Genomic DNA, 56,731 nt, shown 5'->3' on the forward strand with positions numbered 1-56,731 from the left:
TGTTCCCTGGAACATCCCTCATCCGTCGCCTTCGGCGACACCTTCTCCCACAAGGGGAGAAGGCAGGATCGCCATTTTAGACAACTTGCAACGAGAGCAACGCGATTTGACCACCAACCCGCTCCTGGACGCCACCGGCGTCGTGAAAACCTACGGCGCCGTGGTGGCGTTGCGCAATGCGTCGCTGTCGGTTCTGCCGGGCGAGGTTCACGCGCTGATGGGCGCCAACGGCGCCGGCAAATCGACGCTGGTCAAAATCCTGACCGGCGCCATCCGGGCCGATGCCGGGCATATCCTGATCCGCGGCGAGACGCGCGACGTGCGCTCGCCTGCCGATGCGCGCCGCGCCGGTCTGCTTCCCGTCTACCAGGAACCATCGCTTATCCCCGATCTCGACGTCGCCTCCAACCTTCGCCTGACCGACACGCCTGTCGAGCCGTTCCGCGCCTGGGTGCGCGAACTCGGCATTCCCGACCTCGACATACGCGACACCGCGCGCGACATCCCGCTGGCCGTGCTGCGCGTGCTCGACCTGGCGCGGGCGCTGGCGGTCGAGCCCGACGTTTTGCTGCTCGACGAGATGACCGCAGCATTGCCGGCTAACCTTGCCGAAAAGGTGCTTGAGGTCGTTCGCCGCCAGGGCGACAGCGGCCGTTCTGTGATCTTCATTTCCCACCGTTTTGTCGAGATATCGGCGCTTTGCGACCGCGCCACCGTGCTTCGCGACGGCGAGACTGTCGGCGTCGTCGACATCGAGCCGGGCGTCGAGGAGCGCATCGTCGAGATGATGCTCGGCGCCAAGGTCGAGAAGACGCGCGTGACGGCGCGCCAGGCGGGCCAGGCCGCTTCGCCTGGGGATAGCCGCGCGCGCCTCGGCGTGGCGAACCTTCGTGTCGGCACCAAGCTCAACGACGTCTCGTTCGACCTGGCGAATGGCGAGGTCGCTGGCGTCGTCGCGCTCGAGGGCCAAGGCCAGGACGAGCTGTTCGCCGCGCTCGCCGGCTCGATCCGCCCGTCCGGCGGCACGATCGAGGTGGACGGGCAGCCGGTGAAATTCGCGCATCCGGCCGATGCGATCCGCGCTGGCATCGCCTATGTGCCCGGCGACCGCACCGAAGCGCTGACCATGCAGCGCTCGGTGCGCGAAAACATCGCGCTCCCGTTCAGCGCCGCCTTGCGCAACTGGGGACCGATCAACATGGCGCAGGAACGCTCAAGGGTCGTCAGCGCGATCGAGCGTCTGCAGATCGACACCCGCGCCCAGCGCGAGGTGCAGCGCCTGTCCGGCGGCAACCAGCAGAAGGTGACGATCGCCCGCTGGATCGCCGCTGAAGCACAGACCATCCTCTGCTTCGACCCGACGCGCGGCATCGATGTCGGCACCAAGCAGGAGATTTACAAGCTGCTGCGCGAACTCGCCGACCAGGGCAAATCGGTGCTGTTCTATACATCCGAACTTGAGGAGGTGCAGCGTGTCTGCGATCGCGTCATCGTCATTTTTGGCGGGCGCGTCGTCGACGTCTTCCCCGTCGAACTCGCCGACGAACCGGCACTGATGCGCGCCGCCTACGGCTTGCCGCGCGGCGCCAAGGTGGACGTCGGCATCCTTGCCGACATCCACTCGAGCCCGGTGGCGAAACCTTGACCCGCCTCGTCCGTCGTCAGGGCTGGGTCGCCGGCCTGCTCGTCCTGTTCGTGGTCCTGTTGGTGATCACCAGGCTCATCCAGCCGGGCTACGGCAGCGGCGATTTCGGCTCGCTGGTGCGCGCGGTGCTGCCTTACGCCTTTGCCGTGGCCGCCCAGACGATTGTCGTCATCGCCGGCGGCATCGACCTTTCCGTCGGCGCGATGATGGCGCTGACCAGCGTCACCGCCGCCTCGATGATGGACGGCGCCAGCGAGGAATACGCGCTTTTCGTCGTGCCGTTCGTGCTGGCGATGGGGCTGGTGCTGGGCGCCGTCAACGGCATGCTGATCGTCGTCACCCGCGTGCCCGATATCGTCGTCACGCTGGCCACCCTCTTCGTCCTGCAGGGCGCCGCGCTGCTGGTGCTCGGTGCGCCCGGCGGCGCGGTGGCCGAATGGCTGCGGGCGACCATCGTCGGCACGGTCGCGATCCCGGGCTTGCCAGAAATCTCTGCCTGGATACCGAAGGCGCTGGTGCTTCTGGTCGTCTGCCTGTGCATCATCTGGATACCGCTCAAGCGCTCAAAACTCGGCCTGTCGATCTACGCCATCGGCAGCAGCGAGCTCGCGGCGTTTCGCAGCGGCGTGCCGGTCGCGCGCACCAGGATCATCGCCTATGCCCTGTCGGGGCTTTTCGCTGCCATGGGCGGGCTGGCGCTGACCATGAGCACCGGCATCGGCGCCCCTATCCCCGGCCCCTATCTTCTGGCCAGCGTGGCGGCAGTCGTGCTCGGCGGCGTCGCACTCGGCGGCGGCAAGGGCGGACTGCTCGGCCCGATCGTCGCCGTCTTCGTGCTGCGGCTGGTGCGCACCGACCTGACGCTGCTGGCCATCGATCCCAACGTCACCGCAATCATCGAGGGCGCGATCATGGTCGCCGTCGTCATGTTCGGCGCGTTTATTACGATGAGGGGGCGGCAATGATGAGAGGTGCCGTGAGGCTGGTTTACGAAGTCGGCGATCCACGGCGCCCTCCTCTGTCCTGCCGGACATCTCCCCCACTTGGGGGGAGATTGGACGGCGCGACGGCTTTCGCCAATTGTCGACGTTGCAAGAATGAGCGAGGCGCCGAAGCTGCCAATCTCCCCACCCGGGGGGGAGATGTCCGGCAGGACAGAGGGGGGCGCCGTAGAACACCGTCCCCTCCCGGCATCGGGCAAAACCGATCGCGAGCAAACCCATGAGCACAACCGCGATCCAACCCGTCCCCTTCGGCCGCCGCCTCAAGCGCTTCATGGCCGACCGGCCGCTGATCCCGCTGATCATCCTGCTGGTCATCCTGGTGGTGGTCCTGCAACTCCTGCGCCCCGGCATCGTCAACGAGCGCTGGCTCGCCAACACCGTCAAATTCGCCATACCGCTGGCAATTCTTGCCGGCTGCCAGACGATGACCATGTTGACCGGCGGCATCGATCTGTCGGTCGGGACCGTGGCGACGATGAGCGCCTTCATCATGGCGACGCAGGTCGTCCATCATGACCCGGCGGTGGCGATCCTGATCGCCTTGGTGCCGGCGGTGTTGATCGGCCTGGTCAACGGCATCGGCGTCGGCGTCTTTCGCGTGCACCCGCTGATCATGACGCTCGGCACCAGCCTGATCGGCACCGGCTGCCTGCAGGTCTATCAGCGCACCGTCATCGCTTCGGGCGCCAAGATTCCGCCCTTCCTGGCCTGGCTCGGCACCGGCCTCACCTATGGCGTGCCCAACGCGCTGCTGCTGTTCGTGCCGATCGCCGTCCTCATCGTCTTCACCTTGAACCGCACCGGCTTTGGCCGCCTGCTTTATGCAGTCGGCGACAATGAAGGGGCAGCACGCCTGTCCGGTGTCCGCTACTGGCAGGTCATCACAGCGCTCTACGTCATCTCGAGCGTCCTCGCCGGCATCACCGGGCTGCTCTATATCGGCCTGATCAAGGCGCCGTCGCTGTCGCTGGCCGAACCGCTGGTGCTGCCTTCGGTGGCAGCCGCGGTGATCGGCGGCACCTCGATCTTCGGCGGCCGCGGCGGCTACACCGGCACCATCATCGGGGCGCTGATCCTCACCGTGCTGACGACCCTGCTGACCATCCTGCAAATGCCGGAAGGCGCGCGGCGGATACTGTTCGGGCTGATCGTGCTGTTCGTCACGGCGGCTTATTTGAGGATTATTGAGGATAGGTAGAAGAGGGCTGACGCGAGCAGCTGCTTTTGACCCGGACCGGACATCGGCGATGGCCAAGACGGAGGTCGGTAACAAGTGTGGTGAGGGGTCATTCGCGGACAATCAGCATGGCGAGCTAGCCTCGATCCCGGAATTTGATATCCTCCGGGCATGCGACTATAACCACGCACGGGCTAGGCCGCCCCAATTCTGACCGAGGCACGGTGATGCCATACTCAACGCCCGCCAACGAGGCGGAGCGGCTTGTCGCGGTTCGCGCGCTCAATATTCTCGATACCGCGCCGGAGATCGCTTATGACGACATTGGCGAACTGGCTGCGCAGATTTGCCATTGCCCCGTAGCCTATGTCAGCTTAATGGACGACGACCGCCTCTGGCTAAAGGCCAAGTACGGTCTTCCGCCGAACTTTAACCAGTGTCCGCGCGAAATCGCATTCTGCGCAACGACTGTTTGCGGCACCGAGATGGTCGTAGCGCCCGATCTGCTCTTGGATGCCCGATTCAATCAAATCCCCTTTGTTACGGGCGAACCGCACTTCAAATTCTATTGCGGCATTCCGCTTGTGACCGAAGCAGGTTATGCGTTGGGGACACTTCGCGTGATGGATTTCGTGCCGCGTCAGCTGACCTTTGAACAGGGTGAGGCACTACGCCGCCTTTCGCGCCAGGTGCTGGCCCAATTGGAGCTGCGCCGCAAACTCATCGAGTTCGACCAGGCACTGAAAGAGCTGGACCACGCGCATGTGGACTTGGTCGCAGAGAAGGCGCGTACCGAAGAGCTGCTCATCAACATCCTTCCAGTGTCAGTTGCCGACGAGCTCAAAAAGAGCGGCAAGGTGCAGCCGAAATATGAGCCATCGGCGACGATCCTGTTTGCGGACTTCAAGGGTTTTACCCTGTTGGCCGAACGCATGGAGCCGGCCGCGCTCATCGGGCTCCTGGACCAATATTTCACAGCTTTTGACGAGATCGTAACGTGCCATGGGCTGGAAAAGATAAAGACGATCGGCGATGCTTACATGGCCGTTGCCGGCGTGCCTACGGCCAATCGCCGGCACCCGATCGATGCCTGCCTCGCGGCGCTGGAAATCCACGCCGTCACGGCGCGCATGAAGGCGCAGCGCGAGAAGATGCGGTTGCCGGCACTGGAGTTGCGTGTCGGAATCCATACTGGGCCGGTCATATCGGGCGTCGTCGGCCGGCGGAAGTTCACCTTCGATATCTGGGGCGATGCGGTCAACACGGCTGCGCTCATGGAAGCGAATGGCGCTCCCGGACGGGTCAATGTTTCGGAGACGGTGGCCGGGAATGTCAAGACGTTATTCGAACTCGAGCCGCGTGGCGTCGTCGAGACCAAGCACGGTCGCAGGCTTGAAATGTTCTTCCTTAACCGGCTGAGGCCGGAGTTTTCGCGCGATGCGGATGGCCGCATGCCAAGCGAAAAATTCCTCACCGAATGCAACCGACTGCTCAGCGGCTTTCTCGGTTAGAGACAAGTAAACGCGGCTGGGGCGGAATGCAGTATGTCCAGTGATTCCGCCGGCAGCCCGGTCATGCGGATACTCCTTCACAACTCCCCAAGCTTCATTGTAGCGCTCAGGCTGTGAACGGCGCCGCAGTGTGACCCCACCTGCCACTGAGATTTCAACGGCTTATCGTGCCGATCGGCGCGGAGACCCCACGCCGATTGACAAACGTCCACAGCCGAGACTCTGCTCCGGCACTCGATAAAGGCGCGCAGCTCCTCGTCGGTGGCGGCTTCTAGTTTCGGCTCCCGGAACTCCGAAAGGAGATACGTGAGCTAGTCGATCGGATTGAGGACCCGGTGTACTAGCTCGCCTCGGCGTCGTGCGATGATCGGTGTTGACCCCATAAATGACGTCCGCGTGCTGGGCATCGACGACAGCTTTTGGCGCTACCTGTGCATTCCGGGAAAGAGAAATTCGAAGTCTGGCCACTGACATCCACTGAGCGACTCGTGGCCGGAAAGTCGCATTCGATGCAGTGTCGAACCTTACGAATGTCGGCACGGTTTTGGCGATCGCCTAAGCGCGGAAAGCAGGGCGGCAGGTGGCACAAACCGCCGAAACCTCCGGCGGAAGTCCGTCACCCGAAATCATAGCCACCACGGCCTTGGCCGCATGGATACCCTACGCCGCCTGAACGATCTCGACCAGTTCAACGTCGAACACCAGATCCTTTCCGGCCAGCGGATGATTGCCGTCGAGCTTGACGCTGGCGTCGTCGACGCCGACGACCGTCACCGGCATGGGGCGCCCTTCGGGGGTTCTGGCCTGCAATCGAGTACCGATATCGATGTTGATGTTGTCCGGCACCCTGGCGCGGTCGACGGTCATGACCGCTTCGGGGCGGTGGGGGCCATAGGCGGCGTCGGCGGGAACGGTGACGGTGCATTTCGCGCCGACCTCCATGCCCTCGACATGGGTCTCAAGACCGGGGATCACTTGCCCTTCACCGAGCTTGAATTGCAACGGTTCGCTGCCGGAAGAATCGAATTGAGTGCCGTCGGCTAGACGTCCAGTGTAATTGATGCGCACGGTGTCGCCATTCTTGGCCTGTGTCATGGCAGTCATCCTTTGGGAGTTTTTGAGGGACCGGCCAGAGTTCACGGTCCCGTTTTCGATCATCCACGCAGTAAGGTGCGCGGCGCGAAACTCTAAAACTAGGGGCTTGGCTGCCGATGTAAACCCACAATGCCGATTGAGCCAACTGCGTAAAGACAGGTCGCGGAGGCGGACTGGGGATCTGTTCGCCAAGGGCGCGCATTTTTCGAGCATGTCGTGGCGACAGAGATTGCGAAGGCTCTGATCGGCCACCCACCCCGGCGGCTCTTGGCGCTTTGCTGATGCTGAGCGACGTCCGTTTTCGCCCAAACCGCATCAGCCCTCACACAGCCAAACTGCCCTGCTCCGCCTCCTCGGCACCGGGATCCCCCGGTGCCGTCGCCCACGCCAGTTCCACCAGCGTCACCGTCCGCCTTCCAACCCCGTCAAGCTGGCACACGATCAGCCCCTGTTCCTCGATATAGGTCAGCAGTCGCCGGGCGCGGCGCAGCGAGTGCGAGCCATAGGCGCGAGCGATCGCTGCGTCGCTCGGGCAGGGCCAGCCCTCCTTCGCCGCGCGCGCGATCATCATGAACACACCTTGCATATCCTCGGGCAGCAGCGAGGCGCGCACCGAGACATCCTGCCATGCGTCATCCCCTGCCATATCGGAGCCCAGCCCGGCGCGGGCGCGCGTCAGCATGCGGCGGAAGGCGGGCAGGTCCGGCACGACCGAGGCGAGACCCTCTATGCGACAGCGGACCACGAACTCCTGATAAAGCACGCCGATGACACGGAACCCCGCATCGGGCTGCGCCAGCACGGCGCGCAGGACACGGTCCACGCGCTCACGCCGCTCCGCCAAATCCTCGGCGCTGATTGGCGGCTCCACCGGTTCGGGGCGGATTTCCAGCGCCGCCGATTTCGCCGCCATCAGCTGATCGAGCAGGTCCGGCGACGACCGCCGCTGCGGCCGGACAGTTTCCGGCGGCGGGGCTGCCAGGATGATCGCGCGCGCGTCCTCCAACGCCGACTCCGGCAGCGGCATCAGCCGCGGGGTGCCGTTGCGCGGACTTGTATCGGTCGGGCCGATGCGCAAGCCGAGCGGACGGCGCGACAGCGCCGGGCCCAGCGCCATGAATTGCCCGCGCTCCAGGTCGCGAAAAGCCTCTGCCTGGCGTCGCTCCATGCCGAGAAGGTCGGCGGCGCGCGCCATGTCGATATCGAGGAAGGTTCGGCCCATGAGGAAATTGGACGCCTCGGCGGCGACGTTCTTGGCGAGCTTGGCCAGCCGCTGGGTGGCGATGATCCCGGCAAGACCGCGTTTGCGGCCACGGCACATCAAATTGGTCATGGCGCCGAGCGAGAGTTTGCGCGCCTCGTCCGAAACCTCGCCCGCCACCGCCGGCGCGAACAGCTGCGCCTCGTCCACCACCACCAGCATCGGGTACCAGTGGTCGCGGGCGACCTCGAAAAGCCCACCGAGGAAGGCGGCGGCACGCCGCATCTGGTTCTCGGCGTCGAGCCCCTCGAGATTGAGCACCGTGGAGACGCGGTGGATGCGCGCCCGCTCGCCGGCGCTCTGCAGGCCGCGCTCGGTATGCTCCTCGGCATCGATCACCAAATGGCCGAAACGGTCGCCCAGCGACACGAAGTCGCCTTCGGGGTCGATGATGGTCTGCTGCACCCAAGGCGCACTCTGCTCCAGCAGCCGGCGCAGCAGATGGGATTTGCCGGAGCCCGAATTGCCCTGCACCAGCAAGCGGGTCGCCAGCAGTTCCTCAAGATCCAGCGCCGCCGGGGCGCCCGCCGTCGTGTGGCCCATCTCGATCGCAACGGTCATGTCTCGACTCTCCTTGAGGAGAGGGCTTATCAACCGCATCACAGCCCGTCGAGCGCCGATGGCCGGCGGCTCGGTGTTGCGCACAGGTCGACGCTGGGCGCGGCGTCAGTTCGCTGACGTAAGCATCACGGGCGCAAGAGGCTGCCGCCTGATCAGGATGATTACCGAAAAGGCCAGTATGCCGAGCATGCCGACCGTGGCGGTCAGCCAGAGTGATGGCTGGACGCCGATGCCTGCCATCGCCATCGCAAGGGCAAATGGCGCAAGTGCTGACGAAAACTGACGCGCGGCCGTCACCCAGCCGAGCCGGGCGCCGTAGCGCTCCCGTCCGAACAGTTCCAGGGGCAACGTGCCGCCGACGATGCTGGCGAGGCCCGAGCCCAATCCAAACAGGATGACGAAGGCGATGGCTCCGGGCAGCGATGGTGTCGTCGCCAGCAGGGCGACAAGGCCGAGCGGCAACAAGGTCGCGCCGATCACCGCGAGCCAGGTCTGTGCCAGCCGGCCACCGAACAGCATGTTGATCAACCGGCTCGCCACCTGGGACGGGCCGAACAGCGTGGTTACGACAAGCCCGGCGGAGCCAAGCCCGAGCGCCGTCGTCAGCGGCACCATGTGAACGAGGATCGAAGACAGCACAAAACCCTCGATGGCGAAGTCGCCAAGCATAAGCAGAAACACTCTGCTGCGGTCGCGCGCGGTGAAGGCAACCGGCCCGCCTGCCAAGCCGATGGCCGCAGCTGTCGCCGAAGCGCTTTTGTCCGCCCGACGCGACAGTCGTGCCAGCCAGGCATGGATTGGCAGGCAGATGGCGACATTGATGACGGCAAAGACCAGATAGACCTCGCGCCAGCTCAGGTATTCGTGCAGTGCAGCCGTCAGCGGCCAGAACAGGGTGGAGGCGAAGCCGGCGATCAGCGTCAGATGGGTGATGCTGCGCTGCGCCCTGGCGCCGCCAATCTGGACGATCGCGACGAACGCAGCGCTGTAGAGCACGAAGGCAGACGCCAGTTCCATCGCCATCAGCGCCAGCACGAAGGTCACCCGACCGGGTGCCATCGCGCAAGCGACAAGCGCTGCTGCGGCCGCAAGCGAGCCAAAGGTCATCACCCGGCCGGCGCCGAAACGATCGGCCCAGCGCCCGGCTGTCGGCGCAAAAAGGCCACCCGCCAGCAGCGACGCCGACAGGGCGCCGAAAACCCATTGTTCCGGCCAGGCGAGCTCAAGCGCGATCGACGGCACCAGGATGCTAAAGCTGTAATAGAGCGTGCCGTAGCCGATGATCTGCGTCAGCCCCAACGCCCAGAGCGCGGCAGCCGGGATTTTCCGGTCGCTCATTGAGCGGCGATCTCGAGATCGTCGCTGCGCACGGCTGCAATCGCCTGCGTGCTGCCGCAGCCGCAGCCCGACTTCCCGCTCGCCTTCGCCTTGGCGTCGTCGGCACAGCAGGCATCGACAGCAGCCGGCGCTGGTCCGCCGCAGCAACCCTGGGATGACGCGCCTGAAAGTGACGCCGGCACCGTGCAGACGCCGGTTTTGGGCAACACCAGCTGCACGGCATCGGCGGCAGCCATGTCGCCGGCGAGCGCCGCGGCGACCGAGCGGACCTGCTCATAGCCGGTAAGCAGCAGGAATGTCGGCGCCCGGCCATAGCTTTTGACGCCGACCGTGTAGAAATCGGGCTCGGGGTGGCTGAGCTCTCGATGTCCATGCGGCGGGACATCGCCGCATGAGTGCTCGTTGGGATCGATGAGCGGTCCGAGCGCGTTGACGCCTTCGAGCCACGGATCGAGGTCCAGCCGAAGCTCCCGGGTCAAGGTGAGATCGGGGCGCTGCCCCGTCGCGGCGATGATCCTGTCGACCGGGCCGAGCGTGCGCAACCCGTCCTTTGCCTGGCCCTCGACAACCAGGCGGCCGTCGACCTCACGGATGGCAACAATGGCAAAGCCGGTCACCAGCCGCACGCGGCCGCTCTCGGCAAGCTGCCGGACATCGGAACCGAGTTCGCCCCGCGCCGGCAGGGCGTCGGCATCGCCGCCGCTGTAGATACGGACAAGGTCGGTGCTGCGCGTCACCCATAGTGCCGAGGTACCCGGTTCGGTTTGCGCGAGCTCCGCCAATTCCAGCAAGGCGTTGGCGGCGGAATGGCCAGCGCCGACCACCAAGGTCGTGCGACCTGCGTAGAGATGACGGTCGCGGCCGAGAACAGTTGGGATGCCATAGGCGATGCGGTCGCCAAATACCGTCTCGCCTTCGGCCGGCAAGCCGCCCGCACCGAGCGGGTTCGGCGTCTGCCAGGTGCCGGACGCATCGATGACGGCACGGGCGCTGTCCCGGCGCGTGCCTTTCGCCGTTTCGACCACAAGCATGAACGGCCGCGCTTCCCGCGCCTTACTCAGAACCTTGTCGGCTCCCCAGCGGGAAACGGCGACAACGCGAGCACTGGTCTCGATTGACGGCGCCAGCTCGGGAAGCTTTGCCAGCGGCGCGAGATAGTGGTCCACGATTTCATCCGCCGTGGGGAACGCCTCCGGCTCGGGCATTTGCCAGCCGTGGCTCTCGAGAAGTTTTCGGGCGACCGCATCGACGCAATAGCGCCATGGCGTGAAAACCCGCACATGACCCCAATCCCGAAGGTTCGAACCGACAGAAGCACCGGCCTCGTAAACCTTGACCGGCAGGCCACGGCTGACCAGTTGGGCGGCAGCTGCCAGGCCGACAGGTCCGCCGCCGATGATGGCGACCGGGAGATCGTTTTCAGAAACCATGGCACACCTTCTATGTTTCTAGGATTATAGAAATAGATGTCAAAAAAAGAGTTACGCAGCCGCAGCCGGGCCGCATCCGGCATCGGCGCAACATTCGTCGGCAAGAAAACCAAGAAGATCGTTCATCACGGGGTAATTGGCACGGCAGATCAGCGTCGTTGCCTGGCGTTCCTGGGTGACCAGGCCGGTCAGGATGAGCCGGTGGAGATGATGTGACAGGGTCGACGCGGCAATGCCGAGGGCTTCCTGCAGATAACCGACCGGTCGCCCGGTTTCGCCTGCCCGCACCAGCGTGCGATAAAGACTGAGCCGCGTCGGGTTGCCGAGCGCCTCGAGCTGTTTGGCTGCTTGTTCGAGTTTCATAGAAATAAGCTAGCGCCGAAACAGCGCCGCGTCAATACTATTTCGAAAATTATCGAATTAGCAGACGCCTCACATCGACCGCTGGTTGACCCGCTTGGCGACCTCTTCGGCGCTTTCGACGCGCTCGGAATAACGGTCCGTGAGATAGGCGGAGCGATCACGCAGCAGCATCGTGAACTTCATCAGCTCCTCCATCACGTCGACGATCCTGTTGTAGTAGGGGGACGGCTTCATGCGGCCGGCCTCGTCGAACTCGTTGAAAGCCTTGGCTACCGACGACTGGTTGGGGATGGTGACCATCCGCATCCAGCGGCCGAGGAGACGAAGCTGGTTGACGGCGTTAAAGCTCTGCGAGCCGCCCGACACCTGCATCACCGCCAGCGTGCGGCCTTGCGTCGTCCTGACGCCGCCGGCCGAGAGCGGCAGCCAGTCGATCTGCGCCTTCATCACTCCGGTCATCGAGCCATGCCGCTCCGGCGAGCACCAGACCTGTGCTTCCGACCAGATCGACAGGTTTCGCAGCTCCTGGACTTTGGCGTGGTCGGCCGAGGTCGAATCCGGCAGCGGCAGGCCGGAGGGATTGTAGATGCGCACCTCGGCGCCCAGGCGGCGCAAAATGCGAGCCGCCTCCTCCGTCGCGAGCCGGGAATAGGACCGCTCGCGCAGCGAGCCGTAGAGCATCAGCACGCGAGGCTTGTGGATCGACCGCGGCACGTCGAGCAGCGCCTGCAGGTCGATTGGCCGGAACTGGTCTTCGTCGACGTTCGGAAGCGAGTCTTCGGGCATCAGGTCAGGCAACGCGCTTGCCCTGCTCGTCGATGACGACTTCGCCGTCTTCCTTGGTGAACGGCCCGATCTCCGGATTGGGCAGGATGTCGAGAACCGTTTCGGACGGCCGAGCAAGCATGGTGCCAAGCGGCGTCACGACGATCGGCCGGTTGATCAGGATCGGATGCGCCAGCATGAAATCGACGATCTCGTCGTCGGTCCATTTGGGATCGCCAAGATTGAGTTCGGCGTAAGGCGTGCCCTTCTCGCGCAGCAATTGGCGCGGCATCATTCCCATCGCCGCGATCAGGTCGACCAGCCGTTCACGCGACGGCGGGTTTTTCAGATACTCGATCACCTCAGGCTCTTCGCCGGACTGCCGGATGATGGCGAGCGTGTTGCGCGAGGTGCCGCAGTTGGGGTTGTGATAGATGGTGATGGTCATTTCGTGGCTCTCATCTGTCTGGTTGGTTTAGGCTCACTGAGCAGCCATCCTGCCAAGGCCATGGCAAGCAGCGCGCCCAGCAGCTCGGCGACGATGAACCCCGGCAGGTCGATCGGCCGGATGCCCGCGAACGTGTTGGAAACCGCCCGCGCAATGGCGACTGCCGGATTGGCGAACGAGGTCGAGGCGGTGAACCAATAGGCCGCGGTGATGTAGAGGCCGACCAGCCAGGGGATGGCATCCGAACGGAAGCGAAGGCCGGCCAGAATGGTGAAGACCAGGCCGAAGGCGGCCACCAACTCCGCAATCCATTGTCCGTTTCCGGTCCGCACGGTTTGCGAGATCTGGAGAATCGGCAGTTCGAACATGGCGTGCGCCAGCAGCGTTCCGGCGATGCCACCGGCAATCTGGGCGATCAGATAAGCCAGTGCAGCGTTTGCTTCGATTTCCCGCCTGAGGGCAAAAACCATCGTCACCGCCGGATTGAAATGCGCCCCGGAAATCGGTCCCAGTATGGTGATCAGCACCACCAAAATCGCTCCAGTCGGCAGCGTGTTGCCGAGCAGGGAGAGGCCCACATCATCCGACAGCCTGTCAGCCATGATGCCCGACCCGACGACCGTCGCGACCAGCATTGCCGTGCCGAGCGCTTCCGCGACGATGCGGCGGGACAGGTCAGCCGCCATGATGTCAGCCGGCCTTCGGTAGATCGCGGCCGATTTCGTCCAGCCGTTTCTGCAGGGCGAGCTTGTCGATGGTGTTCATCGGCAGGCTGACAAAGATCGAGATCCGGTTGTTGAGCATGCGATAGGCTTCGGCAAAGGCCAGATGCTTTTCGGCGTCGGTGCCGTCCACGGCGGCCGGGTCGGGCACTCCCCAATGCGCCGTCATCGGCTGTCCCGGCCAGACCGGGCAGGCCTCATTGGCCGCGTTGTCGCAGACGGTGAAAACGAAATTCATCTCCGGGGCGCCAGGAGCCGCAAATTCCTGCCAGTCTTTCGAGCGGGCGAAGGACGTGTCGTGGTTGAGGGTTTTCAACAGCTGGAGCGCGTAGGGATGAACCTCTCCCTTCGGGTGCGATCCGGCCGAATAAGCCCTGAACTTGCCGGCACCGACACGGTTCAGGATCGCTTCGGCGAGGATCGACCGCGCCGAATTGCCGGTGCATAGGAAAAGCACGTTGTATGGCTCGCTCATGGCGTAGTCCTCCCTTCTAACAGTTACAAGTCACCGCCTGAATGACCGGCTGGCAGAGCTCCGGCGCGCCGTTGCAGCAATCCTCCATGAGATAGGCAAGCAGATCGCGAAAACCGGTCATGTCGGCGAGGTAGCGGATCGTCCGGCCGTCGCGCTCAGCGCGGACCAGGCCGGCATGGTCAAGGACCTTCAGATGCGCCGACATGGTATTCTGCACCGCACCGAGGCGCGCGGCGATCTCGCCGGCTGGCACACCATCTGCGCCCGCCCGGACCAGCAAGCGAAACACTTCGAGCCTGGTGTCCTGGCCAAGCGCTGCCAATGCGAGAAGAGCGGTGTTCTTATCCATATATCCTAGAATCCGGAATTATCGATGTATATGGCCGGTATGTGACAACCGGATGACATAGGCAAGCGGCCGGCCACTTCTGAGCCGCTGCATTCTTCGGCTGATGTCACGGAATGGATCCCAGGGTCTGCGCCGCGTCGCTTCGCTCCTTGCTCCGCCATGGGATGACGAAGTGGAGGATGATTCGGCTAATCCTAGAGGTTGGCGGTTTGCCACTGGACCGAATTGTCGACGTTCGCTGCCGGCCCAGACCTGTCAAAATCACTGTGCCGAGGAACTTAGTTGCGCAGGGCGAACGAGAATGGCGCGGTGCGGGTTATGCGGGAGCCGAGTTCCGGCGGTGGCTCCGGCACGGACGCGCCCTGTAATGCGCTGAGCGCCGCGCTATCGAGGTCTGGATCGCCGGAGGAACGAGCCAGCCGGGCGGACAGGACCCGGCCGGATCCGTCGATCGTGAAGGTCACGCTCGGACTGCCTTCCGCGCGCCGGGCCTTCGCCGCCCTTGGATAATTTGTGTGCCGTCTTATCCATGCACGCAACCGCGAATTCCACCTGTCCGGACTCACGCCGGATCTCGCAGCCGTTGCTTTGGCCGATTTCGGGGCGGCCGCCCTGGCTGCGGATGTCGCAGCGACACTGGCCGTCGTCCGCGGCAGTGTGGCCTTTTCCTTTTTCGGACGCTTTTTGGCTTCTTTGACAGGCTTCTTCGCCTTGACCTCAGCCGGCTCCTTTACCTCAGTCTTTGCCTGTTTCTTTGGCTTGGCCTCGACGGGTTTGTCGACCGGTTTCGGCTGCGGCAGCGGAACGACCACTTCCGGCGTGACGGCTTCGGCAATTTCGGGCACGACCTCCTCGAGCGGCGGCTGGTCGACCCGTTCGGCCACTGTCGGCGGGGTCGGCTCGACCGTGTCGGCCGGAGCGGCCTCCGATGGCTTGGTGACCGGCTCGGCCTGCTCGACGGGCGGTTCGGGCGGAGGCTCCGTTTCGGTTATCTCGGGCTCCTCGGCCGGGTCCGGCTGATCGGGCGTTATCTCATCCGATATCGGCGCCGGCTCGGCCGGCGTGAGCGCCATTGGCGACAGCTCGATCACCTGCGCCTGCGGCGGCCCGCCATCGGGCTCGGCCGGGCGCCAGCTCTGCATCGCATAGCCGACCGCGGCATGCGCCATCAGGACCAGCGCAGCCGCGCCCGCCCACCAGGCGATCTCGCGCGCGCCGAAACGCCGCTGATCGGCCATCGGCAGGGCGGCCGCCGGCGACATTATTGGCCGGTTCCGACTTGCGGCGACGCGGCATCGCCGGGCGCGGTCTCGAGGCCAACCAGCGCGATCTTCAGATAGCCGGCGCCGCGCAAAAGGTTCATCACCTCCATCAGCTCGCCATAGCCGACCGCCTTGTCGGCGCGCAGGAAGATGCGCGTCTGCCTGTCGCCTTTTGTCCTGCCGACCAGCGCGGCGGCGAAGGCTGCGCGCGGCACGCTGTCGTTGCCGATCGCCAGGCTGAGATCGTTCTTCAGCGTCAGGAACAGCGGCGTCTCCGGTCGAGGCGCAGGCGTTGCGGTCGAGCCCGGCAGGTCGACATTGACATCCACCGTCGCCAGCGGCGCCGCGACCATGAAGATGATCAGCAGGACCAGGATCACGTCGATGAACGGCGTGACGTTGATCTCGTGGTTTTCCTCGAGATCGCCGTCGATGTTCTCTCGAATTCTAGCCGCCATGGCGTCGCTCCGTGTTCATTCCGCGGCCATCTGCTTTGCCGGCGCGACCGTGCGGAAATCCAGATCCCGGCTGACCAGCCGCTCGACCCCTGCCGACGCATCGGCAAGGATCTGCTTGTAACCGGCTATCGATCGCGCGAAGACGTTGTAGATGACCACTGCCGGGATCGCCGCGACAAGGCCCATCGCTGTGGCCAGCAAGGCTTCCGCAATGCCCGGGGCAACGACGGCGAGGTTGGTGGTCTGCGCCTGCGAGATGCCGATGAAGGCGTTCATGATGCCCCAGACGGTGCCGAACAGTCCGACGAAGGGCGCGGTCGAGCCGATCGTCGCCAAGACGCCGGTGCCGCGCGACATGCGCCGCGCCGCCGCCGCCTCGATGCGCGACAGGCGCGAGGTGACCCGCTCCTTCAGCCCTTCGCCGGACACATGGTCGAGCGAGCCGGCCGAAAGTGCGGTCTCTTCTTCGGCTGCCTGCACCAGCAGGGCGCCAGGACCGTTATTATGGCCAAGCGCGCGCCCGGCCTGGTTCAACGTCGCGGCATTGCCGATCGCTTGTGCCGCGCGGCGGGCGCGCAGCTTGCCGCCAAGGATCTCCAGCGATTTGGCCAGCCATATCGTCCAGGTGACGAAGGACGCAAAAGCCAGCCCGATCATCACCGCTTTCACGACGATGTCGGCCGCCATGAACATGCCCCATGGCGACAGGTCACGCGGCAGGGTCAGGGACGTTGCCGTCGAAGGGCCAGTCTCGGTAAACGTGGTCTCGGTGGGGGTCGCCGGTGGCACGGCCGTGTCCGGCGCGGCCTGCCCAGGCGCGGGAGCCGGCGCCTCGATCGCCGGGGCCGCGCCCGGTTGCTCCTGGGCGGCTGCGCCCGGCTGCTCCTGGGCGGCTGCGCCGCCGGCCGACATTATGACGGATGCGAGCAACGCCGCGAACAAACCATGTCTGGACAAGGGCTTCTTCCTTATTCTCACAGTGGCCTCATTGCACATAGCCGATGGGCTGGCCGGTGACGGGGTGCGCAAACACGCCCATCTCGACACCGAAAATTCCTTTGAGCACGTCGCCCTGCATGATCTGGTCCGGCGTGCCGCGCGTCAGCAGCCTGCCGTCCTTCAGTGCGATCAATTCGTCGCAGTAGCGCGCCGCCATGTTGGGATCGTGCAGCACGACGACGACGCACAGGTCGCGCTTGCGGCTGAGGTCCCTGACCAGCCCCAGCACCTCGACCTGATGGGCGATGTCGAGCGCCGAGATCGGCTCGTCGAGCAGCATGACGCCGGCATTCTGCGCCACCAGCATGGCCAGCCATGCGCGCTGGCGCTCGCCTCCGGACAATTCGTCGACGAGCCGGTCGGTGAAGTCAGCCATATCGGTGAGGACAAGCGCCTCCTCGACATGGCGCCTGTCTTCGTGCCCGAAACGGCCGAGCGCGCCGTGCCAGGGATAGCGCCCGAGCGTCGCCAGTTCGCGCACGGTCAGGCCGGTCGCCGCCGGCGTCGTCTGCGGCAGATAGGCGAGTGCGCGCGCCAGTTCGCGCGCGCCCCACTGCACCAGCGGCCGCTGCGCGAAGGTTATGCCGCCCGAGCTTGCCGGCTGCTGGCGCGCCAGGAGCTTGATCAGCGTCGACTTGCCTGAGCCGTTGTGCCCGATCAGCCCATAGACGCGCGAGCGTTGCAACGCGAGTGTGACGGGACCGAGCAGCGTTCGCTCGCCGACGGCGAACCGCACCGCTTCGACATGAAAGGCAGTCTGGGCATGAATTCCTGCCACGGTCTCGGCCTTCCTCCAGTTTTGCGCGCGCATTTCGAAATCCGGTTTTCGGCAATCCAGGTTGCGGGCGCCGATGTCCGGTTGACTATGAAACATGAGTTTACTAGTCAACAATGAAGATGACTTAGTCAACAAAATGTCGTGACGCGCCGGATTGCGTCGAAACACGAAATGTGGAGCGCGCCGAGATGGTCGTTGGTTCAGGTCGCGGAAGAACTCAAAGCGAAGTGACTGCGCGCCGAAACCTGCTGGTCGCGGCGATGTCGCTGCCGGTGCTGCTTGGCGGTGGTCACGCCGTCGCGCAGGAGGCGACCTCCACCCTCGACCCGATCAATATTCAGGAACGCGTCGAAAGCGCCTTTGGGACGGTCGACGGCTATGTCGCCACCCAGGGCTCCACCGCTACCAAGACCGAAACACCGCTGATCGAGACGCCGCAGTCGATATCGGTCATCACCAAAGACCAGATGGAAGCGCAGGCGGTGGACAGCCTGAACAGCGCGCTGCGGTATACGCCAGGCGCAACCGGCAATCTCTACGGCACCGACAATCGTGGCCACGGCTTGCAGATGCGCGGCATTTCGAACTCCAGCGGCGTCTTCTACAAGGACGGGCTGCAGCTCAAGGAAAGCAATTTCACGCTGTTCACGGCGCTCGATTCCTACGGTGCCGAACGTTACGAAATCCTGCGCGGGCCGGCATCGGTTCTCTACGGCCAGGCAAGCCCTGGCGGCATCATCAATTATGTCAGCAAGCGACCGACCGAGGAGACCCTCCGCGAGGTCGAACTCGGAGCCGGAAGCTTCGACCGCTATGAAGGAAAGTTCGACTTCAGCGGGGCTGTCAACGCCGACAAGTCGCTGCTGTTCCGCCTCACCGGCGCCGCGCACACTGGCGATACGCAGACAGACTTCGTCGAGGACGACCGCATCTTCATCGCGCCGGCGCTGACCTGGCAGCCCGATGCCGATACCAGCCTGACCATCCTCGCCAACTATCAGCGCGACCGGTCCGGCTGGGCGATGCAGTATCTGCCGGCATACGGCACGATCAGGCCGGGCAGGGACGGAAAATACCTGCCGAACAGCATGTTCGTCGGCGAACCGGGCTTCGACACCTACGACAACGACCAGGCGTCGATCGGTTACGAGTTGGATCACCGCTTCAACGAGACGTGGCAGGTTCGCCAGCATGCCCGCTACGTCTATCTGAAGCACTATGAGGAAGGCGTCTTCGGCGGCGGGCTTCTGAATGATGAGGGCGACTATTCCCGCTATGCCGATGCCGGCGGCAGCAGGCTCAGCGGCGTGACCATCGACAACCAGGCGCAGGCCGATTTCGACACCGGGCCGCTCGCCCACACGCTGCTTCTCGGCCTCGACTACAAGCGCTACACCTACCGCGACTATGCCGCCAGCAACGATATGACCGACGATGATTTCAACATATTCGACCCGGTCTATGGCTACCCGGTCGGCGAAATGACGCCCTATACAGACACCGACACCGCCCAATCGCAGGTCGGCCTCTACGCACAGGACCAGATCAAGCTGGGCAACTGGCGGCTGACGCTGGGCGGCCGCCAGGACTGGGCCGACGCGAAAGTCCACGACAATCTGGCCGGCGCTTTCGGTCCCCGCCAGAAGGACGACGCCTTCACCAGCCGCGCCGGTCTGCTTTATCTCGCCGACAACGGCCTTGCGCCCTATGTCAGCTATTCCGAATCGTTCCAGCCGGTGTCCGGCCCCGACAGCAACGGCAATCCGCTCGTGCCCGAAACCGGCAAGCAGTACGAGGTCGGGCTGAAATACCAGCCGGTCGGCTGGAACGCCTTCGTCACCATTTCGGCGTTCGACCTGGCCCGGCAGAATGTCGTGCGCTATGGCGGTGTTGGCGCGCCCAACGATATCTTCCAGACCGGCGAGATCCGCTCGCGCGGCATCGAGCTGGAAGCTGTTGCGAACCTCGATTCAGGCTTCGATTTCCGGGCGGCCTATACCTATCTCGACACCGAGATCACCAAGGCCACCTCGATCACCGTCGACGACGATAGTGGCGAGACGGTCAGCGATGAGGGCAACACCCCGTTCGGCGTGCCGGAACATGCGGCTTCGCTGTGGGCGAATTACACGGTCGGCAGCGGCAAATTGGAAGGCTTCGGGCTCGGCGCCGGCATCCGCTATGTCGGCTCGACCTTCGGCGACGACGCCAACACTTTCAAAGTGCCGGCAGTCACTCTTGTCGATGCCGCACTCCACTACGAATGGAGGAACGCCGAGCTGAACCTCAATGTCAGCAATCTGTTCGACAAGCGCTATGTCGCCTCCTGTTACGCGGAAAGCTTCGGCTGCTTTTATGGCGAGGGTCGCCGGATCAACGGCTCGGTGAAGTACACATGGTGACCCGCGCGTGCAGGCCCGGACCCAATTGGCGCCACTGACGCGGCGCCGGTGCCTGGCCGGCCTGGCGGCGACGAGCCTCGGTCTGCGCGGCGACCCGGCGCATGCGGCGCGGCAGCCGCGGATCGCCTGCCTTGAGTGGACCTCGGCCGAGATGGTCGTCTCGCTCGGGATCGGCCCGGTGGCGGTCGCCGATACCAAGGGCTACCGCGACTGGGTCGCGGGTCCGGCTCTTCCCGCCGGCTGCCTCGATCTCGGCTCGCGCGGCGAGCCCAATCTCGAACTGCTCCTCGAACTCAAGCCCGACCTTATCACCGGCGCCTATGGCTATGGGTTGGACGAAGCTCCGTTCAGGCGGATCGCGCCACTGCACACCGTGCCCTTCTACGATGGCAGCGAAGCGCCTTATCGCCAGGCCGAGGATGAGACGCTGAAACTTGGCTCAAAGCTCGGCCGCGAGGCTGAGGCTCAGCGCCTCATCCAGGCGACGGCGGCGGCAATCGCCCAGATCAGGGCACAGTTTTCAGGGCGGGCAGACCAGCCGCTCGCGGTGGTCAGCATGTTCGACGATCGTCACGTCCGTGTCTACGGCAAGGGCAGTCTGTTCCAGGACGTGCTCGACAGGTTGAGCCTCACCAATGCCTGGACGGCGCCGACCGATAGCTGGGGCTTTTCCATGCTGGGCATCGAAGAACTGGTTGCGATCGGCGAGGCCCGCGTGATTTCCCTCGATCCCATCCCGCCGCATGTGAAGATCAGGATCGACCAGAGCAGCCTCTGGGCGAACCTTCCCTGCGTCAAAGCCGGCAACGTCAGGACAATCCCGCCGGTATGGCCGTTTGGCGGGCTAGCCGCCGCTACCCGTTTTGCGACGTTTTTGGCCCGGGCATGACCATCATGCAGTCGACGGCCGGCCATCGTGCTCGTTTCAAGGCAGGGATGCTCGTCGCCTTCGTCGGCGTGCCGGCGGTGCTCGCCGCCTATCTCACCGCTGCCGGGCTTTTGCGCCTGTTGCCCGCCGACATGTGGTGGCAGTCGCTCGGGGCGACCGACTTTGCCGATCTGCGGCAGCTGCTTTACCGGCATGCCTTTCTGCCGCGTCTGGCAATCAGCCTGCTGGCCGGCGCGGCGCTCGGCCTGACCGGCACGCTGCTCCAGCAGGTGCTGCGCAATCCGCTCGCCGAGCCGACGACCATCGGCACCAACGCAGGCGCGACCGTCGCCCTGACGATCGCCACGCTCTACGCGCCGTGGATGCTGGAGCAAGGTCGCGAATGGGTGGCGCTCGCCGGCGGCGCCCTGTCGACACTGGCGGTTTTGGCTCTGGCCCGGGGCCGGAGTTTCTCGCCGGTCGCGATCATCATTTCCGGCCTGGTGGTCAGCCTCACATGCAGTTCGGCGAGCGCCCTGCTGATGGCGGCCAATCGCGAATATTCCGAGGAACTCTTCATCTGGCAGAGCGGTTCGCTGATCCAGAACGGCGATGCCGTGGTGCTCGGGTTCGCGCCATGGCTGGCGATGGCCGGCATTGCTGCCTTCCTTCTGCTCCGGCCACTGCGGCTTCTCGACCTCAGCGACGAGGGAGCCGAAAGCCTCGGCACGAAACCCGTGGTGACACGGCTGGCCGGGATGACTGTCGCCGTCGCGCTGAGCAGCATGGTGGTCGCAGCCGTCGGTGTCATCAGCTTCGTGGCGCTTGCAGCGCCGGCGCTGGTCAGGCTCGCCGGCGCACGGACCTTGCGCCAGCGCATGATCTGGGCGCCGCTTGCGGGCGCCACCCTGTTGTGGCTGACCGACCGGCTGGTGCAGGTTCTGCCGTTTACCTCCGAAATCCCTGCAGGTGTGGCGACTGCTTTCCTCGGTGCGCCGCTGCTGTTTCTTCTCCTGCCGAAATTGCGCACCAGCCCGGATCGGGACGGCGCCATGCTGTCTTCCGTGCGCAGGCGCAGCGGGTGGCCCTATCTGCTGCTGGGGCTCGTCGCGATGGCGCTTCTTCTCTGCGCCGCGCTTGTCATCGGGCGAGGCGCGGCCGGCTGGCACGTGGCCTCGGCCGCCGAACTTGCCGACCTGCTGCCGCTCAGGGCGCCTCGCATCGCCGTCGCGGTTTGCGCTGGAATGATGCTGGGCGTGGTCGGCACGCTGATGCAGCGGATGACCGGCAATCCGATGGCGGCGCCCGAGGTGCTGGGTATCTCCGGCGGCGCCTCGCTAGGCATCCTGCTGCTCTTCGTCGCGACTTCTGATGTCAACCGCCCGGCGATGATCGCGGCCGGCCTCGTCGGGGCGCTAGTCAGCCTGGCGATGGTTTCGCAAACCGGACCCCGGCAGCCCCTCGCGCCTGATCGGTTGCTGCTTTCCGGGGTCGCCGTGGCGACGATGGCGTCGGCATTCTCGGCGGTGATGCTCGCCAGCGGCGATCCTCGGCTCGATACGCTGATCGGCTGGCTGTCCGGCTCCACCTACCGGGCCACCGCCGCCGATGCCACAATCGCCGCCGTGACGGCGACTGCTCTGCTGGCCATCGCGCCCCTCACCAGCCGCTGGCTGGAAATACTGCCGCTTGGAGAAGCCGCCTCACGCGGGCTCGGGCTTGGCCTGTTTCGCGCGCGGGTCGTGCTCCTGGTGCTTATCTCGGTGCCGACGACAATAGCCACGCTGGTCATCGGGCCGCTAAGTTTCGTCGGATTGATGGCGCCGCACCTGGCCCGCATGCTCGGTCTTCAACGCGCCTTGCCGCAGCTATTCGCTTCCGCGATGCTTGGCGGGATGATGCTTGTCTCGGCCGACTGGGCCGGCCGGATGCTGATTTTCCCGTGGCAGATTCCGGCGGGTTTGCTTGCTGCCCTGGTCGGTGGGCCTTACTTCATGGTGCTGATGTGGAAAGGCCGGCAATGAACGGCCCCGCCACGCGCTTCGGGCTCGCGGCCACAAAGCGCATAATACGCGCTCAGCCGGCGCGTGCTTCCCGGATCACGCGAGGCGCAAACGCGCCGGGCTGAGGGACATCGGCCTCGCGGCGCGTCAGCGAATTGCGCAGCAGCGCGATCACCTCGCGGCCAGCCGCCGCGATGTCGCCCGGCCTGTCGACACCGACGATCATGAACTCCTCGATTCCCAGGGCAGCATAAGGAAGCAGGGAAAGCGCGACTTGTGCCGGCGGCCCGGTAATTTCGACCGCCTTCTGGCAGGAAGCGTTGTCCTCCAAACGGATCCGGACGGGAAGCGCGAAGCGCAGCTTGCCGGCCCGACCGTGTTCGGCGGCGGCATTGCGCACCCGCTCCATCAGTTGCCGGATCTCGTCGAGCGAACCCGGCGTCAGTTCGAAGACATCTGCATGCCTCCCGGCGACCCTGAGCGCCGTTCCGGACCGTCCGCCCATGCGGATGCTCACGCCGGCGCTACGCGGCCCCTTGCGCGGCACATAGCCGCCGCTGACGCTGTAGAAGGCGCCTTCATGATCGAACGGCCTGTCGTTCGACCACAACCGTTTCAGCAGCACCAGATATTCATCGACGCGCTGCCAGACGACCGTATGACCGACCGGACGCGTTTCGGCATCGTCGTCGCTCAGCGGCTCGCTGAGCATCCTGAGCGACAGCCGACCGCCGCTTTTTGCGTCGAGCGCCGCCAATTGCCGTGCCGCCACCGTCGGCTCGATCACACCAGCCCAATGCGTTAGAACGATCTCGAGCGAAGAAGTGCGGTGCAGCGCCCGGGCGGCAATATCCATATTGGTCAGCAGCCCGGCCGGATCGTCGACGACGATTTTCTGGAAACCGATTTCCTCGATCAGCGACAGCTTTGTCGCTGTTTCCACAAAATCGTAGAAAAACGGCGCGGTTGGGTCGGCCGGGTGAGTTTTACCGGGAACATGCGTGAACTCGATCGGCATTGCCATCTCCTCCATCACGTTGGGGCAAGGGGCGCGCGAAAGCGCGCCGGCATGCGGTCATTCAACTCCGATATTGCGAAACGGCAGACAGCTATCCCTTTAGTCAGGCCCGATGACTCGCGGGCTCCATAGTCAGGGAACAAAACCCAGAACGACGGCCCCGGTGAACACGAACGCAAGGGCAAAGACGAGATAGGCAAAGGCGCCCGCATAGGCCGGCCGCCAAGTCTGCTCAGAACCGAGCATTTGGCTTTTGCGGGCAGTCCGGGCGTTCTGGAAATAGGACATATCGACCTCCGTCTCGGCGGTTAATCTATAAAATCAGTAGACTTTGTCGAGTGCTATTTTCCAGCGATCCTTGGAATTTTTTTCTCAAATCAGACGACAATTTGGTTTGTTTGCTGCTTAGCGCCGCACTTCCGAGGTCGACCGGGCCCGATGGCAAACGCCTGGCTCATGCAGGCGGAAGGCGGGAATGGGGCAGCGGCCGCTTATTTGGCGGGCGGCCTGTAAGCTTCCAGCCCGAACAGCATCAGCACGATCGACACCAGGAAGAACCCAACCGCCACGCCAAGCGCGATCTGGGCGTAGAGTTTATAAACGTCGCCCATGATGGTGCCGAACACCCGTCGCGCCGAGGCATCGGCTGGGCGCGATTTCTCATCGAGGTAGAGCCAGACTTCGGTGTGCTTGGGATTTTTGAAGGCTGCGGTCGTGGCTTTCCACATCAGGGCCAGAACCATGGTCAGCGTGAGGAATGCGCCGGAGCGAAATGCAGACACCGGGTTGAAGGAGAAGCCGACCATGACACAGCCGATGGCAAGCGAGCCGAACATGACGGCGCGCCCGATGCACCCCACAGCAACCCGCCTGATCTCATCCATCGGCGCCTCGGCAGCAAACTCGCCGACAATGTGGGAGCGCTGCGACCGTATCAAATCACTTTAAGGCGAATGTGCCGCCAGGACGGGTATACCTCTGGGGATTCAGCATCACGTGCAGGCGCGCAACTCCCCAGCGCAACTTTGCGGACGCAACAGCCTGAAATACGGCCATCGACGCCGCCCGCCGGCGCGCTCTATGTTGCATGGCAAGCCGGATCGAACCTTTCCGGCATCGACAGGCGCTGTCTCGGACAGGCGCTGTCTCGGCGAGACATCCGGCAGAGGAAGGCTATCGGCTATGCCGCAGGAGACGGAATTGAAGCCGGCGAGCGGCGCGACACCGCTGATAGCAATTGCGGCTGCCGCCGTCGACACCGAAACAACCGGGCCCGACGCCACCAAGGCGCGCGTGGTCCAGATTGGCGCGATCGGCATCGCGCATGGCAAGGTCGTCCGGGAAACTCAGCTCGATCTCCTCATCGATCCCGGTGAAGCAATCCCGTCCGAGGCTTCGCTCGTCCACGGCATCACCGATGCCGATGTTGACGGAGCCGGCAGCTTCCCGGATGCATGGGCACAATTCCAGGAGTTCGTCGGCGACCGCGTCCTCGTCGGCCATTCGATCGGCTTCGACCTGGCGGTATTGGAGCGCGAATGCCGACGCGCCCGCTTGCCCTGGAAAAAGCCTCGGGCGCTGTGCGTCCGGCTTCTTGCGACCATAGCAAATCCCAATCTGGCAGACCATTCGCTGGAAACGATCGCCGGGTGGCTGCGCCTGGAAATAACCGGCCGGCATTCGGCTCTGGGCGATGCGATTGCGGCCGGAGACATCTTTGCCGCGCTGATTCCGGAGTTGCGCAAGCGCAACATCCGAACACTTGGAGAGGCCGAGGTTGCCTGCCTTGCCCTTTCGGACGCTCTCGAAGCCGGCCATCGCGCCGGCTGGGCCGAGCCGGTGTCGCGACCCCAGGCTCCCGCGTTTCAGCCGGTTGATCCCTATGCCTATCGCCATCGCGTCGGCAGCCTCATGAGCAGCCCGCCAGTGGTGGTGACGTCCACCAAACCGACAAGGCAGGTCATCGACCTCATGGTCAAGCGCAAGATCAGCTCTGTCCTCGTGTCCGGGCGTGGAACGCCGGATCAAGCGATCGAGGATTATGGCATCGTTACCGAGCGTGACCTGCTGCGCCGCATATCGTCCGACGCCGAGCGGGCTTTTGACATGCCGGTCGGAAACATTGCAACGCGACCGCTGATAAGCATCCGCGCCGCCGCCTTCGCTTATCGGGCGATCGGCCGCATGGATCGGCTGAAAGTCCGCCACCTCGCCGTCCGCGACGAAGGCGGCATGCTGGTCGGCGTGCTTTCGGCGCGCGACCTGCTGAGGCTTCGCGCCGCCGCTGCCATCGATCTCGACGACACGATCGAACATGCCAGGGACGCCGCCGAACTGGCGGCCAGCTGGTCGATGCTGCCGGGCGTGGTACGATCGCTCCTCGGCGAAGCGATCGACCCGCGCGTGGTGGCGGAAATCATCAGCGACGAACTTTGCTCGCTTACCCGCCGCGCCGCCGTGCTTGCCGAACAGCAGATGCAGATCGAAGGTCACGGCCCGCCGCCCTGCGCCTACGCCGTGCTCGTGCTCGGCTCAGGCGGCCGTGGCGAAAGCCTGATGGCCCCCGACCAGGACAACGCCATCGTCTTTGCAGATGGCGAGCCGGATGGGCCCGAAGACAGCTGGTTCAAGAATCTCGGCGCCAAGCTCGCCGACATGCTCGACATCTCAGGCGTGCCGTATTGCAAAGGCGGGGTAATGGCCGCGAATGCCGCATTCCGCGGAAGCCTCGACACCTGGAAGGGGCGTGTCGAGGATTGGGTTCGCCGCCTGCGGCCTGAGGACCTGCTGAACGTCGATATCGTCTACGATCTGCGGCCGGTGCATGGCGACACCACGCTGGCCGCGCAGTTCGTCGAATATGCGTATGACCGCGCCCACGCCGAGCCGGTGTTCGCCAAGCTGCTCGGCGAGCAGATGACGACCGGCAATCCCTTCACTGTCTTTGGCGGCTTTCAGCTTGAAAATGGCCGGCTGGACATCAAGAAGCATGGCCTTTTTCCAATCGTCGCAACCGCACGCACGCTTGCAATTCGCCACGGCATCCGCGAGCGGAGCACCCGTGCCCGGCTCGAGCGACTGATCGCGCTGGATATTGGCGGCGAGCCCGACATGAAGACGATGCTGGCCGGTCATACCATGCTGATCGGCTTGCTGCTCGCTCAGCAGACGCATGACATCTACGCCGGTATACCGGTATCCAACCGCGTCGAGATCAATGCGCTGGCGCGCGAGCAGCAGGCACAGCTCAAGACACTCATCAAGCGCCTTCAGTCGGCACCCGACCTGGTGCGGGACCTGATGTTCGCATCGCCGGCGACGCTCGGACAGTAAACTCAGCTGCGTGCGGCGCCAAGCAATTGGTCGACGAGGGCGCCGCGGTCGGCCTGCACCAGGAAATCCTCATGCGCGCGCAGCAGATTCATTCTCAGGAAGTTGAAGATATAGTCGTAATCGTTGGTCAGCAGATTGGGGTGGATCGGGACCATCTCGAAAACCGTTCGCGCCAGCGGCTCGGGGATCTCGCGCACCGGGCGCGGTGGGCCGATCTGGGTGGCGGCGAGGCGCTGACGGGTGATCTCGGCGGCGTCCTCCCAGAAAGTGGCGGGCGAACCCGCCGGAACGGCATATTTGGAGAAGCTTGCCAGGGCGACTTTTTCCAGCGCCGCTGGCAGGCCCCGCTGGCGCAAGCCGGCGGGTTCGCGCAGCGCACCCTCCACCATTTCCGCCACCATGGCGTAACACGCAGGGTAGGCGCGCCAGCGTGAATGGTTGAGCGCCGCCTGGAACTCCTTCTCGCTGAACAGCTTCTGCCAATAAACTCCTGCCCTGACGCGGCAGAACTCGACGATGCTTTTCTGCGCCAGGAATGCGGCGCGCGAATCCATTAAGTCAGCCAGTTCGCCGACGCTGCCGATCGGCTGCGGCTTGCGCAGGAACTCGGGCAACAGGTCGTTCAGCAGGCCCATGGCGCTCTCCCTTCGGTCTTGTTCCCAACCGATGTTAACCGTTTAGCCTCCGCCACGCCGCACCGCCAGTCCTCTTGCTGATTCAAGTCCTCTTGCCGATTCTCCAGTCCTTTCACCGATTCTAAAGTCGTATGAACAGCAGCGACAAAAAGTGATACTCCTACAAAGTTACGGTCGGCTGATTCTATACCCGGCCGCAACATATGCCGGAGGGCTTCCGCGTCAGCGGAAGAGGCAAGCTTTAAACGGCGCCTTGCGGTCGAGACGGTTCGCAAGCTGCCAACCAAGGGAGGGTTCAAGCTATGGCGACGCCAGACCGCATAAGTTATTGGAACAAGACCAAGAGGCTCATGTTCGTCATGCTGGGCCTGTGGGTGTTCTTCGGTTACTTCATCCACCTGTTCGCGGTGCAACTCAACACCATCGTCATCTTTGGCTTTCCGCTCGGCTTCTACATCGCCGCTCAGGGTTCGCTCGTCGCCTTCGTCGTCATGCTGTTCTGGTTCGCACGGCGCCAGAACGCAATCGACGAAGAGCATGGCGTCCACGAAGAATGATCGGGGGAAACTCAATGGCTAACACGACAGTTACCACGGCAGGCAGAGGCGACTTCACCTCCAATCTCGGTCGCATCTACGGCATCTACACCGGCGGCTTCATCGCCTTCATCATCCTGATGGCGATCATCAGCGCGATGGGCGTCCCGAACAGAATCATCGGCTATATGTTCGTGGCGTTCACGATCACGATCTACGCCGTCATCGGCATTCTCAGCCGCACCATGCATGTCGGCGAGTACTACGTGGCGGGGCGCAGGGTTCCGGCGATCTACAACGGCATGGCGACCGGCGCTGACTGGATGTCCGGCGCGTCCTTCGTCGGCATGGCTGGCACGCTCTATCTGCTCGGCTATGACGGCCTCGCCTTCGTGCTGGGCTGGACCGGCGGCTACGTGCTCGTGGCCATCCTCGTTGCACCCTATCTGCGCAAATTCGGCGCCTACACCGTTCCAGACTTCCTGTCGGCGCGCTATGGCGGCAATCTGGCGCGCTTTATCGGCGTGATCGTGCTGTTCTCCTGCTCTTTCACTTATGTGGTGGCGCAGATCTACGCGACCGGCATCATCTCGGCACGCTTCCTCGGCCTCGACTTCAACGTCGCAGTCTATGTCGGCCTTGCGGGCATCCTGGTCTGCTCAATGCTGGGCGGCATGCGCGCCGTCACCTGGACGCAAGTCGCGCAGTACATCGTGCTCATCATCGCCTACCTGATCCCCGCCATCTGGATGTCCACCGTGAAAACCGGCGTGCCGATCCCGCAATTGATGCAGGGCCAGGCACTCGCGAACATCACCGCGCTTGAAACTGCGCAGAACATCGCGGTTCATCACATCACGCCGTTCGTGCATGGCGGCTACAACGCGCTCAACTACTTCCTGCTTATTCTTTGCCTGATGGTTGGAACGGCGTCACTGCCGCACGTCCTGATGCGATACTTCACCACCCCGTCGGTGCGTGAAGCGCGTGTCTCTGTCGCATGGTCGCTGCTGTTCATCTTCATCCTCTACTTCACCGCACCTGCTTATGCGGCATTCGCCAAATGGACGATGCTCGATCTGGTGGCATCGGGCCTGACGCCCGAGAACATCGGCGAGAAAGCCGGTTGGATGATGCGCTGGGCGGCAGCCGACGGCACGCTCGTACAGATCTGCGGCAAGGCTGCCACCGACGCCGCGGCAATCGCAGCGGCCTGCGCCGAAAAGGGTGTGACGGCACTTTCCTTCGCCGACATCAACCTCAACGCCGACATGATCGTGCTGGCCACGCCCGAAATGGCCGGCATGCCTTACGTAATCTCGGGCCTCGTCGCCGCCGGCGGCCTTGCCGCCGCGCTCTCGACGGCAGACGGCCTGCTGCTGGCCATCGCCAACGCGCTCAGCCACGACATCTACTACAAGATGATCGACCAGAATGCTCCGACCGCCCGCCGTCTGGTGGTGTCACGTATTTTGCTCGTGCTCGTGGCCATCGCCGCCGCCTACGTGGCGTCGACCAAGCCGGGCGACATCCTCGCCATGGTGTCTTGGGCATTCTCGCTCGCCGCCGCGGGTCTGTTCCCCGCGCTGGTGCTCGGCGTTTGGTGGAAGCGCACGAACTCTCCCGGCGCCGTCGCAGGCATGATCGCCGGTTTCGGCATCTGCCTCTATTACTTGCTAGGCACCCGCTACGGCGCCGTAGGATTCTACGAAACGTGGAGTGGCCTGTCCGCAGCACCGGCTGACGCCGTTGCGAAATTTGCGGAGCTGAAGGCGGCTTGGGCTTCTGCAGCTCCGGACGCGCAAGCCACGGCATGGGCGGCGCTCGACAAGCATGCCCAGACCATCGCCAACTGGTGGGGCGTCAAGAACCTGTCGGCAGCCGCGTTCGGCCTGCCGGTCGGCTTCCTGGTCATGATCGTTGTCTCCAGGCTGACCAGGGAACCATCCTTGGCAATGCAGGAGTTCATCGAGGAACTGCGCATACCGCGCGGCAAGCAGATGATGGAAGAAAAGACTGCCTGATCGCGCATAGCGATCGGCGCTCGAGGCGGGGTCCGGTGACGGACCCCGCTTTCATTTGGGGGGCGTCGCTGGCATAACGCGGCGCCGCCGCTGCTTGGAAAATCCCACATGAACGATTTCTGGTCCTATTGGTATTTCCACATCCCGAATTTCATCCTTGCCGCGGTGATGTACACGCTGATCGGGCGTCTCGTGCTCGGTCTCTTCGTGCCCGAAAGCTGGGACAACTACATCTGGCGCTTCTTCAAGACTGTCACGGACCCGTTCCTGCGGATCGTGCGGACCATCACGCCGTCGATCCTGACCCAGCCGGTGGTGATCGTCTTCAGCGTGCTCTGGCTTATGGCCTTGCGCGTGTTCTACCTCGTCTTTCTGATCAATTTCGGCATTGCGCCGATGGCTTCGCAGGGGGGTTGAGGCAATGGACAGAAACGCTCTTGTGCCTGTCATGGCGGTCGCCATCGTCAACGGCATCTTTTCGCCGTGGGTGCTGATGGTGTTCCTGTTCTATCCGGTCTGGTATCCGGGCTGGGCGCCTCCCCTGAGCCAGATCGTCTACATGGCAAGTGCGCTGATCCTGTCGACGATGACGATCATGCTCGCCGGCGTGCCGGCCGCGCTCTATGAGCGCTGGTCGGCGCGCCCCAGAAGCATCGTCGTTGCGTCGATCTGGCTTGCCGGCACGGTTTTGCTGACGCTGCCGGCGCTGCCGAATGTGATGCGGGCGATAAGCGGCGGCTGAGAATTTCGCCCGAGCCTGTCAGCGTTCTTCCCGGCGGAACGGCTTGAGGAGCGCCGAAGGCGCGACGGCGTTGCGCGACATCACCGCCATGGCCACGATCGTAAAGATGAAGGGCAGCATCAGGAACGCCTCATAGGGAATGTGGCCGAGCCCGCTCGCCTGCATGCGCAGTTGCAGGGCATCGACGAAGGCGAACAGCAGTGCGGCCCCTGCCGAACGCCAGGGATCCCAGCGGCCGAAGACAACCAGCGCGATCGCCACCCAGCCACGCCCTGAGACGAGGCCGAAGGTGAAGGCGTTGAACTGCACCATCGACAGGAAAGCCCCGGCCAACCCCATCAAGGCACCGCCAAGGATCACCGCCTGGAAGCGCGTGGCGATGACGCCGACGCCGGCCGAGTCGGCGGCACGCGGATTTTCGCCGACCATGCGCACCGACAGGCCCCATGGCGTCCGATAGAGCACGAAGGCGGCCAGGGGAACGGCTGCCATCGCCATGTAAACCAGCGAAAACTGGTTGAACACGGCCGGTCCGAGCACCGGGATGTCGGAGAGAACAGGGATCGGCAGCGTTTCGAAACTCTTGATGCTGGGCGGCACCGATTGCTGGCCGAAGATCAGCCGGTAAAGGAAATAGGCGAGGCCCGACGAGAACAGCGTCACGCCGATGCCGCAGACATGCTGGCTGAGGCCGAGAGCCACCGTGAACAGCGCATGCACGGCACCCATCAGCGCACCGGTCAGCGCCGCCGCAAGCACGCCGAGCCACAGGCTGCCGCTGAGGCTGGTCGCGGTGAAGCCGGTCATCGCCGACAACAGCATGATGCCTTCGATGCCGAGATTGAGCACGCCGGCCCGCTCGGAGAACATCTCGCCCAGCGTCGCGAAAGCCAAAGGCGTGGCGATGCGGATGATCGCGGCGAGGAAGCCGACCTGAAAAATCTGTTCGAGCACGACGCTCATCGTGCGGCTCCGACGCGGCGGATGCGATAGGCCGTGAACAGCAACGCCACCAGCATGGCGAGCAGCGCGGTGCCCTGGATGACGTCGCTGAGAAAGGCCGGAACGCCGGTGGCCCGCGACATCGCCTCGGCGCCGGTCATGACGGCGGCGAGGAACAGCGCTGCCGGCATCACGCCAAGCGGATTGAGCCTCGCCAGCATGGCGACGACGATGCCGGAATAGCCATAGCCCGGCGAGATGTCGCTCATCACCTGGAAATGCACGCCGCCGACCTCGCTGACGCCGGCAAGCCCGGCGAGCGCGCCGGACAGCAGCGCCGTCGAGATCAGCACGCGCTCGACATGAATGCCGCCATAGCGCGCGGCCTCGGGATTTTCGCCGATGACCCTGATCCTGAAGCCGAGCGTCGTGCGCGCGATCAGGAACCAGATGACCGGCGCGGCCACGAAAGCCGCCACGACGCCGAGATGCAGCCGCGTGCCTTCGAGCAGCACCGGGAAATTCGCTGAATCCTCGATCGGCGGCGAGATCGGGTAGCCGCTGAAACTGTCTTTCCAAGGGCCTTCGATCAGCGCCATCAACGCGTAGAAGATGACCGAGTTGAGCAGCAGTGAACTGACGACGTCATCGACTTTGAATTTCACCCGCAGCGTCGCCGGGACCAGGGCGACCGCAGCGCCGGCGGCGGCGCCGGCGAGCGCCATCAGCAGCATGGCGAGCGGCCCCGGCATCGGGATGGCGCCGACGGCACAGCTCGCCACCGCACCGGCAAGCAACTGCCCCTCGGCGCCGATATTCCAGAATTTGGCGCGGAAGGCGACCGCTACGGCAAGGCCGGTGAAGATCATCGGTGTTGCGCGCACCAGCGTTTCGGTGATCGCGTAGCTGTCGCCCAGCGACGCCGAGAACATCACGCCATAGGCCTCGATCACCCCGGCGCCGGCCAGCGCAATGAGGCCGCTGCACAGCACCAATGTCGCGCCGATGGCCAGCAACGGCAGAGCCAGGTTGAACCAGGCGGGCGTTGAGGTGCGGGCTTCGAGGCGGAACATCAACTATGGCCCTCCGCCCCGGTCATCATCAGGCCGAGCCGCGCGATCGTGGCGTCGGCGCTGTCCAGCGTGCCGACGATGCGCCCCTCATACATCACCGCGATGCGGTCGCAGAGCATGAGCAGCTCTTCGAGATCTTCGCCGATGACGACGATGCCGCAGCCCCTGGCGCGCATGTCGAGGAACTTTTCGTGGATGAAGCGCGCCGCGCCAATGTCGAGGCCGCGCGTCGGCTGCGACACGATCAGCACCTTGGGGTCGAAGGCGAGCTCGCGCGCCAGCAGCGCCTTTTGCAGATTGCCGCCGGACAGCGCTCCGGCCCGCGTCATCGCCCCGGGGCAGCGTATGTCATAGGCCTTGATCTGTTCTTCGGTGAAGGCGCGGATCGCATCGGGCCTGAGCAGACCGTTGCGGCTGAACGCCCCGGTGCCGATGCGCGGCAGCACCATCGAATCCGCCAGCGGCAGATTGGTGACCAGTCCCGTCGTCATGCGGTCTCCCGGGATGCGGCCGAGGCCGAGCGCCTGCACCTCGCGCGGCGAGAACCGCGAGACAGATTTGCCGGCTATCGTCATCCGCCCTGCATCGGGCGCGCGAACGCCGGAGATCACCTCCGCCAGCGCCCGCTGGCCATTGCCCGAGACGCCGGCAATGCCGAGGATCTCGCCGGCGCGCACCGAAAGCGAGACATCGCGCAGCGCCATGCCGGAATGGCGCGACGTCGAGATGCCGTCCAGGGTCAGCACCGCGGCACCCGGTGTAGACGGTCCCCTGGCCGGCGGGACGATCTCGTGGCCGCACATCAGCCGCGCCATCTCCGATGAGGTCGTGCTGGCAGGTGCGTCGACGCGCCCGGTCACGCGGCCATGCCGCAGCACGACGCAGCGATGGGTCAACGCCCTGACCTCGTTGAGCTTGTGCGAGATGAAGATGATGCCGAGACCCTGGGCCGCCATCGACCGCAGCGCCGAAAACAGCCCGTCGACCTCTGTCGGCGCCAGCACCGCCGTCGGCTCGTCGAGGATCAGCAGCCTTGCACCGCGAAACAGCGCCTTGACGATTTCGAGCCGCTGCTGCTCGCCGATCGACAGCGCCGAGACGGGAAGGTCCGGATCGAGCGTGAGCCCATGCTGGCGGCCGATATCCGCCAGTCGCGCCAGCCCGCCGGCGCGGTCGATCCGGCCCGATTTGCCGGGAATGCCGATCAGCAGGTTTTCCAGCACCGAAAGCCGCGGCGCCAGATGAAAATGCTGGTGCACCATGCCGATGCCGGCGGCGAGCGCATCGGCCGAGTTGTTGATCGTCACCGGCCGGCCCTGAACCAGGATCTCGCCGGCGTCGGGGGCATAGGCGCCGAACAGCACGTTCATCAGCGTCGTCTTGCCGGCGCCGTTTTCACCCAGCAGCCCGAGAATTTCGCCTTGTGCGACGCTAAGATCGACGGCCTCGTTCGCCATGACGGCGCCGAAGCTCTTGGAGATGCCGCGCATTTCGATGAGAGGGGCGGGCAAAGGCGAGGGTGCTCCTGGTGGGAGATGGCGCTGATATCCCTGCCCCTCGAGGGGAGGGTGGCCCGAAGGCCGGGTGGGGTCCGCTGTGACGCGCTCCATCCTTATCGGTCTCAAGGTCGAGGCAGCTGAGGTGNCCCCNCCCGCCTCGCTTCGCTCGGCACCCTCCCCTCAAGGGGGAGGGCTGCGCCGCTCAATCCGAAACCGGCGTATTCTCGTCGACGACGACACGGAAATTGCCGTCGAGGATTTCGGCCTTCTTCTTCTCGACCAGCTCCTTGACGTCGGCGGGCAGCGTCTTGTCGAATTTGTGATAGGGCGCCAGAAAGGAGCCGCCCTTGGCCATGCGCGAGAAATCGCCGTAATCCTGCGCGGTGAAGACGCCGGCCTTGACCAGTTTGATCGCATGCTCGACCGTCGGATACATGTCCCAGACCGGGCCGGTGATCACCGTTTCCGGGCCGAGGTTGGACTGGTCGGACATATTGGAGATGGCGAGGATCTTCCTCTCGACCGCCGCTTCGATGACGCCGAAACGTTCGGCATAGATCACGTCGACGCCGGCGTCGATCTGGGCGATAGCCGCTTCCTTGGCCTTTGGCGGGTCGAAGAAGGAGCCGATGAAAGCGACCTTCCTCTTGATGTCAGGATTGACCTCGCGGGCGCCGGCAAAGAAGGCATTGACCAGCCGGTTCACTTCCGGAATGCCCATCGCCGCAACCGCGCCGATCGTGCCTGATTTCGACATCTTTCCGGCGATCAGGCCGGAGAGATAGGCGGGCTCGTGGATCCAATTGTCGAAGACAGCGAAATTCGGCTCGGCCGGCCCGGCGCCGGAGCCGAACAGGAAGGCGACCTTCGGAAATTGCTTGGCGGTGCGGCGGGATTCGCGTTCGGCAGCGAACGCATCGCCCAGCACCAGCTCATAGCCGCCTTGCGCATATTCGCGCATCACACGGCTGAAATCGGCCGTCTGCACCTTCTCCGACCATTTGTACTCGATGCCGAGTTCCTTCTCGGCCCTCTGCAGGGCGACATGGATCTGGTGGACCCATGGCTCCTCGGTCGGCGTGGCGAAGATCGCCGCCACCTTCAGCTTCTTGTCCTGCGCCAAGACCTGGCCCGGCAGCATGGTTGCCGCCAGGCCGAGCGCGCCGAGTTCCAGCAAATTGCGTCGCGAAAGTCCTTCGCGTTTCGACTGGATTTTGCTCTTCCCGTTTTCCATTGCATGCCCCTCTGATTGGCGCCGTGTCGAGCCGGCTGTTTCTTTGGATATCAGGCGAGGGAACTATGGAACGGCGTCCGACCTTTGTCCACATGGTCAAATTTGTCGGGAAGCTGCAGCCGGCTGCCCTCCTGGCAAGACCACGGCGGCAGTGGATTGCTTGCTCAATGCTTGATGCGATCGCGCATGGCGTACCAGAGCATGCCGAGCACATAGAGCGGGCCGCGCAGGGCGGTACCGCCGGGAAATGGCATTGGCCTCAGCGTCGAGAACAGATCGAGCCGCGACGCATCGCCGGTGATCGCCTCGGCAAGCAGCTTTCCCGACAGCGTCGACAGGATCACGCCCTTGCCGGAATAGCCATGCGCAAAATAGACTTCGCCATAGTGGCCGACATCCGGCAGGCGCGACGTCGTCACCGAGACCAGCCCGCCCCAGGCATGATCGATGCGGCGGCCGCGCAATTGCGGAAAGGTCTTTTCCATATGCGGCCGCACGAAGCCGGCAATGTCGGCGGGCGGCGACGGCGTGTAGCGCTCGCCACCGCCGAACAGCAGGCGGCCGTCCGCCGACAGCCGGTAGTAGTTGACGACGAAGCGTGTGTCGGAAACGGCGGCATTGCTTGGGATGACGTCGCTGGTGTCGTCCAGCGGCTCGGTGGCGATGATGTAATTGCCGACCGGCATGATGCGGCTGTTGACGCGCGGTTCGAGCCCCTGAAGCAGGGCGTCGCCGGCCAACACGACATGTCTGGCCCGGACCGAGCCCTTGGCCGTGGAAACCCGGATGGAAGGTTTCCGCTCCAGCCGCAGCGCTACCGAATTCTCGTGGATGGTGACGCCTGCCGCTGCCGCGGCGCGGGCAAGACCCAGCGTGTAGTTCAGCGGATGCATATGGCCGCCGAGCTTCTCGTACATGGCGCCGTGATAGGGCGTGTTCACCATCCCACGCGCCTGCGCTGCCGACAGCATCTCGACGTCATGAAAGTTCATCACGCTGGCAAGGCACTCGGCCTCTTCCTCGAGATCGCGCAGGTCGGAGCCGTTTATCGCACCGGCCAGATGGCCGGTGAACCGGAGGTCGCAATCGATGGCATGGCGCTCGATCAGGTCGAGCACCAGCCCGCGCGCCTCGAGGGCGAGAGCGAAAAGCGCCCGCGCCCGCTCGGGCCCATAAAGCTTGACCAGGCCCTTGGCGCCCTTGCGCAGGCCGGGGATGATCTGGCCGCCATTGCGCCCCGACGCCCCCCAGCCGATCTTGCCGCCTTCGAGGAGAACCACCTTCAGCCCGCGCTCGGCGGCATGAAGGGCTGCGGACAGGCCGGTGCAGCCGCCGCCGACCACCACCAGATCGGCGTCGACGTCGCCCTTCAGCGCCGGATGATCAGGGGCCGGATTGGCGGTCTCGACATAGTAGGATTTGCCGATGTCCAGGCCGGAATTGAAGCCCATCATCAGACCTTGAGCAGCAGGTGGTCACGTTCCCAGCTGGTGACGACGCTCTGGAACAGGTCGAGCTCGACGCTCTTGACGCGCAGATAGGTCTGGACGAAATCCTCGCCGAGCAAGTCCCGAACCGGACTGCAGGCGGCGAAACGGTCGAGCGCCTCCTCCATGGTTTTCGGCAGCGTGCTCTTGCTGCGATAGGCGTTGCCCGATGCCTCGGGCAAACGCGAGAGCTTTTCCTCGACGCCGAGATAGCCGCAGAGCAGCGAGCCGGCCATCGCCAGATAGGGGTTGGCATCGGCGCCGGGCAGCCGGTTTTCCACTCGCCGCGCGGCCCGCCCGCCGGCCGGCACGCGCAGCCCGCAGGAGCGATTGTCGTGCGACCACTCGATGTTGGCGGGCGCGCTGTGGTTGGGCCGGATGCGGCGGAACGAATTCACGTTCGGCCCAAACAGCGGCATCACCTCGGGAATGTATTTCTGCAGGCCGCCGATGAAATGCCCGAACATCTCGGTGTCGGCATCGTCACGCCCGGCGAACAGCGTATTCCCGGCCTCGTCGATGACCGACATGTGGAGATGCATGGAGCTGCCGGCTTGTGCGGCAATCGGCTTGGCCATGAAGGTCGCATGCATGCCATTGTCCTGCGCGGCCTGGCGCGTCATCCGCTTGAACAGCAGCACCTTGTCGGCCAGCGCCAGCGCGTCGCCATGCAGGAAATTGATCTCCAACTGCGCCGTGCCTGACTCGTGGATCAGTGTATCGAGCGGCAGCCCGGCCTTTGCGGCATAGTCGTAGAGCCGCTGGATCACCGGCTCGAATTCCTCCAGCGCCGCCATGTCATAGGGGTGCTGCACGGTTTCGGAGCGGCCATTGCGCCCGACCGGCGCGATCAACGGCCGATCGGGATCGGGATTGGGCGCAGTCAGGTAGAATTCGAGCTCCGGCGCCACCACTGCCCGCCATCCGCGCTGGTGATAGAGATCGAGCACGGCCCTCAGCACATGACGTGGCGAGGCCATCCACGGACGGTCGTCCATGTGAAACGCATCGGCGAAGACATAGGCCTTTTCAGCTCCAGCGCCGGGCGCAAGGCAGAGCGTCGCGACATCCGGCACCATCCGCATGTCGGGATCCTGATAGGCGAAGCCCTCGTCGTTGGAACCGGAATAGCGGCCGTCTATGCAGACCAGGAAGGCGCTGCTCGGCAGGTAGAGCGCGCGGTCTTCGAGCGACTTCAGGAACTTGGCCGTTGGCAACGCCTTGCCGCGCAACACGCCATTCACGTCCGGCACCAGGCATTCGACTTCCCTGATCCCCTGCTGCTCCAGCCATCGCTTCGGATCGTCCGTTGGGGTCATTTGCGGTGCATCCGTTGTCGTGGTGTTGAGCATCAGGTCACGTCCTTACGAGGGCGAGAATGGATTCGGCGGCGATTTCGGTTCCCGGCGCCCGTGCCATGGTGGCTGCATTCTCCTTGAGACGAAAGCGCATCTCGCCATCGGCCATTAGGCCAAGGATGGCGTTTTCCAGTTCGTCGTCGCTCCAGCCATCGCGGCTGAGGTGGCGGCCGACGCCGGTTTCCTCGGCGCGTTGCGCATTGTCGTGCCCGTCCCAGCAATAGGGCATGATCAGCGACGGCACGCCGAAACGCAGCGCTTCGCAAAAGCTGTTGTTGCCGCCGTGATGGATGAAGAGATCGGATTTCGCGACAACCGACGGCTGCGGAAACCAGGCGTCGAGATAGACATTGTCCGGAACCGCGCGATAGCTGTCGCGCAGACCGCCGACATTGACGATGAAGCGGGCCGGAAGCCGGTCGAACACGGCGAGCATGCGCTCGATCAGGCCGACATCCATCGCGCCCAGGCTGCCGAAGCTGAGATAGACCAGCGGCCCTTCATTGCGTGGAAAGACCGGCACGTCGAACGGCCCTTCCGAACGGACGCAGCCTTCGAGATAGACGAAGCGGGCCGGGTCGAGCGGCTCGGCGCGCTGCCTGCGCACGATGGTGGGGGTCAGCAGCAGATTGAGATCGGGCGAAGCTTCGAGAAAAAGCCCCTTCGGCAAGGGCGCAAGACCGGCGTCGGTCCGAAGCCGGTTGAACCGGTCATGTGCCGGAGCGACGGCTGCCAGGTAGCGCGCCTCGAAGGCCGCGCGATCGGGGTCGTCGGCGGCGAGACCCGACAGATAGGGCGGTACACCGGCATCGGGCAGCTCGGTCTCGGCGCAGGAGACGACGCGCACCCATGGGCAGCCGGCGGCAGCCAGCGCCGGAAACATGATGACGTTGTCGAGCACCACGGCGTCCGGCTTCAACCGGGTCAGCAATTGGCGCAGCGGCGCCTCGGCATTGACCGCGGTATCGACGATCGCTTCCCAGGTCGGGGCGACATAGGTTTCGAGCTGGTCGATCGGGCTCAGCCTGAAATGCGGCAGATGCCGGCGCACGAAGGCCTGCCAATAGCTCTGGCGTTCGCTGTCGGTCAGCGGATCGTCGGTCGGCAACTGATATTCCTGAAACCCGTAGTCGGCGAACACGCCGGAAAAGCCGGCGTGACAGATGAACACCGGCCGCGCGCCCCTTGCGCGCAAGGCCTGCGCGATGCCGACGCAATTGAGCGCGGCGCCGAAGCTCGCTTCGGGAAACAGCGCGATGGTCGGGCTGGCTTTGCGCGTCACTGTTCTCGTGGTCCTCGTCAATCCGGCCGGCTGATCATGCCGAACAATGCGGGGGCGCCGCGACTGGCCGCCTGCGGTCGCTGGCTGCGGGACAATCGCAGATGGACGCGAAGCAGATCGGCTGCAACCTCATACTGCCGGCTTTCCAGTTGGTCGAGTATGGTCAGGTGCTCGCGCAGCGATTGCTTCAGCCGGAAGACGTTGACGCCGGCATAGGTCCCCGGCAGCCGGCGCAGCCTGAGATGGTCCGACAGCGCGTCGGTGACGAACCGGTTGCTGGAGCCGTCGGCGATCATGCCGTGAAAGTCGATGTCCAGCCGCTGGAACTCTCTGATATCGAATGTGGCGTCGGGCAGCGCCAGCAGCGCCTCCATGCGCTGGCGCAAGGCTGCCGCGCGGGTCCCGTCCAGCCGAAAGCCAGGCGCCAGAATGGCGGCGGGTTCGAGCAGCAGGCGGAACTCGTAGCTTTCCCCTTGCGCCTCTGGATCGTCAGGCACCCGCCTGAACAGCCAGGCCTGTCCCGGTGCGCGATCCAGAAGATTTTCGTCTGTCAGTTTCTTTAGCGCTTTTAGTACTGTCTTTCGTTCGGCACTGTAGCGTCGCATCAACGCGCCGACGGTCACCGTCTGATCCAGCCGGCGCGCCGACCGATCGCGCAGGATCATCTCCGCGAGTTCGTCCTCCTCGGCGCTTGGCAGGTCAGTGGCAAGGGTCGCCTGCTTGGTGAGGTCGACGGCCAGCCGATAGCCGGATTCGGCTTCCCAGCGCACCACGCCTTTTTCGGTGAGCAGGCGCAGCGCGGCCCGCACCGGGGTCCGCGAGACGTTGCAGAGCGAGGCGATCTGCTGTTCCGGGAGATGGGCGCCGGCCTCGAAGCCGCGCTGCCGGGCCACGTCGAGAATGCGCTGCGCGAGATCAAGATGATTGGTGCGCGGGCGTCTGGCAACGGCTTGCATGGCGTTTCTCGTGAACGGGCTCGACCGCTGCGGTTTGGCCGATTGCCCTTGCGGGCGCAATCGGCTAGATTTCGCGGCGATTTTCCAAATTATGGATTGACGTACTTTTTTCTGCAATAGTACTGTGACGTCAATCGGCAACAAAAAAGACCGGGGAACAGGATCGAAGCGGCGGCATGGTCGCAAGCGCTGGTCCGATGATTGAATTCGACGATCAACCAGAATGGGAGTCTGTCATGACCGCCACCACCCTGCGGCACCGTTCGTTAAAAACATCCGCGATCGCGCTTGGCCTCGCCATGGCGCTGTCGGCGCCGGCGGCCGCCGCCGACCTCGTTATTTCCAACTGGGACGGCTACATGGCGCCGGACGCCATGAGTGCTTTCAAGGCGGCGACCGGTGTCTCCGGCGAGGTCGTCGTTCACGCCACCAATGAGGAGATTATGGGCAAGCTCGTCGCTTCGGGCGGCAAGGGCTATGACGTGGTCTTCGTTTCCTCGCCCTTCGCCGAAGTGCTGAACAATCTCGGCCTGATCGAGACGATCGACCACGCCAAGATCCCCAATCTCGCCAATCTCTATCCTGAGGCGGCCAAGCTGCCGCACGATGTCGGCAACAATTTTTCCGTGCCTTACACCTGGGGCACCACCGGCCTCTGCTACCGCTCGGATCTGGTGAAGACCGAGCCGGCCAGCTGGAACGATCTTCTCGCCCCGTCCGAGGCGCTGAAGGGCAAGACCACGATGCTGGCGACCGACCGCTGGCTGCTTGCCGCCGGGCAGCTCGCCAAGGGCTATTCGGTCAACGAAACCGATCCGGCCAAGCTCGCCGAGGTCAAGGACCTGCTGATCTCGGCCAAGAAGACCTTGCTCGCCTATGACGACACCACCTTCTATTCGAAGCTGGTTTCGGGCGAGGCGCTGATGGTGCAGGCATGGGATGGCTGGTGCAACTATGGCATCGCCGAGAATCCGCAGATTAAATACACCATACCCAAGGAAGGCTCGGACCTGTGGGTCGATACGATGGTGGTGATGAAGGCATCGGCCAACAAGGACGCCGCCTTCCAGTTCATCAACTTCATGCTGGACGCCAAGAACCACGCCTGGGCGGCTCAGAACATCGATTACAAGGTGCCGAACAAGCCGGCTATGGAAAGCCTGCCGGCGGATTTCCTCGCCAAATTCCCGAATATGAACATGCCTGTGGCCGAACTGGTCAAGTTCGAGCAGTTGCGCGACGTCGGCGACGCCCAGCGCGACTATTCGAAGATCGTCAGCGAGATCAAGGCGGCGCAGTAGTTTCGGCATCTGGAATCAGGCTTGCGTTCCTTCACGCCCCCCTCTGGCCTGCCGGCCATCTCCCCCTCAAGGGGGGAGATCGGACGTGGCACCGCTTTCGCCAATCTCCAAAGCTTGAAGGTGAGCGGGACGTTGGGGCTGCCAACCTCCCCCCTTGAGGGGGAGATGCCAAGTTTTGGCAAAGAGGGCAGGCCAGAGGGGGGGTACTCCTCAATGAGATCTTACACACCTTCCCGCTCCTCCTTGCTGATGGCGCCGGCGCTGGCTTGGCTCACCGCCTTGATGGTGGTGCCATGCGCGCTGGTGCTGGCGCTCGCCTTCTTCCGGCGCGGCATTTATGGCGGCATCGAATACACCTTCACGCTGGAGAATTTCGGGCTGGTGCTCGACCCGCTCTATGCCGGCATCTTCCTCAATTCGGCGCGCATCGCCGGCACGGCAACGCTGATCGCGGTAGTGATCGGCTATGCCGCCGCCTATGCGATCGCGGCAGCACCGCGCCGGTGGCAGCCGGTGTTCCTGTTCTTCGCCGTCTTGCCTTTCTGGTCCAATTACCTGATCCGCACCTATGCATGGATCGTGCTGCTCAACCGCGAAGGCCTGATCACCCAGCTCTTGCGTTGGTTCGGCTATACCGGCGAGCCGCCGTCGATGCTCTACACCGAAGGCGCCGTCATCGCCGGTCTGGTCTACAATTACCTGCCCTTCGTCATCCTCGCCTGCTACGCGCCGCTGTCGCGGCTCAATCCGGAGCTCGCCGAGGCCTCGCGCGATCTCGGCGCTTCGGCCATGACCACATTTCGCCGGATTATCCTGCCGCTGACGGTGCCGGGCATCGCCGCCGGGGCGGTGTTCGTCTTCGTGCTGTCGATCGGCAATTTCGTTACGCCGGCACTGCTCGGCGGTGGCCGCTTCCAGATGATCGGCAATCTCGTCTACGACCAGTTCCTGACCGCCAATGACTGGCCGTTCGGCGCAGCGCTTGCGATGGCGCTGATCGCCATCATGCTTTTGGTGCTGACAGCGCAGGCCTTGGCCGCCGATCGCGCCGCCGGCCGTATCGCCGTAGCGAAAGCAGGCGCCGATGACTGAGCGCTCCCCTTTCTTTCCCTTCTCCCCGTTCACGGGGAGAAGGTGCCCCGCAGGGGCGGATGAGGGGCGGCGCAAACGCCGGCAACGTTGGGCGCTGCCCCTCATCTGCCTGCCGGCATCTGCCCGTAAACGGGGAGAAGGACGCTCGCCGCTCGCTCACCTCCAGACCATCGGACGTCAGCCATGACTTCATCTCCAGCGCGCATCTTCGGCCTGCGAACGATACTCGTCATCGTCTTCGCCTTCCTTTACATTCCGATCGCCGTGCTGGTGGCGCTGTCCTTCAACCAAGGTGGGCTGCCGACCGTCTGGTCGGGCTTTTCGCTGAAATGGTATGCCTCGCTCGCCGGAAACGCCGCGATCCTTTCGGCCGCCCTCAACACGCTGATCGTGGCTCTGGTCTCGACAGCCATCGCCACGCTGCTTGGCACCCTGCTGGCGATCGGCGTCGAAATGCGCCGGCAGTATGGGAGCGGCCTCGAGGCGCTGATCTTTGCGCCGATGATCATTCCCGACATCGTGCTGGCGGTCGCGCTGCTCAGCTTCTTTTCCATGCTCGATTTCACCCTGGGCCTGCACACCATCATCCTCGCCCATGTCGTCTTCAACCTCGCCTTCGTCTGCTCGGTGGTGCGCGCGCGGCTGAAAAGCTTCGACTGGTCGATCGTCGAGGCCTCCGCCGATCTCGGCGCCTCGGCCGTCACCACCTTCAGGCGGGTGACATTGCCGGTCATCCTGCCGGCGGTCGTCGCCGGCGGGCTGCTCGCCTTCACCCTTTCGGTCGATGAGTTCATCATCGCGTTCTTCACCGCCGGCGCCGGCCGCGCCTCGACCACACTGCCGATGCAGATCTATTCGATGATCCGCTTCGGCATCACGCCGGAGATCAATGCATTGGCGACCATCGTCATGGCGGTCTCAATCACCGCGCTGACCCTGTCGCAGCGGCTCAACCGCGGAGTCATCGGCCAATGAGCGAGCCCCGCACGCTGCTGGCGATCGACAAGGTGTCGAAGAACTTCGGCCGGGTCACGGCCGTCGACGGCATCTCGCTCGATATCCGCGAGAACGAGTTCTTCGCCTTGCTCGGACCTTCTGGCTGCGGCAAGACCACGCTGCTGCGCATGCTGGCCGGTTTCGAAACGCCCAATGGTGGGCGCATCCTGCTCGACGGCCGCGACATCGCCAAAACCCCGCCCAACAGGCGGCCGGTCAACCTGATGTTCCAGTCCTATGCGCTGTTTCCGCATATGAGCGTCCGGGCCAATGTTTCCTACGGCCTTGAAATGGAACGCTTGCCGGCAAACGAAATCCGTTCCCGCGTCGATGCCATCCTGGCGACGACCGAGCTCGTCGCCTTCGCCGACCGCAAGCCGGAGCAATTGTCGGGCGGCCAGAAGCAGCGCGTCGCGCTTGCGCGGGCGCTGGTCAAGCGGCCGCGGCTGCTGCTGCTCGACGAGCCGCTCGGTGCGCTCGACAAGAAATTGCGCGGCGCCATGCAACTGGAGCTGAAGCGGCTGCAGCACGAAGTCGGCATCACCTTCGTCATCGTCACCCATGACCAGGAAGAATCGCTTGTCATGGCCGACCGCATGGCGGTGCTGAGGGACGGCAAGCTGCTGCAATGCGACACGCCGCATGCGGTCTATGAGCGTCCGGCCGACCGTTTCGTCGCCGACTTCATCGGCGTCATGAATTTCGTGCCGGGCAAAGCCGCCGCCGACGGCGTGCTGGCAGCCAATGGTGCGCGGATATCAGGCACAGTTCCCGCAAAGCTTTCGCCCGGCGCTGCGGCGGTCGCTTCAGTGCGGCCCGAGCGCATCCGGCTGTTCCCGCCGCCAGAGACGGCCAACCGTGTTGCCGGCATCGTCGAGGCGCTCGCCTATCACGGGCTCGACCTGCAGCTGCATGTCCGCACCGCTCTGTCACAAAAACCGTTCCTGGTGCGCGTCACCGCCGACGCCGCCGACCGCCGCCCGGTCGCGTCCGGCGATGCGGTCGAGCTCGGCTGGGATGCCGCCGACGTCAGAATTTTCGCAGATTGATCGAAGGAGAACTTTCATGGCGCAGAAGACCATCGCGTTTTTTCCGGAAGCGGCCTACGGCCCGGCGCTTAACTCCGTCGGTATCGCCCAGGCGGTCGAGGCGCGCGGCCACAGAGCAGTGTTCCTGTCGGATCCCGGCTTCGTCGACGTCTACAAGGGCTACGGCTTCGAGGCCCATCCGGTGAACCTGTCCGAGCCGATGCCGCCCGAGCAGATGGCCAAGTTCTGGGAAGACTTCATCAACGGCCACATCCCGAATTTTCGCAAATCGCCCTACGACCAAGTCGACAACTACGTGAAGGACTGCTGGACGGCGATCGTCGACAGCGCCAAATGGGCTGAGAAGGACCTGCCCGGCGTGCTTGCGACGATCAAGCCCGACGTCATCTGCGTCGACAACGTCATCCTGTTCCCGGCGATCAAGCAGTATGGCAAGCCATGGGTGCGCGTCATCTCCTGCTCGGAAAACGAGATCGAGGACGAGGACATCCCGCCGCATCTGTCCGGCTGCGGCGAGAACGACCACGCCTGCCATCAGCGCTACCGCGACCATTTCAACGCCGTCATCAAGCCGATCCATGACGACTTCAATACGTTTTTGAAAGCCAACAACGAAGCGCCGTATCCGATCGGCCAGTTCTTCGAGGCCTCGCCTTACCTCAACCTGCTGCTTTATCCCGAGGCGGCAAAGTTCAAGCGCCGCCATCCGCTCGACCCGGCAAAATTCCAGTATCTGGAAGGCTGCGTGCGGCAGGAGAAGCCCTACACTGTGCCGACCTTTGCCGAGAACAATGACGGGCCGCTGCTCTACGTCTCGTTCGGCAGCCTTGGCGCCGGCGAGGTCGATCTCTTGAAGCGCATCATCGCGACGCTGGCCGAGACTCGCTACCGGGCGCTGGTCAATGTCGGCGGCTACAAGGACCAATACGCGCAAGTGCCGGGCAATGTCATCGTCGAGAGCTGGTTTCCGCAGCCCTCGGTGATCCCGCAGGTCGATGCGGTGATCCACCATGGCGGCAACAACTCGTTCACCGAGTGTCTCTACTTCGGCAAGCCGGCGATCATCATGCCCTATGTCTGGGATGGCCACGATAACGCGACCCGGGTCGAGGAGACCAGCCACGGCTTCGGCATGCCGCGCTACGACTGGAGCACCGCCGAGCTGATCGCCAAGATCGAAACCTGCCTGTCCGACCCGGCAATCAGGGCCAAGCTGGCGAAGACGTCGGCGCAGATGCAGGCGCAGAACGGCCCGGAGAAGGCAGCGGGGCTGCTGGAGAAACTGCTGTGAGCGCGATATTTGACATGCCGAGCCAAGCCACCCCCCTCTGGCCTGCCGGCCATCTCCCCCTCAAGGGGGGAGATTGGCAGCTTCGCCGACGGCTTCTCCCAGTACCCGTTGGTAATTGGCGAAAGCCTAGCGGCAGTCCGATCTCCCCCCTGGAGGGGGAGATGTCCGGCAGGACAGAGGGGGGCGCCGTAGAGCCAAGCCATCTCGAAAATGAGCATCGCACCAGCGGAGCTCCCACATGACCTCCTCCGCCCCACACCTCCACCAAGCCTCCACCCGCACCGACTTGATCGACTGGGGCGCCCAGCCCGATGCGTTGGAAGGTGCTTCGCACTCCACCGGCAGGCTCGTCCACAAGGGGCCGAACAATCAGCCGGAATCCGGCATCTGGGTCTGCACGCCCGGCCGCTGGCGGCTGGCTATCCCGCGCGACGAGTTGTGCCATTTCGTTGCCGGCCGCGCGACCTACCGATCGAACGACGGCGAGGTGATAGAAGTCTCCGCTGCCACGGTGGTCATGTTCCCGGCCGGCTGGGCGGGCGAATGCACCGTCCACGAGACGATCCGCAACATCTACATGCTGGCCTGAAGCCGGCCACTGGAGCTTCACGACATGCCGACACCGATCATGAAATCGCCGCTTGCCCCGACCGACCTCGTCGACTGGGGCGTCATCCCCACCGTGATCGAGGGCGAATCCCGCACCTCCGGCAAATTGCTGCACAAGGGGCCGGAAGGCCGCTCCGAATGCGGGCTGTGGGTCTGCACCCCAGGCAAATGGCACTGCCACGTCACCCGCGACGAATTCTGCCATTTCCTCGAGGGCCGCTGCACCTATGTCCACGAATCCGGCGAGGTGATCGAGATCGAACCCGACACCGCGGCGTTCTTTCCGCAGGACTGGAAGGGCGTCTGCACCGTCCACGAGACCATCAAGAAGGTCTACATGATCCGCTGAGCGGCTTGAAAGGACGACCATGGACTTCTCACCTGACCGGCCGGCCTTCTTCGTCAATCCGGATTATCGGCCGATGACCGGTGCGGCAAAACCGGTGATCGATCCGGCGACACTGGAAACCGTCGGCGCCATCGCGGCTGCAACCGACGGCGAGATCGACGCCGTGCTCACCGTTGCGGCCAGGGCGCAAGCTGCGTGGAAAAAGCTCGACGCCAAGAGCCGGGCCAGGCATCTGCATGCAATCGCCAATGCCATCGAAGCGGCCGACTTCACGCGCTGCGCCGAACTGATGGTGCGCGAGATGGGCAAGCCCTATCCGGAAGCAATCGGCGAGATCGCCAATTGCGCGCCGATCTTCCGCTACTACGCCGAAATGGCGCGCGACGATGCCGGCAAGATCGCCGGCACGACGCAGGCCGGATCGTTCCAGTATGCGCGCTACGAGCCCTACGGCACGTCGGTGCACATCATGCCCTACAATTTCCCGATCCTCTTGATGTGCTGGACCGTTGCCGCCTCGCTTGCCGCCGGCAATGCCTGTGTGATCAAGCCGGCCGAAGCGACGACATTGTCGACGCTGGATTACATGACCGTGTTCCGCTCCCTGCCGGAGGGCCTGGTTTCCTGCCTGCCCGGCGCGGCGGCGACGGCGCAGGCTTTGATCGCTTCCGACCGCACCCACGCGGTTGCCTTCACCGGTTCGGTCGCCGCCGGCAAGGCTGTCGCCGTCGCCTGCGCCGAGCGCATGAAGCCATGCGTCATCGAGGCCGGCGGCAGCGATCCGCTGATCATCAGCCGACACGCCCCGCTCGACGTGGCGGCCGCCGGCAGCGTCACCGCCGCGTTCCATCTTACCGGCCAGGTCTGCACCTCGGCCGAACGCTTTTACGTCGTCGATGCCGTTCACGACCGCTTTGTCGAGCTGTTTGCGCAGAAGACACGGGCGCTGCGCATCGGCAACGGCCTCGACAAGACCGAGATCGGGCCGCTGGTCAGCGAGGCGGCGCGGGCGAAAGTCATGCGGCTGGTCGACGATGCGGTGCGTAGCGGTGCCAAGGCGATCACCGGCGGGCGTATTCCGCCGGCGCACAATGTCGGCTGGTTCTACGAGCCGACGATCCTGACCGGCGTCACCCCCGACATGGCGATCGTGCGCGACGAGTGTTTCGGGCCAGTCGCCGCGATCTGCCGGGTCAAGGATTTCGACGAGGCGATAGAACTTGCCAATGACAGCCCGTTCGGGCTCGGCGCCTCGGTGTTCACCACCGATCTCGCCGAGGCGCATGAGGCTGCGGAGCGGCTTGAGGCCGGCATGGTCTGGGTCAACAATCCGCTGATCGACAATGACGCACTGCCGTTCGGCGGCTGGAAAGCGTCGGGCCTCGGCCGCGAGCTTGGACGCCAGGGACTGGATGCCTTCCGCCGCTCGAAGATGGTCATTATCGACCACAAGCCGGCGCTCCAGGACTGGTGGTATCCCTATCCCGACAGCTGGTTCCGCGAAGCCGGCGGGCGCAAGCACGTATGAGGTACGAACGGTTGCGGTCAGCCGATGCTCTCGCCGCCGTCAATCACCAAAGCCTGGCCGGTCATGAAGGACGAACGATCGGAGACTAGGAACAGGATCGCTTCGGCTATTTCTTCGGCGCTGGCCCAGCGCTGCATGGGAATCTTGGTGCGGACATAGCGTTCGATCGCGGCCCGCCCGCCCATCTGGGCGATGAAGGGCTCGTTGAAGGGCGTATCGACCCAGCCCGGACAGAGCGCGTTGACGCGGACATTGTGCGTGGCAAAGTCGAGCGACATCTGCCGGGTCATCGCCACCACGGCATGTTTTGAGGTTGCGTAGGCGATCATCTCGCGGTCGTAGAACACACCCGAATTCGAGGCGGTATTCAGGATGACACCGCCGCCCTGTTCGATCATCGACGGCATGACGAGCCTGGCAGCGAGGAACTGCGCCCGCACATTGATCCGCCACGAGGCATCCATGCCGTCGACGCCGACTTCGGTCAGCGTGCCGCCGACCTGGACTCCGGCGTGATTGTGCAGGATGTCGATCCGGCCATGTTTGCCCAGCGTTCCAGCGATGAGCTGCTCGACCGCCGCGTCCTCGCCGACATCCGTGGCGATCGCCTCGGCCCGGCCGCCGGCGGCACGGATGTCGAAAGCCGTGGCTTCGCCGGCAGCCTGATCCCTGTCGGCGATCACCACCACGGCGCCTTCCCTGGCGATGATCATGGCACCGGCGCGCCCGATGCCCGACCCGGCGCCCGTCACCACGGCGATGCGATCTTTCAGAATCATGATGCGACTTTCAGTTTGATGGTTTGCGTTGGCGCAATTGCCATTGGGCAAGCACCACAAGCAGAACGGAGGCGACGAGGACGATCGTCGCGATGGCATTGATTTCGGGCGTCACGCCGCGCCGGATCGAGGCAAAGACATAGATCGGCAATGTCGTCTGTGCGCCGGCGACGAAGAAGGCGACGATGAAATCGTCGAAGGAGAATGTGAAGGCGAGAAGGAAGCCGGCGATTACTGCCGGCATGATCTGCGGCAACACAATCGAGCGGAAGGTTGTCAGCGGGGTGGCGTAGAGATCAGTCGAAGCCTCGACCAGATTGCGGTCGAGGCTGCCGAGGCGTGTGCCGACGATCATCGCCACCAGCGCCATGGAAAACAGGCCGTGCGCGGCTATGATCGACCCGTAGCCAAGCGCCAGGCGTGGCGGCTGGTCGTTCGGCCACAGCGACGCGAGAAACGGATTGACGACCCCAAATAGCTGGACGAGCGCGACCAGGGTCGAGATGCCGATGACCACGCCCGGAACGACGATCGCAGCACCCAAAAGCGCATCGAATACGGCCCGCGTCCGCGCGCCGACACGCGCCAGGCCAAGCGCCGCCGCCGTGCCGCATAGCGCCGCGAGCAAGGCGCTGGTGGTGGCGATGAACAGGCTGTTCTTCAGCGCTTCGACCAGGAACGGGTTCGAAAGCGCCTTGCCGTACCATTGCACCGACAAGCCGGTGAGCTCGCTGGCGTGGCGGCCCGCATTGAAGGAGAACAGCACCACCAGTGCTATCGGCAGGTACAGGAAGGCAAAGACCGCAACGACGAAGGCGCGCATCAGATCAGATCCACCCGGCGGGCACCGGAAAGCCGGGTCGAAATGCGGTTGGCGGCAAGCAGCACCACCACCGAAACCACAACCAGTGTGATCGCGATCGCCGATCCGAACGGCCAGTTGCGCGATTGCAGGAACAGATCGACCAGCGCGTTGCCGATGAAGAAAACCTTGCCGCCGCCGAGCAGCGTCGGGATCAGATATTCGCCGAGCAGCAGGATCATGACCAGCGAGAAGCCGGTCATCACACCCGGCAGCGACAGCCGCAGCGTCACACCAAGGAATGTCGAGATGGGGGTTGCGCCGAGATCGGCGGAAGCTTCCAGCAGCCGGCGATCGAGCCGCTCGAGGCTGACATAGATCGGCAGGATCATCAGCGGCAGATAGCCATAGACGATGCCGAGCAGCACCGCGCCCGGCGTGTTGATCAGCCGCACATCGTCAAACCCAACATAGGCCAGCAATGCCGGAATGCCGCGTCCGCCGAACACATACATCCAGGCGTAGGTTCGCATCAGCAGGCTGGTCCAGAACGGGATGACGACAAGCGCAAGCAGGATCAGCCGCCACCGCTCCGGCGCACGCAAGGCGAGGTAATAGGCAACCGGATAGGCAACGAGCAGACAGGCCAAGGCGCCTGCCGGCGCCAGCACGATTGTGTTCCAGAAGGCGGTCGCCCGCGCCGGAAGATTGACATATTGCGCGAAGGTGAAAGCGGCCTGATAGCCGCCTTCCGGCGCCCGCTCGCCGACGCTGAAAACGGCGATCGCGACGAATGGCAGGACCAGAAACACCACCAGCCACGCGGTTGCTGGACCGAGCAGCAGCGCGGTCAGCAGATTATGACGAAGGCCATTGCTGCGCATGAAAAACCGCCTCGGTGCCGGCGGACATCTGCCCGCCGGGTGAGTTACCTGCATCGGACCTGTTCAAGCCGACTTGAAGCGGGCCATCAGTTCGGCCCGGCCCGGATCGGTCAGCGTCGCAGCCGCACCGAATTCCAGCGGAGTCAATAGTTCGGCCGCCGGGTAGAGGATCGGATTGTCCAGCACCTCCCTGGGCAGCAGCGCATTGACCCGGGCGTCGGTGGAAGGCGCGCCGTTGGCCAGGTGCTCCTTGACCGCGACCTTCGGGTCCATCAGGTAGTTGAGCAGAGCATAACCGGCGGGCTTGTTGGGCGCATCTTTCGGAATGGCGTAAAAGTCGGTCCAGATCTCGCCGCCCTCCTTGCCAAGCACATATGCGATCTCGGGAATGTCGCGGTGGAGCTGAGCCCCATCATTGGTCCAGCACATCGTCATCCAGGCGTCGCCGGCACGCATCGACGGCTGATAATCGCTGGAAACCGCGAACAGATGCGGCTTGACCTTCAGCAGCAATTCTTCCGCCTTGGCGAGTTCGTCCTGCTTCAGCGAGTTGAACGAGAAGCCGAAATATTTCAGCGCATTGCCGATCGTGGTGAGCTGGTAGTCATGAACCATGGTCCGGCCGTCACCCTCCGCCATGGCTGTGTCCCAGAACTCCTTCCAGCTCGTCATCGGCTTGGCCAGCTTCTTGGTGTTGACGGCAAATCCGGTGGTGCCCCAGTTCTTCGGCACAGCGTAGGTAACGCCGTCGATCGTGCCTTCCCCAGTGAAGCGCGGGTCCTGTTGCGAGCCATCGAAATTTGCAAGCTTGGCCATGTCGAGCGCCTCGATGATGTCGAGCTTCTTGTAGGTGGAGATCGTGTAGTTGGTTGGCACGAAAAGGCTCCAGCCCGAGGCGCCTGCCTGTAGCTTGGCCAGCATCTCCTCGTTTGACCCGAACACATTGACCTCGACGGCGACGCCCGTCTCGGCCCTGAAATTCTCGAACGTCGCCGGGTCGTGATAATTGGGCCAGGTGGCGATCGACATGCGGTCGCCAAGACCCTCCTGGGCGAAGGCCGGCGAGGGCATGATGCCGAGTTCGCGGGCCATCACCGCCGTTGCGATGCCAAGGCCGGTGAGGCCAAGGAACTCGCGGCGGCCGATGGAACCGCGCTTGAGGCGCATCGACTGTTCGACGAATTTTTCAGGGCTTATCGGCAGTCCGTCACGATATGATTTCGACATGTTTATTTTCCCTCTGGTTGGTCCCGTTATTCTTGGGGTCCGGGAACGCGAGCGGCGTTCCGGCTGTAAAGCCGATGGCGACGGGTTCACCCGGCTTGAAGAGATTTCCACTGCCGATCAGATGATCGGCCTTGGCGAGCAGGGTTCCGATACCACCGACCTCGATCGCATATTCCGCTGTCGCGCCCAGAAAGATCCGGTTGCGGACAATGCCGTTCAGCCGGCCGCTTCCCGGCGCGCCGAGGCTTAAAGATTCGGGACGCAGGCTGACCGAAACGGCTTCGTCCTGCCGCAGCGAAGTCCGTTTGCGCGCTGCAATGACGGTGCCGTCGGCTAGCGCCACCTCGACGAGGTTGCCCGAATGCCCGGCGACCTTGCCGCTCAAGAGATTGGTCTTGCCGACGAAGTCCGCGACAAACAGGTCGGCGGGCTCGTCATAGATTTCGCTTGGCTGTCCGAGCTGGACGATGCGCCCGCCATTCATGACGCAGACGAAATCGCTCATCGACAGTGCTTCTTCCTGGTCGTGCGTGACAAGAACGAAGGTGATGCCGATCTCGCGCTGCAAGTTCTGCAACTCTATCTGCATCTCGGTGCGCAGCTTCTTGTCGAGCGCCGCCAGCGGCTCGTCTAGCAGCAGCACCGCCGGCTTGTTGACAAGCGCGCGCGCCAGGGCGACTCGTTGCTGCTGGCCGCCGGAAAGCTCGTGGATCTTGCGGCGGCCGTAGCCGGCAAGCCGCACCATGGCGAGCGCCTCGCCTGCCCTCAGGCTGATCTCCCGCGACGCCAGCCGCGGCCTTGCCTGGCGCAGCCCGTAGGCGATGTTGTCCTCGACATCCATATGCGGAAACAGCGCATATTGCTGGAACACCATGTTGACCGGCCGCCGATAGGGCGGCGTGCCAGCCATGTCGCGGTCGCGGATGAAGACTGCGCCTTCGCTTGGCTGTTCGAAGCCGCCGATCATGCGCAGGCAGGTTGTCTTGCCGCAGCCGGACGGCCCGAGCAAGGCGACAAAGGCAGACGGCGGGATGGCAAGATCGATGCCGCTGACCGCGGTCACGCTGCCGTAGCGTTTGGTGACCCCGCGAAACTCGATATCTGGCACTGCGGTCAAAGCTGCGGGCTCCAGCGAAGGCGATTTCAAGAGGCTATCAGAGCCAACGCTGACTAGTATATACCTCGCAGGTGGTATATTTGGTCTATTTTCTCATTTAAAGGGGTATAAATTGAGCGGATCGCGCGGCGACGAATACAATCAGCTCGCTGCGCTCATCGCTGCGACACGGGAGACGAGCGGCGAGCTTTTCGGCAAGGCGATGGTCACCTGGCTCCGGCGGCATGTCAGCTTCGATCACTGTGTGGTCTTCGGCTATCGCGGCGCCTCGCGCCCGCCGCTGCTGTTCGAGACGTTCTCCCCAACCGAAAGCCATGTCTTCGTCGCGCTCTATCAGGAGGGGCCTTATCTGCTCGACCCGTTCCACCACGCAGCGGTCGAGCGCAAGGAAGGTTTTTGGCGCATGCGCGAGTTGGCGCCGGACCGCTTCTATGCCAGCGAATATTACCGCTCCTACTATAGCCAGACCAAGCTCGCGGAAGAGGTCGGCTTCTTCGTGCCGCTGCCGGGAAAGGACGCGTTGGTGGTTTCGCTGATGCGACTGCATGCTTCGGGACCCTTCGGAACCGCCGATGCCAGGCTGCTGCGCGACATGGCGCCGGCGGTGATCGGTTTCGTCAGGTTGCGCTGGCCTGGCCTACCGGCCGACAAACCGGCAGAGACGAAGCAGGACGAGGCGATTGCGCCGGTCAACGAGTTCGAGCGTGCTCATATCTGGAAGAGCCTTTCGCTCACGCCGCGTGAAAAGCATGTCGTCGATCTGGTGCTTCAGGGCCATTCGACGGAATCGATAGCCAGGGCGATGCGCATCGTACCGGGAACCGTAAAGGTCCACCGCCGCAACATCTATCGCAAGCTCAAGATCAAATCGCAGGCTGGTCTGTTCGCGCGTTTTGTCGAGATCATGGACGCGAGGATTCGGTAGTCCACGATTTTCGAAAATGCCTTCGCTCAGTTTAGCTGGCGACGCCTTCCCAGGCGCCGGTTTCAGCCATCTGTCTGTGCCGGGGCGCCGGCTTAAAAACATCCTTGCCGGTCCGCTCGTGCCAACGGTCCAGCCGTTCGTTAATCTTGTCGACCCCTTCGAGGCCGGCCCAGAACATCGGGCCGCCCTTACCCACCGGAAAGCCGTAGCCGCTGAACCAGACGACATCGATGTCGGAGGCGCCGGCGGCGATCCCCTCCTCAAGGATCTTCGCGCCCTCATTGATCATCGGATAGAGCGTCCGCTCGATGATCTCGTCAGTGCCGACCGCGCGCGGCGCGATGCCCTTCTCGCGAAAGAGGCTGAGCGCGCAATCTCCCCCCAAGTGGGTCCCAAGTGGGGGAGATCTCCGGCATGACTGAGGGGGCGCTGTCCCGCCCCCCTCGAACGATTTCTGCGCCGATGCGAAAGAGCTAGCGCAGCACTTTCTGCCCGCCGGCGGCAGTGATGACGCCGACGATGATCAGCCCGGTCAGCAACAGACGGACGCCGGCGCTGACGCCGAACGTGTTGAGCATGGTCAAAAGCAGCACCAGGAACAGGGCCGCGCCCCAGACACCCGGCACGTTGGCCTTGCCGCCGGCCACCGACGTACCGCCGATGACGACGACGGCGATCGAGGCCAGCAGGTATTCATTGCCGATATCGACATTGGCGCCGCGGAAATAGCCGGCGAGCAGCGCCCCGTCGAGGCCGCCGAGCGCGCCCGACAGCGTATAGGTGAGGAAACGGATGCGGCCGACATTGACGCCGGCCAGCCACGCTGCGCGGATGCTCTGGCCGATCGCCAGCACCGAACGGCCATAGATCATGCGCTGCAGCGCGATTGCAGCACCGATGGAGAACAGCACGGTGAGGATCGCCAGCACCGGAATTCCCAGAATCTGCCAGTTGGTGAAACTGGCAAAGCCCGGCGGCGGCTTGATCTGCAAGCCGCGGCCATAGCTGATGTCGATCGACTGGATGATGAAGCTCGCCGACAGCGTGGCGATGATCGGTGGAATTCGCAGCGCCCAGATCAAGAGATAATTGGCGGCGCCGATCGCCATGCCGCAGGCCAGCGCCGCCAGCAGCCCGACGGCGATCATTGAATCATTGCCGTCCATCACCTTCATGGCGACGGCGCTGGCGAGGCCGATATTGGCGGGCAGCGACAGATCGACATTGCCGGGACCGAGCGTGATCACGAACATCTGGCCGACACCGACGATGACGGTGAAGACGGCCAGCGAAAGTGCCGCCGTGATCATGCCGCCGCCGCCATATCCGCCGGTAAAGGTGATCGTCGCCAGCCACACCAGCAGCGCGCCGATGAAGGACCATATCCAGGGTTTTGCGAGCAGCAATCGCAACGATGCCATCCCCTCACCTCTCTTTGCGGCTGATCAGCACCCGGGCCGCCAGCACGATGATGAGGATGGCGCCGTTGGCGGCCACCTGCCAATCGGGCGGGATGTGCATGAAGGTCAGCAGCGGCGACGCCGCAAGCGCCAGCGTCAGCGCGCCGATCACCGCGCCGATCGGCGATACCCGGCCGCCGACGAATTCGCCGCCGCCGAGGATGACGCCCGCGATCGACAGCAGCGTGTAGCCATTGCCGATATTGGCATCGGCCGAGGTGGTGATGCCGATCAGGGCCATGCCGGACAAAACGCCGAACAGACCGGTCAATGCGAACAGCACGATCTT

54 protein-coding genes and 1 pseudogene (1 of these 55 cut by a window edge) are annotated in these 56,731 nt (G+C 64.1%); 21 read left to right on the plus strand and 34 right to left on the minus strand.

All coding sequences use genetic code 11. From position 1 onward, the window contains the following. Positions 1–106 precede the first annotated feature (106 nt). The 4 genes from M727_RS0123780 (at position 107) to M727_RS39215 (ending at position 5,337) form a co-directional block, all read left to right on the plus strand. A complete protein-coding gene (locus tag M727_RS0123780; RefSeq protein WP_027154743.1) occupies positions 107–1,645 on the plus strand; it encodes a sugar ABC transporter ATP-binding protein in 1,539 nt (512 codons plus the stop codon). Then, complete coding sequence (locus M727_RS0123785; RefSeq protein ID WP_027154744.1) at positions 1,642–2,610, plus strand: ABC transporter permease; 969 nt, start codon at positions 1,642–1,644, stop codon at positions 2,608–2,610. The genes M727_RS0123780 and M727_RS0123785 overlap by 4 nt, the downstream gene beginning before the upstream one ends. A 256-nt stretch (positions 2,611–2,866) precedes the next feature. Then, positions 2,867–3,847: an ABC transporter permease gene (locus tag M727_RS0123790; protein ID WP_027154745.1), complete on the plus strand. Its 981-nt coding sequence runs from the start codon at positions 2,867–2,869 to the stop codon at positions 3,845–3,847. 134 nt (positions 3,848–3,981) lie between these two features. Further along, positions 3,982–5,337 (plus strand): adenylate/guanylate cyclase domain-containing protein, encoded by a 1,356-nt coding sequence (locus M727_RS39215; RefSeq protein ID WP_156941599.1) that lies wholly within the window; start codon positions 3,982–3,984, stop codon positions 5,335–5,337. Positions 5,338–5,997: 660 nt separating this feature from the next. On the opposite strand, the gene M727_RS0123805 is transcribed toward M727_RS39215, so the two are convergent. From M727_RS0123805 to M727_RS0123870, 14 genes are all read right to left on the minus strand, one after another. Next, positions 5,998–6,432, minus strand: coding sequence for a peptidylprolyl isomerase (locus tag M727_RS0123805; RefSeq protein WP_027154746.1), 435 nt, complete (start codon positions 6,430–6,432; stop codon positions 5,998–6,000). A gap of 322 nt (positions 6,433–6,754) precedes the next feature. Then, entirely contained in the window at positions 6,755–8,254 is a 1,500-nt protein-coding gene (locus tag M727_RS0123810; RefSeq protein ID WP_027154747.1) for an ATP-binding protein, read from the minus strand. Between the two features lie 105 nt (positions 8,255–8,359). Further along, on the minus strand, positions 8,360–9,592 hold the full coding sequence (gene arsK / locus M727_RS0123815; protein ID WP_027154748.1) for an arsenite efflux MFS transporter ArsK: 1,233 nt from the start codon (positions 9,590–9,592) through the stop codon (positions 8,360–8,362). Beyond that, on the minus strand, positions 9,589–11,022 hold the full coding sequence (locus tag M727_RS0123820; protein WP_027154749.1) for an NAD(P)-binding domain-containing protein: 1,434 nt from the start codon (positions 11,020–11,022) through the stop codon (positions 9,589–9,591). The genes arsK and M727_RS0123820 overlap by 4 nt, the downstream gene beginning before the upstream one ends. Positions 11,023–11,073: 51 nt before the next feature. Next, complete coding sequence (locus M727_RS0123825) at positions 11,074–11,385, minus strand: metalloregulator ArsR/SmtB family transcription factor (protein WP_027154750.1); 312 nt, start codon at positions 11,383–11,385, stop codon at positions 11,074–11,076. Positions 11,386–11,454: 69 nt separating this feature from the next. After that, a complete protein-coding gene (arsH, locus tag M727_RS0123830) occupies positions 11,455–12,171 on the minus strand; it encodes an arsenical resistance protein ArsH (RefSeq protein ID WP_027154751.1) in 717 nt (238 codons plus the stop codon). A 4-nt stretch (positions 12,172–12,175) separates the two neighbouring features. Further along, positions 12,176–12,598, minus strand: a complete 423-nt coding sequence (arsC, locus tag M727_RS0123835; protein ID WP_027154752.1) for an arsenate reductase (glutaredoxin) — start codon at positions 12,596–12,598, stop codon at positions 12,176–12,178. Further along, positions 12,595–13,284: an MIP/aquaporin family protein gene (locus M727_RS0123840; protein WP_027154753.1), complete on the minus strand. Its 690-nt coding sequence runs from the start codon at positions 13,282–13,284 to the stop codon at positions 12,595–12,597. The genes arsC and M727_RS0123840 overlap by 4 nt, the downstream gene beginning before the upstream one ends. Before the next feature lie 4 nt (positions 13,285–13,288). Then, positions 13,289–13,795: an arsenate reductase ArsC gene (locus M727_RS0123845; protein ID WP_027154754.1), complete on the minus strand. Its 507-nt coding sequence runs from the start codon at positions 13,793–13,795 to the stop codon at positions 13,289–13,291. Between the two features lie 16 nt (positions 13,796–13,811). Next, a complete protein-coding gene (locus tag M727_RS0123850; RefSeq protein WP_027154755.1) occupies positions 13,812–14,144 on the minus strand; it encodes a helix-turn-helix transcriptional regulator in 333 nt (110 codons plus the stop codon). Between the two features lie 278 nt (positions 14,145–14,422). Beyond that, on the minus strand, positions 14,423–15,406 hold the full coding sequence (locus M727_RS0123855; protein WP_027154756.1) for an energy transducer TonB: 984 nt from the start codon (positions 15,404–15,406) through the stop codon (positions 14,423–14,425). Further along, complete coding sequence (exbD, locus tag M727_RS0123860; protein WP_027154757.1) at positions 15,406–15,864, minus strand: TonB system transport protein ExbD; 459 nt, start codon at positions 15,862–15,864, stop codon at positions 15,406–15,408. Before exbD ends, M727_RS0123855 begins: the two co-directional genes overlap by 1 nt. 15 nt (positions 15,865–15,879) lie before the next feature. Continuing rightward, on the minus strand, positions 15,880–16,821 hold the full coding sequence (exbB, locus tag M727_RS0123865; protein WP_027154758.1) for a tonB-system energizer ExbB: 942 nt from the start codon (positions 16,819–16,821) through the stop codon (positions 15,880–15,882). A gap of 28 nt (positions 16,822–16,849) precedes the next feature. Then, complete coding sequence (locus M727_RS0123870; RefSeq protein WP_084646859.1) at positions 16,850–17,674, minus strand: ATP-binding cassette domain-containing protein; 825 nt, start codon at positions 17,672–17,674, stop codon at positions 16,850–16,852. 194 nt (positions 17,675–17,868) lie between these two features. Between M727_RS0123870 and M727_RS0123875 the strand changes: the two genes are divergently transcribed. From M727_RS0123875 to fhuB, 3 genes are read left to right on the plus strand one after another with little or no spacing between them, the layout of a single operon-like run. Beyond that, complete coding sequence (locus tag M727_RS0123875) at positions 17,869–20,043, plus strand: TonB-dependent siderophore receptor (RefSeq protein ID WP_027154760.1); 2,175 nt, start codon at positions 17,869–17,871, stop codon at positions 20,041–20,043. Between the two features lie 7 nt (positions 20,044–20,050). Continuing rightward, on the plus strand, positions 20,051–20,932 hold the full coding sequence (locus M727_RS0123880; protein ID WP_245268906.1) for an ABC transporter substrate-binding protein: 882 nt from the start codon (positions 20,051–20,053) through the stop codon (positions 20,930–20,932). Further along, positions 20,929–22,935, plus strand: a complete 2,007-nt coding sequence (fhuB, locus tag M727_RS0123885) for a Fe(3+)-hydroxamate ABC transporter permease FhuB (RefSeq protein ID WP_084646855.1) — start codon at positions 20,929–20,931, stop codon at positions 22,933–22,935. The genes M727_RS0123880 and fhuB overlap by 4 nt, the downstream gene beginning before the upstream one ends. Positions 22,936–22,987: 52 nt before the next feature. Here fhuB and M727_RS0123890 read toward each other — a convergent pair whose 3' ends face one another. From M727_RS0123890 to M727_RS37175, 3 genes are all read right to left on the minus strand, one after another. After that, complete coding sequence (locus M727_RS0123890; protein ID WP_027154763.1) at positions 22,988–23,932, minus strand: LLM class flavin-dependent oxidoreductase; 945 nt, start codon at positions 23,930–23,932, stop codon at positions 22,988–22,990. Positions 23,933–24,064: 132 nt separating this feature from the next. Further along, on the minus strand, positions 24,065–24,220 hold the full coding sequence (locus M727_RS42475) for a hypothetical protein (protein WP_084646856.1): 156 nt from the start codon (positions 24,218–24,220) through the stop codon (positions 24,065–24,067). A 203-nt stretch (positions 24,221–24,423) separates the two neighbouring features. After that, complete coding sequence (locus M727_RS37175) at positions 24,424–24,816, minus strand: hypothetical protein (protein ID WP_051505697.1); 393 nt, start codon at positions 24,814–24,816, stop codon at positions 24,424–24,426. A gap of 298 nt (positions 24,817–25,114) precedes the next feature. On the opposite strand from M727_RS37175, the gene M727_RS0123905 reads away from it, so the two are divergent. Next, positions 25,115–27,265 (plus strand): DUF294 nucleotidyltransferase-like domain-containing protein, encoded by a 2,151-nt coding sequence (locus M727_RS0123905; protein WP_245268915.1) that lies wholly within the window; start codon positions 25,115–25,117, stop codon positions 27,263–27,265. 2 nt (positions 27,266–27,267) lie between these two features. On the opposite strand, the gene M727_RS0123910 is transcribed toward M727_RS0123905, so the two are convergent. Then, on the minus strand, positions 27,268–27,900 hold the full coding sequence (locus M727_RS0123910; RefSeq protein ID WP_027154765.1) for a hypothetical protein: 633 nt from the start codon (positions 27,898–27,900) through the stop codon (positions 27,268–27,270). A gap of 302 nt (positions 27,901–28,202) precedes the next feature. On the opposite strand from M727_RS0123910, the gene M727_RS0123915 reads away from it, so the two are divergent. The 4 genes from M727_RS0123915 to M727_RS0123930 all read left to right on the plus strand — a co-directional run bounded on the left by M727_RS0123915 (position 28,203) and on the right by M727_RS0123930 (position 31,202). Beyond that, positions 28,203–28,457, plus strand: coding sequence for a DUF4212 domain-containing protein (locus M727_RS0123915; protein WP_027154766.1), 255 nt, complete (start codon positions 28,203–28,205; stop codon positions 28,455–28,457). 14 nt (positions 28,458–28,471) lie between these two features. Beyond that, the gene (locus M727_RS0123920; protein WP_027154767.1) at positions 28,472–30,460 is read left to right on the plus strand and encodes a sodium:solute symporter family protein; all 1,989 of its coding nucleotides are present in this window, start codon (positions 28,472–28,474) and stop codon (positions 30,458–30,460) included. A 108-nt stretch (positions 30,461–30,568) separates the two neighbouring features. Next, complete coding sequence (locus M727_RS0123925; RefSeq protein ID WP_027154768.1) at positions 30,569–30,877, plus strand: YggT family protein; 309 nt, start codon at positions 30,569–30,571, stop codon at positions 30,875–30,877. A 4-nt stretch (positions 30,878–30,881) separates the two neighbouring features. Continuing rightward, entirely contained in the window at positions 30,882–31,202 is a 321-nt protein-coding gene (locus M727_RS0123930) for a hypothetical protein (protein WP_027154769.1), read from the plus strand. A gap of 18 nt (positions 31,203–31,220) precedes the next feature. On the opposite strand, the gene M727_RS0123935 is transcribed toward M727_RS0123930, so the two are convergent. The 8 genes from M727_RS0123935 to M727_RS0123970 all read right to left on the minus strand — a co-directional run bounded on the left by M727_RS0123935 (position 31,221) and on the right by M727_RS0123970 (position 41,033). Further along, complete coding sequence (locus M727_RS0123935; RefSeq protein ID WP_027154770.1) at positions 31,221–32,165, minus strand: ABC transporter permease; 945 nt, start codon at positions 32,163–32,165, stop codon at positions 31,221–31,223. Beyond that, positions 32,162–33,217: an ABC transporter permease gene (locus M727_RS0123940; RefSeq protein ID WP_027154771.1), complete on the minus strand. Its 1,056-nt coding sequence runs from the start codon at positions 33,215–33,217 to the stop codon at positions 32,162–32,164. Before M727_RS0123940 ends, M727_RS0123935 begins: the two co-directional genes overlap by 4 nt. Beyond that, on the minus strand, positions 33,217–34,728 hold the full coding sequence (locus M727_RS0123945) for an ABC transporter ATP-binding protein (RefSeq protein WP_027154772.1): 1,512 nt from the start codon (positions 34,726–34,728) through the stop codon (positions 33,217–33,219). The genes M727_RS0123940 and M727_RS0123945 overlap by 1 nt, the downstream gene beginning before the upstream one ends. Positions 34,729–34,918: 190 nt before the next feature. Further along, positions 34,919–35,950, minus strand: a complete 1,032-nt coding sequence (locus M727_RS0123950) for a BMP family protein (protein ID WP_027154773.1) — start codon at positions 35,948–35,950, stop codon at positions 34,919–34,921. A gap of 164 nt (positions 35,951–36,114) precedes the next feature. Beyond that, on the minus strand, positions 36,115–37,404 hold the full coding sequence (locus M727_RS0123955) for an FAD-binding oxidoreductase (protein ID WP_027154774.1): 1,290 nt from the start codon (positions 37,402–37,404) through the stop codon (positions 36,115–36,117). Next, positions 37,404–38,756 (minus strand): glutamine synthetase family protein, encoded by a 1,353-nt coding sequence (locus M727_RS0123960; protein WP_156941600.1) that lies wholly within the window; start codon positions 38,754–38,756, stop codon positions 37,404–37,406. Before M727_RS0123960 ends, M727_RS0123955 begins: the two co-directional genes overlap by 1 nt. Positions 38,757–38,793: 37 nt before the next feature. Then, positions 38,794–40,077 (minus strand): glycosyltransferase, encoded by a 1,284-nt coding sequence (locus M727_RS0123965; protein ID WP_027154776.1) that lies wholly within the window; start codon positions 40,075–40,077, stop codon positions 38,794–38,796. A 17-nt stretch (positions 40,078–40,094) separates the two neighbouring features. Then, positions 40,095–41,033 carry a GntR family transcriptional regulator gene (locus tag M727_RS0123970; RefSeq protein ID WP_027154777.1) on the minus strand — a complete coding sequence of 313 codons (939 nt, stop codon included), beginning with the start codon at positions 41,031–41,033 and terminating at the stop codon, positions 40,095–40,097. Positions 41,034–41,269: 236 nt separating this feature from the next. Here M727_RS0123970 and M727_RS0123975 point away from each other — a divergent pair, with 236 nt between their 5' ends. The 8 genes from M727_RS0123975 (at position 41,270) to M727_RS0124010 (ending at position 49,248) form a co-directional block, all read left to right on the plus strand. After that, positions 41,270–42,334 (plus strand): spermidine/putrescine ABC transporter substrate-binding protein, encoded by a 1,065-nt coding sequence (locus M727_RS0123975; protein WP_027154778.1) that lies wholly within the window; start codon positions 41,270–41,272, stop codon positions 42,332–42,334. Between the two features lie 249 nt (positions 42,335–42,583). Continuing rightward, a complete protein-coding gene (locus M727_RS0123980; RefSeq protein WP_027154779.1) occupies positions 42,584–43,426 on the plus strand; it encodes an ABC transporter permease in 843 nt (280 codons plus the stop codon). Between the two features lie 183 nt (positions 43,427–43,609). Continuing rightward, a complete protein-coding gene (locus M727_RS0123985) occupies positions 43,610–44,401 on the plus strand; it encodes an ABC transporter permease (protein ID WP_051505693.1) in 792 nt (263 codons plus the stop codon). Continuing rightward, positions 44,398–45,471 carry an ABC transporter ATP-binding protein gene (locus M727_RS0123990; protein ID WP_027154781.1) on the plus strand — a complete coding sequence of 358 codons (1,074 nt, stop codon included), beginning with the start codon at positions 44,398–44,400 and terminating at the stop codon, positions 45,469–45,471. The genes M727_RS0123985 and M727_RS0123990 overlap by 4 nt, the downstream gene beginning before the upstream one ends. A 16-nt stretch (positions 45,472–45,487) precedes the next feature. Next, on the plus strand, positions 45,488–46,762 hold the full coding sequence (locus M727_RS0123995) for a glycosyltransferase (protein WP_027154782.1): 1,275 nt from the start codon (positions 45,488–45,490) through the stop codon (positions 46,760–46,762). A 238-nt stretch (positions 46,763–47,000) separates the two neighbouring features. Further along, positions 47,001–47,351 carry a cupin domain-containing protein gene (locus tag M727_RS0124000; protein WP_027154783.1) on the plus strand — a complete coding sequence of 117 codons (351 nt, stop codon included), beginning with the start codon at positions 47,001–47,003 and terminating at the stop codon, positions 47,349–47,351. Positions 47,352–47,375: 24 nt separating this feature from the next. Beyond that, a complete protein-coding gene (locus tag M727_RS0124005; protein ID WP_027154784.1) occupies positions 47,376–47,720 on the plus strand; it encodes a cupin domain-containing protein in 345 nt (114 codons plus the stop codon). Between the two features lie 19 nt (positions 47,721–47,739). Beyond that, positions 47,740–49,248, plus strand: a complete 1,509-nt coding sequence (locus M727_RS0124010; protein WP_027154785.1) for an aldehyde dehydrogenase family protein — start codon at positions 47,740–47,742, stop codon at positions 49,246–49,248. A gap of 17 nt (positions 49,249–49,265) precedes the next feature. Here M727_RS0124010 and M727_RS0124015 read toward each other — a convergent pair whose 3' ends face one another. The 5 genes from M727_RS0124015 to M727_RS0124035 form a co-directional block, all read right to left on the minus strand. Beyond that, complete coding sequence (locus tag M727_RS0124015; RefSeq protein ID WP_027154786.1) at positions 49,266–50,027, minus strand: glucose 1-dehydrogenase; 762 nt, start codon at positions 50,025–50,027, stop codon at positions 49,266–49,268. 10 nt (positions 50,028–50,037) lie between these two features. Further along, positions 50,038–50,850, minus strand: coding sequence for an ABC transporter permease (locus M727_RS0124020; RefSeq protein WP_027154787.1), 813 nt, complete (start codon positions 50,848–50,850; stop codon positions 50,038–50,040). Continuing rightward, the gene (locus M727_RS0124025) at positions 50,850–51,713 is read right to left on the minus strand and encodes an ABC transporter permease (protein WP_027154788.1); all 864 of its coding nucleotides are present in this window, start codon (positions 51,711–51,713) and stop codon (positions 50,850–50,852) included. The genes M727_RS0124020 and M727_RS0124025 overlap by 1 nt, the downstream gene beginning before the upstream one ends. Before the next feature lie 63 nt (positions 51,714–51,776). Then, entirely contained in the window at positions 51,777–52,940 is a 1,164-nt protein-coding gene (locus M727_RS0124030) for a spermidine/putrescine ABC transporter substrate-binding protein (RefSeq protein WP_027154789.1), read from the minus strand. Then, on the minus strand, positions 52,921–54,057 hold the full coding sequence (locus tag M727_RS0124035) for an ABC transporter ATP-binding protein (RefSeq protein ID WP_036263174.1): 1,137 nt from the start codon (positions 54,055–54,057) through the stop codon (positions 52,921–52,923). Before M727_RS0124035 ends, M727_RS0124030 begins: the two co-directional genes overlap by 20 nt. 112 nt (positions 54,058–54,169) lie before the next feature. On the opposite strand from M727_RS0124035, the gene M727_RS0124040 reads away from it, so the two are divergent. Further along, positions 54,170–54,982 (plus strand): LuxR C-terminal-related transcriptional regulator, encoded by an 813-nt coding sequence (locus M727_RS0124040; RefSeq protein ID WP_027154791.1) that lies wholly within the window; start codon positions 54,170–54,172, stop codon positions 54,980–54,982. A 31-nt stretch (positions 54,983–55,013) separates the two neighbouring features. On the opposite strand, the pseudogene M727_RS0124045 reads toward M727_RS0124040, so the two are convergent. From M727_RS0124045 to M727_RS0124055, 3 genes and pseudogenes are all read right to left on the minus strand, one after another. Then, positions 55,014–55,334, minus strand: a pseudogene (locus M727_RS0124045) (3-hydroxyacyl-CoA dehydrogenase family protein); the annotation flags it as partial. Positions 55,335–55,455: 121 nt separating this feature from the next. Next, complete coding sequence (locus tag M727_RS0124050; RefSeq protein ID WP_027154793.1) at positions 55,456–56,403, minus strand: ABC transporter permease; 948 nt, start codon at positions 56,401–56,403, stop codon at positions 55,456–55,458. Between the two features lie 4 nt (positions 56,404–56,407). Beyond that, a protein-coding gene (locus M727_RS0124055) for an ABC transporter permease (RefSeq protein ID WP_027154794.1) crosses the window boundary here: on the minus strand, positions 56,408–56,731 show its final stretch. 657 nt of this gene lie beyond the right edge of the window; the window shows 324 of its 981 coding nt (coding positions 658–981); the start codon falls outside the window, past its right edge; the stop codon is at positions 56,408–56,410.

The organism is Mesorhizobium sp. WSM2561 (assembly GCF_000513915.1).
In the GTDB taxonomy this organism is placed as follows: domain Bacteria; phylum Pseudomonadota; class Alphaproteobacteria; order Rhizobiales; family Rhizobiaceae; genus Mesorhizobium; species Mesorhizobium muleiense.

What these genes read in the sequence shown, in the direction of transcription:
- M727_RS0123790 (WP_027154745.1), top strand. Translation starts at nt 2,867, where the DNA reads ATGAGCACAACCGCGATCCAACCCGTCCCCTTCGGCCGCCGCCTCAAG.
- M727_RS0123805 (WP_027154746.1), bottom strand. Translation starts at nt 6,432, where the DNA reads ATGACACAGGCCAAGAATGGCGACACCGTGCGCATCAATTACACTGGA.
- M727_RS0123810 (WP_027154747.1), bottom strand. Translation starts at nt 8,254, where the DNA reads ATGACCGTTGCGATCGAGATGGGCCACACGACGGCGGGCGCCCCGGCG.
- arsK (WP_027154748.1), bottom strand. Translation starts at nt 9,592, where the DNA reads ATGAGCGACCGGAAAATCCCGGCTGCCGCGCTCTGGGCGTTGGGGCTG.
- M727_RS0123820 (WP_027154749.1), bottom strand. Translation starts at nt 11,022, where the DNA reads ATGGTTTCTGAAAACGATCTCCCGGTCGCCATCATCGGCGGCGGACCT.
- M727_RS0123825 (WP_027154750.1), bottom strand. Translation starts at nt 11,385, where the DNA reads ATGAAACTCGAACAAGCAGCCAAACAGCTCGAGGCGCTCGGCAACCCG.
- arsH (WP_027154751.1), bottom strand. Translation starts at nt 12,171, where the DNA reads ATGCCCGAAGACTCGCTTCCGAACGTCGACGAAGACCAGTTCCGGCCA.
- arsC (WP_027154752.1), bottom strand. Translation starts at nt 12,598, where the DNA reads ATGACCATCACCATCTATCACAACCCCAACTGCGGCACCTCGCGCAAC.
- M727_RS0123840 (WP_027154753.1), bottom strand. Translation starts at nt 13,284, where the DNA reads ATGGCGGCTGACCTGTCCCGCCGCATCGTCGCGGAAGCGCTCGGCACG.
- M727_RS0123845 (WP_027154754.1), bottom strand. Translation starts at nt 13,795, where the DNA reads ATGAGCGAGCCATACAACGTGCTTTTCCTATGCACCGGCAATTCGGCG.
- M727_RS0123850 (WP_027154755.1), bottom strand. Translation starts at nt 14,144, where the DNA reads ATGGATAAGAACACCGCTCTTCTCGCATTGGCAGCGCTTGGCCAGGAC.
- M727_RS0123855 (WP_027154756.1), bottom strand. Translation starts at nt 15,406, where the DNA reads ATGTCGCCGGCGGCCGCCCTGCCGATGGCCGATCAGCGGCGTTTCGGC.
- exbD (WP_027154757.1), bottom strand. Translation starts at nt 15,864, where the DNA reads ATGGCGGCTAGAATTCGAGAGAACATCGACGGCGATCTCGAGGAAAAC.
- M727_RS0123870 (WP_084646859.1), bottom strand. Translation starts at nt 17,674, where the DNA reads ATGCGCGCGCAAAACTGGAGGAAGGCCGAGACCGTGGCAGGAATTCAT.
- fhuB (WP_084646855.1), top strand. Translation starts at nt 20,929, where the DNA reads ATGACCATCATGCAGTCGACGGCCGGCCATCGTGCTCGTTTCAAGGCA.
- M727_RS0123890 (WP_027154763.1), bottom strand. Translation starts at nt 23,932, where the DNA reads ATGCCGATCGAGTTCACGCATGTTCCCGGTAAAACTCACCCGGCCGAC.
- M727_RS42475 (WP_084646856.1), bottom strand. Translation starts at nt 24,220, where the DNA reads ATGTCCTATTTCCAGAACGCCCGGACTGCCCGCAAAAGCCAAATGCTC.
- M727_RS37175 (WP_051505697.1), bottom strand. Translation starts at nt 24,816, where the DNA reads ATGGATGAGATCAGGCGGGTTGCTGTGGGGTGCATCGGGCGCGCCGTC.
- M727_RS0123905 (WP_245268915.1), top strand. Translation starts at nt 25,115, where the DNA reads ATGCCGCAGGAGACGGAATTGAAGCCGGCGAGCGGCGCGACACCGCTG.
- M727_RS0123910 (WP_027154765.1), bottom strand. Translation starts at nt 27,900, where the DNA reads ATGGGCCTGCTGAACGACCTGTTGCCCGAGTTCCTGCGCAAGCCGCAG.
- M727_RS0123915 (WP_027154766.1), top strand. Translation starts at nt 28,203, where the DNA reads ATGGCGACGCCAGACCGCATAAGTTATTGGAACAAGACCAAGAGGCTC.
- M727_RS0123920 (WP_027154767.1), top strand. Translation starts at nt 28,472, where the DNA reads ATGGCTAACACGACAGTTACCACGGCAGGCAGAGGCGACTTCACCTCC.
- M727_RS0123925 (WP_027154768.1), top strand. Translation starts at nt 30,569, where the DNA reads ATGAACGATTTCTGGTCCTATTGGTATTTCCACATCCCGAATTTCATC.
- M727_RS0123930 (WP_027154769.1), top strand. Translation starts at nt 30,882, where the DNA reads ATGGACAGAAACGCTCTTGTGCCTGTCATGGCGGTCGCCATCGTCAAC.
- M727_RS0123935 (WP_027154770.1), bottom strand. Translation starts at nt 32,165, where the DNA reads ATGAGCGTCGTGCTCGAACAGATTTTTCAGGTCGGCTTCCTCGCCGCG.
- M727_RS0123940 (WP_027154771.1), bottom strand. Translation starts at nt 33,217, where the DNA reads ATGTTCCGCCTCGAAGCCCGCACCTCAACGCCCGCCTGGTTCAACCTG.
- M727_RS0123950 (WP_027154773.1), bottom strand. Translation starts at nt 35,950, where the DNA reads ATGGAAAACGGGAAGAGCAAAATCCAGTCGAAACGCGAAGGACTTTCG.
- M727_RS0123955 (WP_027154774.1), bottom strand. Translation starts at nt 37,404, where the DNA reads ATGATGGGCTTCAATTCCGGCCTGGACATCGGCAAATCCTACTATGTC.
- M727_RS0123960 (WP_156941600.1), bottom strand. Translation starts at nt 38,756, where the DNA reads ATGACCCCAACGGACGATCCGAAGCGATGGCTGGAGCAGCAGGGGATC.
- M727_RS0123970 (WP_027154777.1), bottom strand. Translation starts at nt 41,033, where the DNA reads ATGCAAGCCGTTGCCAGACGCCCGCGCACCAATCATCTTGATCTCGCG.
- M727_RS0123975 (WP_027154778.1), top strand. Translation starts at nt 41,270, where the DNA reads ATGACCGCCACCACCCTGCGGCACCGTTCGTTAAAAACATCCGCGATC.
- M727_RS0123980 (WP_027154779.1), top strand. Translation starts at nt 42,584, where the DNA reads ATGGCGCCGGCGCTGGCTTGGCTCACCGCCTTGATGGTGGTGCCATGC.
- M727_RS0123985 (WP_051505693.1), top strand. Translation starts at nt 43,610, where the DNA reads ATGACTTCATCTCCAGCGCGCATCTTCGGCCTGCGAACGATACTCGTC.
- M727_RS0123990 (WP_027154781.1), top strand. Translation starts at nt 44,398, where the DNA reads ATGAGCGAGCCCCGCACGCTGCTGGCGATCGACAAGGTGTCGAAGAAC.
- M727_RS0123995 (WP_027154782.1), top strand. Translation starts at nt 45,488, where the DNA reads ATGGCGCAGAAGACCATCGCGTTTTTTCCGGAAGCGGCCTACGGCCCG.
- M727_RS0124000 (WP_027154783.1), top strand. Translation starts at nt 47,001, where the DNA reads ATGACCTCCTCCGCCCCACACCTCCACCAAGCCTCCACCCGCACCGAC.
- M727_RS0124005 (WP_027154784.1), top strand. Translation starts at nt 47,376, where the DNA reads ATGCCGACACCGATCATGAAATCGCCGCTTGCCCCGACCGACCTCGTC.
- M727_RS0124010 (WP_027154785.1), top strand. Translation starts at nt 47,740, where the DNA reads ATGGACTTCTCACCTGACCGGCCGGCCTTCTTCGTCAATCCGGATTAT.
- M727_RS0124015 (WP_027154786.1), bottom strand. Translation starts at nt 50,027, where the DNA reads ATGATTCTGAAAGATCGCATCGCCGTGGTGACGGGCGCCGGGTCGGGC.
- M727_RS0124020 (WP_027154787.1), bottom strand. Translation starts at nt 50,850, where the DNA reads ATGCGCGCCTTCGTCGTTGCGGTCTTTGCCTTCCTGTACCTGCCGATA.
- M727_RS0124025 (WP_027154788.1), bottom strand. Translation starts at nt 51,713, where the DNA reads ATGCGCAGCAATGGCCTTCGTCATAATCTGCTGACCGCGCTGCTGCTC.
- M727_RS0124030 (WP_027154789.1), bottom strand. Translation starts at nt 52,940, where the DNA reads ATGTCGAAATCATATCGTGACGGACTGCCGATAAGCCCTGAAAAATTC.
- M727_RS0124050 (WP_027154793.1), bottom strand. Translation starts at nt 56,403, where the DNA reads ATGGCATCGTTGCGATTGCTGCTCGCAAAACCCTGGATATGGTCCTTC.